At 63.4% G+C, this 57671-nt stretch carries 50 protein-coding genes and 1 tRNA gene (1 of these 51 running past the window's edge); 31 read left to right on the plus strand and 20 right to left on the minus strand.

The annotated features are described in order from the left end of the window. On the minus strand, positions 1-1134 hold a 1134-nt coding region (locus VEC01_RS05945; RefSeq protein ID WP_324899722.1), incomplete at its 3' end, for a hypothetical protein. Positions 1135-2189: 1055 nt separating this feature from the next. Then, complete coding sequence (locus VEC01_RS05950; RefSeq protein WP_324899724.1) at positions 2190-2765, minus strand: NUDIX hydrolase; 576 nt, start codon at positions 2763-2765, stop codon at positions 2190-2192. Positions 2766-2926: 161 nt separating this feature from the next. Between VEC01_RS05950 and VEC01_RS05955 the strand changes: the two genes are divergently transcribed. From VEC01_RS05955 to VEC01_RS06000, 10 genes are all read left to right on the plus strand, one after another. Then, positions 2927-3003: transfer RNA gene (locus tag VEC01_RS05955), tRNA-Met, on the plus strand. A gap of 153 nt (positions 3004-3156) precedes the next feature. After that, positions 3157-4119 (plus strand): SMC-Scp complex subunit ScpB, encoded by a 963-nt coding sequence (gene scpB, locus VEC01_RS05960; protein WP_324899726.1) that lies wholly within the window; start codon positions 3157-3159, stop codon positions 4117-4119. Beyond that, entirely contained in the window at positions 4097-5632 is a 1536-nt protein-coding gene (gene rluB, locus VEC01_RS05965) for a 23S rRNA pseudouridine(2605) synthase RluB (protein WP_324899727.1), read from the plus strand. The genes scpB and rluB overlap by 23 nt, the downstream gene beginning before the upstream one ends. A 263-nt stretch (positions 5633-5895) precedes the next feature. Then, positions 5896-6396: a ribosome maturation factor RimP gene (rimP, locus tag VEC01_RS05970; RefSeq protein ID WP_324899850.1), complete on the plus strand. Its 501-nt coding sequence runs from the start codon at positions 5896-5898 to the stop codon at positions 6394-6396. After that, positions 6393-7952 (plus strand): transcription termination factor NusA, encoded by a 1560-nt coding sequence (nusA, locus tag VEC01_RS05975; RefSeq protein ID WP_324899729.1) that lies wholly within the window; start codon positions 6393-6395, stop codon positions 7950-7952. The genes rimP and nusA overlap by 4 nt, the downstream gene beginning before the upstream one ends. 50 nt (positions 7953-8002) lie before the next feature. Then, a complete protein-coding gene (infB, locus tag VEC01_RS05980) occupies positions 8003-10828 on the plus strand; it encodes a translation initiation factor IF-2 (protein ID WP_324899731.1) in 2826 nt (941 codons plus the stop codon). Positions 10829-10947: 119 nt separating this feature from the next. Next, entirely contained in the window at positions 10948-11334 is a 387-nt protein-coding gene (rbfA, locus tag VEC01_RS05985; RefSeq protein WP_324899733.1) for a 30S ribosome-binding factor RbfA, read from the plus strand. A gap of 40 nt (positions 11335-11374) precedes the next feature. Next, the gene (gene truB, locus VEC01_RS05990) at positions 11375-12313 is read left to right on the plus strand and encodes a tRNA pseudouridine(55) synthase TruB (RefSeq protein ID WP_324899735.1); all 939 of its coding nucleotides are present in this window, start codon (positions 11375-11377) and stop codon (positions 12311-12313) included. Positions 12314-12440: 127 nt separating this feature from the next. Next, on the plus strand, positions 12441-14276 hold the full coding sequence (typA, locus tag VEC01_RS05995; protein ID WP_324899736.1) for a translational GTPase TypA: 1836 nt from the start codon (positions 12441-12443) through the stop codon (positions 14274-14276). Between the two features lie 87 nt (positions 14277-14363). Continuing rightward, the gene (locus tag VEC01_RS06000) at positions 14364-15275 is read left to right on the plus strand and encodes a DMT family transporter (RefSeq protein WP_324899738.1); all 912 of its coding nucleotides are present in this window, start codon (positions 14364-14366) and stop codon (positions 15273-15275) included. Between the two features lie 44 nt (positions 15276-15319). Here VEC01_RS06000 and VEC01_RS06005 read toward each other — a convergent pair whose 3' ends face one another. Next, positions 15320-16678, minus strand: a complete 1359-nt coding sequence (locus tag VEC01_RS06005; protein ID WP_324899740.1) for an aspartate aminotransferase family protein — start codon at positions 16676-16678, stop codon at positions 15320-15322. 96 nt (positions 16679-16774) lie between these two features. On the opposite strand from VEC01_RS06005, the gene dusA reads away from it, so the two are divergent. Together dusA and VEC01_RS06015 are read left to right on the plus strand one after the other, a co-directional pair. Beyond that, a complete protein-coding gene (gene dusA, locus VEC01_RS06010; RefSeq protein WP_324899742.1) occupies positions 16775-17797 on the plus strand; it encodes a tRNA dihydrouridine(20/20a) synthase DusA in 1023 nt (340 codons plus the stop codon). Between the two features lie 212 nt (positions 17798-18009). Further along, positions 18010-18876, plus strand: a complete 867-nt coding sequence (locus tag VEC01_RS06015; RefSeq protein ID WP_324899743.1) for an SDR family oxidoreductase — start codon at positions 18010-18012, stop codon at positions 18874-18876. A gap of 38 nt (positions 18877-18914) precedes the next feature. Here the strand turns inward: VEC01_RS06015 and VEC01_RS06020 are convergent, their stop codons facing one another. Beyond that, a complete protein-coding gene (locus VEC01_RS06020) occupies positions 18915-19865 on the minus strand; it encodes a sigma-54 dependent transcriptional regulator (RefSeq protein WP_324899745.1) in 951 nt (316 codons plus the stop codon). 497 nt (positions 19866-20362) lie between these two features. Between VEC01_RS06020 and VEC01_RS06025 the strand changes: the two genes are divergently transcribed. Both VEC01_RS06025 and VEC01_RS06030 read left to right on the plus strand, forming a co-directional pair. After that, the gene (locus VEC01_RS06025; protein WP_324899747.1) at positions 20363-20620 is read left to right on the plus strand and encodes a hypothetical protein; all 258 of its coding nucleotides are present in this window, start codon (positions 20363-20365) and stop codon (positions 20618-20620) included. Positions 20621-21241: 621 nt separating this feature from the next. After that, entirely contained in the window at positions 21242-22639 is a 1398-nt protein-coding gene (locus VEC01_RS06030; protein ID WP_324899749.1) for a sigma-54 dependent transcriptional regulator, read from the plus strand. Positions 22640-22726: 87 nt separating this feature from the next. Here VEC01_RS06030 and VEC01_RS06035 read toward each other — a convergent pair whose 3' ends face one another. The 3 genes from VEC01_RS06035 to VEC01_RS06045 all read right to left on the minus strand — a co-directional run bounded on the left by VEC01_RS06035 (position 22727) and on the right by VEC01_RS06045 (position 27675). After that, a complete protein-coding gene (locus tag VEC01_RS06035) occupies positions 22727-25444 on the minus strand; it encodes a PAS domain-containing hybrid sensor histidine kinase/response regulator (protein ID WP_324899751.1) in 2718 nt (905 codons plus the stop codon). A gap of 424 nt (positions 25445-25868) precedes the next feature. Then, positions 25869-26771 carry a UTP--glucose-1-phosphate uridylyltransferase GalU gene (gene galU, locus VEC01_RS06040; RefSeq protein WP_324899753.1) on the minus strand — a complete coding sequence of 301 codons (903 nt, stop codon included), beginning with the start codon at positions 26769-26771 and terminating at the stop codon, positions 25869-25871. Between the two features lie 439 nt (positions 26772-27210). Beyond that, a complete protein-coding gene (locus VEC01_RS06045) occupies positions 27211-27675 on the minus strand; it encodes a hypothetical protein (RefSeq protein ID WP_324899755.1) in 465 nt (154 codons plus the stop codon). Positions 27676-27859: 184 nt separating this feature from the next. Between VEC01_RS06045 and VEC01_RS06050 the strand changes: the two genes are divergently transcribed. From VEC01_RS06050 to VEC01_RS06070, 5 genes are all read left to right on the plus strand, one after another. After that, positions 27860-30262 (plus strand): FAD-dependent oxidoreductase, encoded by a 2403-nt coding sequence (locus tag VEC01_RS06050; RefSeq protein ID WP_324899757.1) that lies wholly within the window; start codon positions 27860-27862, stop codon positions 30260-30262. A gap of 190 nt (positions 30263-30452) precedes the next feature. After that, on the plus strand, positions 30453-31007 hold the full coding sequence (locus VEC01_RS06055) for a PRC-barrel domain-containing protein (RefSeq protein WP_324899759.1): 555 nt from the start codon (positions 30453-30455) through the stop codon (positions 31005-31007). A gap of 36 nt (positions 31008-31043) precedes the next feature. Continuing rightward, positions 31044-31469, plus strand: coding sequence for a PRC-barrel domain-containing protein (locus VEC01_RS06060; RefSeq protein WP_324899852.1), 426 nt, complete (start codon positions 31044-31046; stop codon positions 31467-31469). An 83-nt stretch (positions 31470-31552) separates the two neighbouring features. Next, positions 31553-32053, plus strand: a complete 501-nt coding sequence (locus tag VEC01_RS06065) for a DUF421 domain-containing protein (RefSeq protein WP_324899761.1) — start codon at positions 31553-31555, stop codon at positions 32051-32053. A 130-nt stretch (positions 32054-32183) separates the two neighbouring features. After that, positions 32184-34151, plus strand: coding sequence for a hypothetical protein (locus VEC01_RS06070; RefSeq protein WP_324899762.1), 1968 nt, complete (start codon positions 32184-32186; stop codon positions 34149-34151). Between the two features lie 2 nt (positions 34152-34153). Here the strand turns inward: VEC01_RS06070 and VEC01_RS06075 are convergent, their stop codons facing one another. The 6 genes from VEC01_RS06075 to VEC01_RS06100 all read right to left on the minus strand — a co-directional run bounded on the left by VEC01_RS06075 (position 34154) and on the right by VEC01_RS06100 (position 39575). Beyond that, the gene (locus VEC01_RS06075) at positions 34154-34777 is read right to left on the minus strand and encodes a Ku protein (RefSeq protein WP_324899764.1); all 624 of its coding nucleotides are present in this window, start codon (positions 34775-34777) and stop codon (positions 34154-34156) included. Between the two features lie 144 nt (positions 34778-34921). Then, positions 34922-35509 carry a hemerythrin domain-containing protein gene (locus VEC01_RS06080; protein WP_324899766.1) on the minus strand — a complete coding sequence of 196 codons (588 nt, stop codon included), beginning with the start codon at positions 35507-35509 and terminating at the stop codon, positions 34922-34924. A gap of 180 nt (positions 35510-35689) precedes the next feature. Next, a complete protein-coding gene (waaF, locus tag VEC01_RS06085; protein ID WP_324899768.1) occupies positions 35690-36799 on the minus strand; it encodes a lipopolysaccharide heptosyltransferase II in 1110 nt (369 codons plus the stop codon). Beyond that, positions 36796-37389 carry an HAD family hydrolase gene (locus VEC01_RS06090; RefSeq protein WP_324899769.1) on the minus strand — a complete coding sequence of 198 codons (594 nt, stop codon included), beginning with the start codon at positions 37387-37389 and terminating at the stop codon, positions 36796-36798. Before VEC01_RS06090 ends, waaF begins: the two co-directional genes overlap by 4 nt. A 34-nt stretch (positions 37390-37423) precedes the next feature. Then, a complete protein-coding gene (locus VEC01_RS06095) occupies positions 37424-38188 on the minus strand; it encodes an SDR family oxidoreductase (protein WP_324899771.1) in 765 nt (254 codons plus the stop codon). A gap of 100 nt (positions 38189-38288) precedes the next feature. Continuing rightward, the gene (locus VEC01_RS06100; RefSeq protein ID WP_324899773.1) at positions 38289-39575 is read right to left on the minus strand and encodes a glycosyltransferase family 1 protein; all 1287 of its coding nucleotides are present in this window, start codon (positions 39573-39575) and stop codon (positions 38289-38291) included. Positions 39576-39965: 390 nt separating this feature from the next. On the opposite strand from VEC01_RS06100, the gene VEC01_RS06105 reads away from it, so the two are divergent. From VEC01_RS06105 to VEC01_RS06120, 4 genes are all read left to right on the plus strand, one after another. Continuing rightward, positions 39966-40466 carry a glycine zipper 2TM domain-containing protein gene (locus tag VEC01_RS06105; protein WP_324899775.1) on the plus strand — a complete coding sequence of 167 codons (501 nt, stop codon included), beginning with the start codon at positions 39966-39968 and terminating at the stop codon, positions 40464-40466. 85 nt (positions 40467-40551) lie between these two features. Continuing rightward, complete coding sequence (locus VEC01_RS06110; RefSeq protein ID WP_324899777.1) at positions 40552-41340, plus strand: mechanosensitive ion channel family protein; 789 nt, start codon at positions 40552-40554, stop codon at positions 41338-41340. A 195-nt stretch (positions 41341-41535) separates the two neighbouring features. Then, the gene (locus VEC01_RS06115; protein ID WP_324899779.1) at positions 41536-42360 is read left to right on the plus strand and encodes a hypothetical protein; all 825 of its coding nucleotides are present in this window, start codon (positions 41536-41538) and stop codon (positions 42358-42360) included. A 20-nt stretch (positions 42361-42380) separates the two neighbouring features. Continuing rightward, on the plus strand, positions 42381-42683 hold the full coding sequence (locus VEC01_RS06120) for a PRC-barrel domain-containing protein (protein WP_324899781.1): 303 nt from the start codon (positions 42381-42383) through the stop codon (positions 42681-42683). Positions 42684-42809: 126 nt separating this feature from the next. Here the strand turns inward: VEC01_RS06120 and VEC01_RS06125 are convergent, their stop codons facing one another. The 5 genes from VEC01_RS06125 to VEC01_RS06145 form a co-directional block, all read right to left on the minus strand. Beyond that, complete coding sequence (locus VEC01_RS06125) at positions 42810-43307, minus strand: hypothetical protein (RefSeq protein WP_324899783.1); 498 nt, start codon at positions 43305-43307, stop codon at positions 42810-42812. Between the two features lie 44 nt (positions 43308-43351). Further along, positions 43352-44302 carry a glycosyltransferase family 4 protein gene (locus tag VEC01_RS06130; protein WP_324899785.1) on the minus strand — a complete coding sequence of 317 codons (951 nt, stop codon included), beginning with the start codon at positions 44300-44302 and terminating at the stop codon, positions 43352-43354. Positions 44303-44313: 11 nt separating this feature from the next. Then, on the minus strand, positions 44314-45315 hold the full coding sequence (locus VEC01_RS06135; RefSeq protein WP_324899787.1) for a radical SAM protein: 1002 nt from the start codon (positions 45313-45315) through the stop codon (positions 44314-44316). Next, on the minus strand, positions 45312-46424 hold the full coding sequence (locus VEC01_RS06140) for a glycosyltransferase family 2 protein (protein ID WP_324899789.1): 1113 nt from the start codon (positions 46422-46424) through the stop codon (positions 45312-45314). The genes VEC01_RS06135 and VEC01_RS06140 overlap by 4 nt, the downstream gene beginning before the upstream one ends. Before the next feature lie 197 nt (positions 46425-46621). Further along, the gene (locus VEC01_RS06145) at positions 46622-48427 is read right to left on the minus strand and encodes an ABC transporter ATP-binding protein/permease (RefSeq protein ID WP_324899791.1); all 1806 of its coding nucleotides are present in this window, start codon (positions 48425-48427) and stop codon (positions 46622-46624) included. A 447-nt stretch (positions 48428-48874) separates the two neighbouring features. Between VEC01_RS06145 and VEC01_RS06150 the strand changes: the two genes are divergently transcribed. The 8 genes from VEC01_RS06150 to VEC01_RS06185 all read left to right on the plus strand — a co-directional run bounded on the left by VEC01_RS06150 (position 48875) and on the right by VEC01_RS06185 (position 56946). After that, positions 48875-49510, plus strand: coding sequence for an SRPBCC family protein (locus VEC01_RS06150; RefSeq protein WP_324899793.1), 636 nt, complete (start codon positions 48875-48877; stop codon positions 49508-49510). A 17-nt stretch (positions 49511-49527) separates the two neighbouring features. Beyond that, positions 49528-49821 carry a hypothetical protein gene (locus tag VEC01_RS06155; protein WP_324899795.1) on the plus strand — a complete coding sequence of 98 codons (294 nt, stop codon included), beginning with the start codon at positions 49528-49530 and terminating at the stop codon, positions 49819-49821. 254 nt (positions 49822-50075) lie between these two features. After that, a complete protein-coding gene (locus VEC01_RS06160) occupies positions 50076-51794 on the plus strand; it encodes a carbamoyltransferase family protein (protein ID WP_324899797.1) in 1719 nt (572 codons plus the stop codon). Then, positions 51794-52888: a glycosyltransferase family 9 protein gene (locus tag VEC01_RS06165; protein WP_324899853.1), complete on the plus strand. Its 1095-nt coding sequence runs from the start codon at positions 51794-51796 to the stop codon at positions 52886-52888. Before VEC01_RS06160 ends, VEC01_RS06165 begins: the two co-directional genes overlap by 1 nt. Before the next feature lie 149 nt (positions 52889-53037). Further along, positions 53038-54051, plus strand: a complete 1014-nt coding sequence (locus tag VEC01_RS06170) for a UDP-glucuronic acid decarboxylase family protein (protein WP_324899799.1) — start codon at positions 53038-53040, stop codon at positions 54049-54051. Between the two features lie 42 nt (positions 54052-54093). Continuing rightward, positions 54094-54315, plus strand: coding sequence for a hypothetical protein (locus VEC01_RS06175; protein WP_324899801.1), 222 nt, complete (start codon positions 54094-54096; stop codon positions 54313-54315). Positions 54316-54363: 48 nt separating this feature from the next. Next, positions 54364-55929: an FAD-dependent oxidoreductase gene (locus tag VEC01_RS06180; RefSeq protein WP_324899803.1), complete on the plus strand. Its 1566-nt coding sequence runs from the start codon at positions 54364-54366 to the stop codon at positions 55927-55929. 357 nt (positions 55930-56286) lie between these two features. Then, positions 56287-56946, plus strand: coding sequence for an alpha/beta hydrolase (locus VEC01_RS06185; protein WP_324899805.1), 660 nt, complete (start codon positions 56287-56289; stop codon positions 56944-56946). 291 nt (positions 56947-57237) lie between these two features. Here the strand turns inward: VEC01_RS06185 and VEC01_RS06190 are convergent, their stop codons facing one another. Both VEC01_RS06190 and VEC01_RS06195 read right to left on the minus strand, forming a co-directional pair. After that, entirely contained in the window at positions 57238-57546 is a 309-nt protein-coding gene (locus VEC01_RS06190) for a 2Fe-2S iron-sulfur cluster-binding protein (protein ID WP_324899807.1), read from the minus strand. Then, on the minus strand, positions 57543-57671 hold the end of the coding sequence (locus VEC01_RS06195) for a YciI-like protein (RefSeq protein ID WP_324899809.1). 177 nt of this gene lie beyond the right edge of the window; the window shows 129 of its 306 coding nt (coding positions 178-306); its start codon lies off the right edge, out of view; its stop codon occupies positions 57543-57545. The genes VEC01_RS06190 and VEC01_RS06195 overlap by 4 nt, the downstream gene beginning before the upstream one ends.

A 57671-nucleotide genomic window follows, 5' to 3' on the forward strand; every position in this document is an offset into this window, starting at 1 on the left:
GGTCATGCCTTCGCTGTTGCGCCAGCCCTGCAGTTGGGAGACGGACACGGCGCTGTCGCAGCCGGCCATGTAGTAGAAACCGCGCTCGGGGTTGTTGATGGTGGCGGTGCTTTCGGTATACCCGACACTCGACATCGGCGCAGGAGCCGGCGCAGGGGCCGGGGCTGGAGCCGGAGCCGGAGCCGGAGCCGGAGCCGGAGCCGGAGCCGGAGCCGGAGCAGGTGCAGGTGCAGGTGCAGGTGCAGGTGCAGGAGCCGGAGCCGGAGCAGGTGCGGGAGCAGGTGCCGGAGCAGGTGCCGGAGCAGGTGCGGTAGATGACAGGGTCTGGGAGATCACCGAGGAGTTCTGAACTGGAAGTTCGGTATTGGTCACCAGATTGATGCCGGCTGGCGAGCCGAGGTCGGCGCGCGCGATCCTGATATCAGCGGAGGTGGTGCCAAGGGTGTAACCCACTGTCTTCACGAAGGTCCATGCCCAATTGCTGCCGCCGGTGCCGGTGTAGCGGTAGAGGTTGCCGTTTTCAACCAGATGGCTGGCCCCGATAGAGCCGAAGCTGAAACCCGTTCCGGCATTGCGGTCGGTATCGAGGAAGACACGCACCCAGGTCGGGGTGCCGGAGAATGGAATCTTGTAATAGACGTTCGTCGCGTCGCTCGTTGCGCTCGGGGCGCTAGCTGCAAAGGTCTGGGTAATCTTGGCAGAAGTCAGTGAGGGCGGATCGGTGTTGGCAATCAGGTCCAGGCCCGCGGTCGAGCCGAGATCGGCGCGCGCGGCGGTGATGGTGGCGATACCATTGCTCTTCGCGAAGCCCACCGCTTTCACATAGCTCCAAGCCCAGTTCGTTCCCGTGCCCGTATAACGATACAGGCTGCCGTTCTCGATCAGGTAGGTTGCGCCGACGGTTCCGACGCGGTAGCCGGTCGCGGCATTGCGGTCGGTGTCGAGGTACGCGCGGATCCAGCTTGTGGTGCTGGAATAGGGAATGCGGTAGTAGACATTGGTTGTGTCATACGACGTCTGGGCGCTGAGGGTCTGCGCCATGACTTGCGGCGCAAGGCAGATACCCGCAGCAATCAGCAGCGCATACGAGCGGCGATAGGGAACCGATGGTTGCTTCGAAAATAGTCGTTTCACGATGAACTTCCTTTTAAAAGGGTGTGACGGGCCGTTCGCCTCCGCCGGAGGCGACTCGATTGGTTGCAATGGAAAGGGGTGCGTGACGCTGCGCCCTCAGGGCGCGTGGCAATCAGGGGGGGTGGTGAAAGCGCTGCAGGCGCGCGATGTCATGGCTGGATCGTTCCAGCATCCGCGCATGCCGGGGAGAGCGGTGCCTCACGCAGCGTGGCACGCTGGTGCGCGCTGCAAGGCATCGCATCGCCCGGGTCAGGAAATGCTGCAGGACGGCGCGAACGGAGTAGCGTCCGCGCAGCGGCGCTTCGCTAATGGGTGACCTTGCGGGTTCCAACTGTTCTACTACCAACTGTTGGTAAGCATCGCGATTAATAAGCTTGCATTGATTCATATTCGTGAGCGACCAACCCACCCGGCGAGTGCGAATCATGCAATTCGCAAATGTCTGGGCAAAAGAATGCCCACGACAGAATCAATCCGCCGACCGACTTTTACAGGTCACATAAAAATTTATTGAAAAGGTTCCGGAGATGACTTCGGGACCGAAGTGTGGAACACGCGAGACAAGGAGACTTTGGTGTCAGCTCGCGGCACTAGGGCTCTGTGTTTCCGCACGAAAATATTACGTGGGGACACTTTATTTCGCAAGGGAAAAAGCGCGATTTTTCTGACTTTATTTTTCGCTTCCTGCGGAACTATTTCCACTTCTTGAAGTTTTGGAAAATCCTTTTGAAACAGGATGTTACATGCGTTGCGAAGATGGTTTGGGGAGGGGTGGGAAACAGCATGAAGCGAGGGTGGGGGTGTGCGTGCGAGGCGCCGATATTTGCCTGAATAATGGGCAGGTCGGCGGTTTTCGACGTGCGCTCAGATGGTCATTCGATGGTTCGGAACGATCGGGGAAATGGATGGCAGCAGAAACGGGCGGGGCTTTCGCGGGTCTCTGCAATAAACTGTCGGTATTAAGGCCTGCCGCGACCTTAGTCGCAGGGGTGATGGCTGAACGGCGCGAACGACATGGAGAGGGGTGATGCGGGCGGCGGCGGGGGCGTGCCAAATTACTCGCTCTGCCGCATCGGCTTTCTGAAGTCGCGTGTATGCAGGGTGTATCCGCCGCCTTCGCTGCGTATGCGCGCGAGGTCGGCGAAGAAGGACTTCAGTGTGTTGCTGACGGTCGGGAAGGCTATCTCATCCCAGGGTATTTCGGATTCGCTGAACAAGGCCACTTCGAGGCTCTCGGTACCCGCCTGATAATCCAGGTCGAGCAGCGTCGCGCGATAGAACATGTGGACCTGATGGACATGAGGTACATTCAGCAGCGAGAACAGCTCGTGCAGCTCGATGCGGGCGCCGGCTTCCTCGTAGGTTTCGCGCAGGGCGGCTTCACTGGTCGTCTCCTCGTTCTCCATGAACCCGGCAGGCAAGGTCCAGTACCCGTAGCGCGGCTCGATGGCGCGCCTGCAGAGCAGAATTCTTGTCTCGCCATCCTGCTCCCATACCGGGATCGAACCGATCACCATTTTCGGATTCTGATAGTGGATGGTGCCGCATTGCCGGCATACGTAACGCGGCCGGTTGTCGTCCGGCGGGACCAGCAACGACACGGGATGCGCGCATTCGGAACAGAATTTCATACGGAAGCGATGCAGTGGTGATCGGTACGCGGCGCGTGCGACGACGTGCGAAGCGCTGCGCGTAAGTTAAGAAGGCGACCAGCACAAGTGTATCACTGCACGAAAAAATAACTTTGCGTTTGCTTTACGTGGCGATACCGGATATACTTCATTTCTTCAGACGCGGGGTGGAGCAGTCTGGCAGCTCGTCGGGCTCATAACCCGAAGGTCGCAGGTTCAAATCCTGCCCCCGCAACCAAGTCTTTTGTCTTATACCTTCCCCGCCCCCATCAGACCTCCAATACATCGGGCGCCGGAATAGCATCAACAGGTTCTCTAACCGGGCGGCATCCACTGATGCCTGTCGTTGACGATAACTTCTGCACATTGCTGGAAAACAAGACGCATAAAAATGAACACAAGTGAGGCGAAGAAAGTCCTCGAGACCGCGTTGCTTTGCGCCCATGAGCCATTGTCGATCAACGACATGAAAAAGCTCTTTGCGGAAAACGGCGAAGCCGACGAAGAGGTCGGTGCCGATACAATCAAGTCGATGCTGGAAGAATTGCGCAATGATTGGGTCGACAAGGGCATTGAAATCGTCGGTCTGTCCACCGGTTGGCGCTTTCAGAGCCGGCCGGAAATGAAGAAGTACCTCGACCGGCTCAATCCTGAAAAGCCGCCGCGTTATTCACGCGCCACCATGGAAACCTTGGCCATCATTGCTTATCGACAGCCGGTGACACGGGGCGATATTGAAGAAATCCGCGGCGTGACTGTCAATTCCCAGACGATCAAGATGCTTGAAGATCGCGGCTGGATCGAAGCCATCGGCCACCGCGACGTTCCCGGTCGTCCCGCGCTGTTTGCGACGACGAAGCAGTTTCTCGATGACCTGGGCCTGACTTCCCTTGATCAACTACCGCCGCTGCAGGAGGTTGCGAAGGAGGGAGGTGTGCAGGGTGGCATGCTGCCGGAGTTGCAGGCGCTCGAGGGTGACATGCAGGCAAGCCTCGATCAGGCTGCCATCGATTTCGCGGCTGAACCTGAAGCCGAAGCTGCTGGACAGGCCGTTAGCGCCGAGGTTGACGCGGGTTCGGTGGCGGTGCCAATGCAAGACGGCGATGAAGTTGTGCAGGGCGTCGAACACGAAGCCGTGCCCGGGGTTACTGTCGAGGAAAGCTCAGCGCTCTCGCAGAACATCGACGAAGAATCGGAGTCTCAGTCCAACGTCGCAGCGGAGCAGTCCGCGTCCATGATGGCGGAACATGAAGAAACGGCCCGCGCGGAGGAACCGCCGGCGGACACGCAGCAAGACAATGCGCCAGACCAGCAAAATCAAGAACCCAACGATGAATCTGCCTATCCACAATGATTCCCGCGCGGTGAATCCCACCGAATCCTCCAGCCGCACTGAGACACGCGAAGACCAGCAGGACGCACGCGGCGAAGCCGCTGCCGGCAGCAACGCCGAGCAAGGCAAGAAGAAGCCCGCCAAGCGCGGCGTGCGCGGCCCGCGCAGTCTGCGTCGCACTCGGACCCCACTACAAGGCGAGGGCGAAGCGGCGCCGGAACGGAGTGCGGCCGATGGCGCGGCAGATGATGCGAAGTCTGGCGATGCGGGCGCCAGCGAGGCCGGCAAGCCGCAGCAGCGCGAAGGGCGCAAGCGCGACGGACGCCAGAAGCCCAGGACTGCGCAAAAGGAGCGTGGCAAGCAGGGCGCCGGCAATGGAAAGCAAAAGCCCGGGGCAAAAGGCGGCGACGCCGAAGATATTTTTTCCTTCGTCACTTCGGATGCTTATGACAATGTCGCCGAAGACGGCGCCGGTGGACGCAAGCAGCAATCCAAGACCGTACGACGCGACCTTACCGCGGAGGATGATGCGCCGAAGCTGCACAAGGTGTTGGCCGATGCGGGACTTGGCTCACGCCGCGACATGGAAGAATTGATCATCGCCGGCCGCGTGTCGGTCAACGGCGAGCCAGCGCATATCGGGCAGCGTATCCTGCCGACCGACCAGGTCCGCATCAACGGCAAGCTGATTCAGCGCAAAGTCACCAAGCGTCCTCCGCGCGTACTCATTTACCACAAGCCGGCAGGCGAAATCGTCAGCCACAGCGACCCGGAAGGGCGTCCCTCGGTGTTCGACCGCCTGCCGACCATGAAATCGGCAAAATGGCTCGCAGTCGGACGCCTGGATTTCAATACCGAAGGCCTCCTGCTCTTTACCACTTCCGGGGACCTCGCTAACCGCTTGATGCACCCGCGTTACGGCATTGAACGTGAATACGCCGTCCGCACCCTTGGCGAACTCGAAGAGGGCATGCGCCAGAAACTGCTGGCCGGGGTCGAGCTGGACGACGGTGTGGCCCAGTTTTCGAAGATTTCCGATGGCGGCGGGGAAGGCGTCAACCGATGGTACCGCGTTACCATCGGTGAAGGGCGCAACCGTGAAGTCCGCAGGATGTTCGAATCGGTCGGCTTGACCGTATCGCGCCTGATTCGTACCCGTTACGGCGCCCTGATGCTGCCCAGCGGGCTCAAGCGTGGGCGCTGGGAAGAACTCGACGAACATGCGGTACGCGACCTGATGGCTGCCAGCGGACTGGAAAAAGCTGCCAGCCAGGGCAAGCCGCGTGGCGACCGCCAGGGCGGCGACCGCAACGGTAACGGTTTCGACAAGAGCCAGGGGCAGAAGCGGGGCCAGGCGCGCGGTAACGTCGCTGGCGGACGCAGCCAGGGCCAGGGGCAGCAGCGCGGGCGGCAGCCGGACCCGTTGCAGACCGCGCTCGGATTCCCGGATGCGGGCAACGGCCGGCGCGGCGGCGGACAGATGCGCATCGGTGTCGGCATGCAGGGAATTGCGCGTCGTCGCTCGCGCGGCTGAACGGCGGCGTGCGTAGGTTAGCATTTCGGAAACACCGGCGCCCTGAGGTTACGGGGTGCCGCGGCTGCATTGCGGTGCGCCAAATAATTGTTTATAATTAGTGAGTTAACAGGGGCCGACCCGCGGCCGAGGGGGTATTCAAGAAGCCACGGTTCGTGGTGCGGGAGCGATAAAAAGATGGGCAGATGCCCATTTTTTTTTTCTTGAACGCTTTTGCCGCATGCGCTTGCATTGCGGCCGGGCGCGGTTACGGAGAATTTGTTTTGCGGTTGCTGGAACTGATTGAAAAAACTGTCTCAGGCATGGGCTACGAGCTTGTCGATTTCGAGCAGGCGGCGCACGGCCTGCTGCGCGTGTATATCGACTTCCCGCCGGAAGAGGCCGACCGTGGAAGCATCACGGTCGACGATTGCGAGAAGGTGAGCCACCAGCTGACGCACATGCTGACAGTGGAGAATGCGAATTACGAGCGGCTCGAAGTGTCGTCCCCAGGCCTGGATCGGCCGTTAAAGAAGTTCTCGGATTATGTGCGTTTCACCGGGCATGAGGCCGTGGTGAAATTGCGCATGCCGATGTCGGCGGCCAGCGTGGGCGGCGCGGCCAACCGCAAGTCCTTCCAGGGGGTCCTGCATGCCCCGGAGGGCGATACGCTGAAGCTGGAATTTGAAGGAAAAGATGGGCCGGCGATGCTGGATTTTACGCTCGCCGATGTGGACAAGGCACGCCTGGTGCCGAAAGTGGACTTTAGGAGTCGCAAAGCATGAGTCGCGAAGTTTTGTTGTTGGTCGATGCGCTGGCACGAGAAAAAAACGTCGATAAGGAAATCGTCTTCGGAGCGCTCGAGCACGCGCTCGCGCAAGCGACCAAGAAACGCTACGAAGGCGAGGTCGACATCCGCGTGTCGATCGACCGCGAGACCGGCGAGTTCGAAACTTTCCGCCGCTGGCACGTGGTGCCGGACGAGGCCGGCCTGCAGTTGCCCGACCAGGAAGTGCTGCTGTTCGAAGCCAGGGAGCAGATCCCCGACATTGAGGTCGACGACTACATCGAAGAGCCGATCGAATCGGTCGACTTCGGACGCCGCTTCGCGCAGGATACAAAGCAGGTCGTTCTGCAGCGTATCCGCGACGCCGAGCGCGAACAGATTCTGCAGGACTTCCTGGCGCGCGGCGATGCACTCGTGACGGGTACCATCAAGCGCATGGAGCGCGGCGATGCGATCGTCGAATCCGGCAAGATTGAAGCACGCCTGCCGCGCGACCAGATGATCCCGAAGGAGAATCTGCGAATCGGTGACCGTGTGCGGGCATACATTCTGCGGATCGACCGCAATGCCCGCGGCCCGCAGGTGATCCTGTCGCGCACCGCGCCCGAATTCATCATGAAGCTGTTCGAGCTGGAAGTGCCGGAAATCGAGCAAGGCCTCCTGGAGATCAAGTCTGCCGCTCGCGATCCCGGCGTGCGCGCAAAGATCGCGGTGTTCACCAGCGACAAGCGCATTGATCCGATCGGCACCTGCGTCGGCATGCGCGGCTCTCGAGTGCAGGCGGTGACTGCTGAACTCGGCGGCGAGCGGGTGGACATCGTGCTGTGGTCGGAAGACCCGGCGCAGTTTGTGATCGGCGCGCTCGCGCCTGCTAACGTGACCTCGATCGTGGTGGACGAGGAAAAACATGCAATGGATGTGGTGGTCGACGAGGAAAACCTCGCGATCGCGATCGGGCGTGGCGGCCAGAACGTGCGTCTGGCGTCGGAACTGACTGGTTGGCAGATCAACATCATGACGGCCGAGGAATCGGCCGACAAGTCCGCGGCTGAAAGCGCGGCAACGCGCAAGTTGTTCATGGACAAGCTGGACGTGGATGAGGAAGTTGCCGGCATTCTGGTGGATGAAGGCTTCTCCAGCCTGGAAGAAATTGCCTATGTGCCGATTACGGAAATGCTCGATATCGAGGCGTTTGACGAGGAAACAGTCAACGAGCTGCGCAATCGCGCGCGCGATGCACTCGTGACCGAAGCGATTGCTTCCGAAGAAGGCCTGGAAGGCATGGAGGATGCATTGGTGAATCTCGACGGCATCGATCGTATAACCGCCGGCAAACTCGGCCTGGCGGGCGTAAAGACGCTGGATGCATTCGCGAATATGGCTTATGACGAATTCGGTTCGATCCTCGCGCTGCCGATCGAACGTGCGCGTCAACTGATTGAAAACGAATTTGAAGATGTGACCGACGATGAGATGAGGCTGATTGACGCCAAGTACGACGACCGGGCACGGGCGTTGCAAGCGAAAGCGCGTGAACTGGCCGAGGTCAAGTGATCCGGACCGCCCCATCAACATCTGCCATGCCACATAGAAAAGAGGACTGAATGGCGAGTACCAACGTAGCCCAATTTGCCACCGAACTGAAGATGCCCGCGGACTTGCTGCTGACGCAACTGCGCGCTGCGGGCGTTGACAAGAGTTCGGCGTCCGATCCCTTGTCCAAGGAGGACAAGGACAAGCTGTTGAATCATTTGCGCCGTGCGCATGGCGCCTCGCCCGATGGCGAGAAGCGGAAGATCACGCTGACGCGGAAAGAAACCACTGAAATCAAGCAGGCCGATGCCACCGGGAAGTCCCGCACGATCCAGGTGGAAGTGCGCAAGAAGCGCACGTTCATCAAGCGCGACGAGCCGCTGGTTGCCGAAGCGCCGGCCGCACCGGCCGCGCCCGTGATCGACGAGGCCGAAGTCGCGCGTCGTGCGGAAGAGGCGCGCCGGCAGGCAGAGCTGATCGCTCGTCAGGAGGCGGAACTGCGCGAAAAGCAGGAACGCCTGGCGAAGCTGGAAGCCGAGAAGGAAGCGCAGGCCAAGGCGATGCGCGAGGCGGCCGAGGAAGCGGAGCGCCGGGAGGCGGCCAATGCCGCTGCCGCCAAGGAAGAGCAGACCCGCAAGGCACTGACCGAGGCGGAAGAAAAGAAGCGCGCAGCCGAAGAGGAAGCGCGCAAGAAGGTTGCCGAGCAGGAAGCTAAAGCAGCCGCCGAGCGCGCGGCCGCGACCGAGCGCGCGCGCAAGGCGGTGGCCGACGAAGTTGCGCAGATCAAGGCGATGATGAGCCAGCCGCGCAAGGTAATGAAGGCGCCGGAACCGGCACCTGCAGCCCCGGCCGCGAAAGCCGCCGAAGGCACGCTTCACAAGCCGGCTGACAAGAAGGGCCCGGCTGACAAGCCGGCGGACAAGAAGCCGGCGGTCGGCGACAAGAAATCGATCAAGTCGGCCAATGTGTCGTCGACCTGGCAGGATGACGCGGCCAAGAAGCGCGGCGGCATCAAGACGCGCGGGCCTGGCGCGGCGCCGACCGGCGGTCGCGACGGCTGGCGCAGCGGTCCGAAGGGCCGCCGTTCGCATGGCCACGACGATCAGCGCGAGTCGAATTTCCAGGTGCCGACCGAAGCAATCATCAAGGAAGTGCACGTTCCGGAAACGATCACTGTTGCCGAACTCGCGCATAAGATGGCGGTGAAGGCTTCGGAAGTGATCAAGCACATGATGAAGCTGGGCCAGATGGTCACGATCAACCAGGTGCTGGACCAGGAAACCGCGATGATCCTGGTCGAGGAAATGGGGCACAAGGCGTTTGCCGCCAAGCTCGACGATCCGGAAGCGCTGCTCGAGGAAGCCGGCACGCACGCCGACGCGGAGCTGCTGCCGCGTGCGCCGGTGGTCACGGTCATGGGCCACGTCGACCACGGCAAGACCTCGCTGCTGGACTACATCCGCCGCGCCAAGGTCGCCGCGGGCGAAGCCGGCGGCATTACCCAGCATATCGGTGCGTACCATGTGGAGACGCCGCGCGGCATCATCACCTTCCTCGATACCCCGGGCCACGAAGCATTTACCGCAATGCGGGCGCGCGGTGCGAAGGCAACCGACCTCGTCATCCTGGTGGTGGCTGCCGACGACGGCGTGATGCCGCAGACCAAGGAGGCAATTGCCCATGCAAAGGCCGCGGGCGTGCCGATCGTGGTGGCGATCAACAAGATCGACAAGCAGGGCGCCAACACCGACCGCGTGACGCAGGAACTGATCGCCGAGGGTGTGGTGCCGGAAGCCTACGGCGGCGAAGCGCCGTTCTGCCCGGTATCGGCGAAGACCGGCCAGGGCATCGACGACCTGCTGGAAAACGTGCTGCTGCAGGCGGAAGTGCTGGAACTGAAGGCGCCGGTCGACGCCCATGCGAAGGGCCTCGTGATCGAAGCCAAGCTGGACAAGGGCCGCGGTCCGGTCGCCACCGTGCTGGTGCAGGCGGGTACGCTCAAGCGCGGCGATGTGGTGCTGGCCGGGTCGTCATATGGCCGCGTGCGCGCGATGCTGGACGAGAACGGCAAGAACATCGCTGATGCCGGCCCGTCGATCCCGGTGGAAATCCAGGGCCTGACGGAAGTGCCGGCTGCGGGCGAGGAAGTCATGGTCATGGCGGACGAGCGCAAGGCGCGTGAAATCGCGCTGTTCCGCCAAGGCAAGTTCCGCGATGTGAAGCTCGCCAAGCAGCAGGCGGCAAAGCTGGAAAACATGTTCGAGCAGATGGCCGAAGGCGAGGTGAAGAACCTCCCGCTGATCATCAAGGCCGACGTGCAGGGCTCGCAGGAAGCGCTGGTGCATGCGATGCAGAAGCTGTCGACCGAGGAAGTGCGCGTGCAGATCGTGCATGGGGCGGTGGGCGGCATCAGCGAATCCGACGTCAACCTCGCGGTGGCATCGAAGGCGGTCATCATCGGCTTCAATACCCGCGCCGACGCTTCGGCACGCAAGCTGGCCGAAGCCAGCGGCATCGACATCCGTTACTACAACATCATTTACGATGCGGTGGACGAGATCAAGGCGGCGATGTCGGGCATGCTGGCGCCGGAGAAGCGCGAAGCGACGCTGGGCCTGGTGGAAATCCGCCAGGTGTTCCATGTCAGCAAGGTTGGTTCGATCGCCGGCTGCTATGTGCTCGACGGCCTGGTCAAGCGCGGCGCCTCGGTACGTCTCTTGCGCGCCAATGTGGTGATCTGGACCGGCGAACTCGATTCGCTCAAGCGCTTCAAGGATGACGTGAAGGAAGTGAAAGCCGGCTTCGAGTGCGGCCTGTCGCTGAAGAACTTCAACGACATCAAGGAAGGCGACCAGCTCGAGATCTTCGAGGTGCAGGAAGTCGCGCGTACCCTGTAAGCCTTCCGGCTTGCACGGGCTCCGTAGCCCGGATGAAGGCGCAGCCGGTCCGGGGACTTGTAAGGTCCCCGGCCCCGCTTCGCAGCATCCGGGCTTTGATGTTTACGAGGTTGCATATCATGGCTAAACACAGCAAATCCATTCCCGGGCGCGGCGTGCGCGTGGCCGACCAGATCCAGCGCGACCTGGCGGAAATCATCGCATACGAACTGAAGGACCCGCGCGTCGGCATGATCACCATTACCGAAGTACAGGTCACGCCTGACTATGCGCATGCCAAGGTATTCTTCACGACCCTGGTCGACAGCGAGGAAGCGGTGCAGAACACGCTGTCCGGCCTGCGCAAGGCTGCCGGCTTCATTCGTGGCCAGCTGGGACGGCGCCTGACCATACATACCATTCCGGAATTGCATTTCGTGCACGACACCTCGACAGTACGCGGCATGGAACTGTCGAAGCTGATCGACGAAGCGAACGCCACGCGTGCGCGCGACGCAGACGACTGACCCGATTGCGCCTACGCGGCGCGCATTTCTTTTATTCGACATGGCGCAGACACCGCCCAAGAAACCCCGCGTGCCGGTGCATGGCGTATTGCTTCTCGATAAGCATGCCGGCGACTCCAGCAATGACGTCCTGATCAAGGCCAAGCGCCTGCTCAATGCGCAGAAGGCCGGCCATACCGGCACGCTCGATCCTTTCGCAACCGGCCTGTTGCCGCTTTGTTTCGGCGAGGCGACCAAGTTTTCCCAGGACTTGCTGGACGCCGACAAGACCTACGAAACAGTGGTGCATCTCGGTGTAACGACCGTCACCGGCGACACCGAGGGCGAAGTCCTGCAACGCATGGAGGTCCAGGTGACGCGCGAACAGATCGAGCAGGTGCTGCTGCGCTTTCGCGGTGCTATCGATCAGGTGCCGCCGATGTATTCGGCGCTCAAGCGCGACGGCAAGCCCCTGTACGAGTATGCCCGTGCCGGCGTGACGCTGGAACGCGAGGCGCGCCGGGTGACGATCCATGCGCTCGAACTTTTGGCCTACGAAGCGCCGCTGTTGCGGCTGCGCGTCGCCTGCAGCAAGGGCACCTATGTGCGTGTGCTCGGCGAAGATATCGGCGCGGCACTCGGTTGCGGCGCGCACCTGAACGCGCTGCGGCGCACCGGCGTGGGCAATCTGACGCTGGACGGCGCGGTGACACTCGAACAGCTTGCGCATACACCCGAAGAACTTCGTGAAGGCTTGCTGGCGCCGGTCGATGCGCTATTGTCCAGTTTCCCGCCCGTGCGCCTTCCGGAAGTCCTCGCCAAACGCTTTCTGCACGGGCAGAGGATTCCACTCGAGAAAGAGGGGGTGGCGGCGCCGCCGTATGAAGGGCGGGTCAGGGTGTACGCGATGGACAACGGCAGCCTGCTCGGGACCGCGCAATTGCTGAAGTACAGCATCCTCGCGCCGGAGCGGCTGATCGCCTCAATCGCAAACGTGTAGCCCTTACATCCCCACTGAAGCTGCCGTAACGCAACTCCTTGAAAATCCAGTACTTTCGCAAGTGCTTGCGGTTCGGCATGCTATACTATCGGGTTCTCCGAATCACGTATTCAAGCACTGGACCGTCATGTCAAATACTAAGCGCGCTCTGCGCAACATCGCCATCATCGCCCACGTCGACCACGGCAAGACCACCTTGGTCGACCAGTTGTTGCGGCAATCCGGCACCTTCCGTGAAAACCAGCAGGTCGATACCCGGGTGATGGATTCCAACGACCTCGAAAAGGAGCGCGGCATCACCATTCTGGCGAAGAACTGCGCGGTCGAATACGAAGGCACCCATATCAATATCGTGGACACCCCGGGCCACGCCGACTTCGGGGGCGAGGTGGAGCGTGTGCTGTCGATGGTCGATTCCGTGCTGCTGCTGGTGGACGCTGTCGAAGGCCCGATGCCGCAGACCCGCTTCGTGACGCGCAAGGCGCTCGGCCTCGGCCTGAAGCCGATTGTCGTGGTCAACAAGATCGACCGCCCCGGCGCGCGTCCTGACTGGGTGATCAATGCGACCTTCGAGTTGTTCGACAAGCTCGGCGCCACCGAAGAGCAGCTGGATTTCCCGGTGGTCTATGCATCCGCACTGAACGGCTATGCCAGCCTCGACGCGAGCGTTCGGGAAGGCACGATGAAGCCGCTGTTCGACGCCGTGCTGGAACACGTGCCGGTGCGCGACGATGATCCGGACGGCCCGCTGCAGCTGCAGATTTCCTCGCTCGATTATTCCTCCTACGTCGGCAAGATTGGCATCGGCCGCATCAAGCGCGGCCGCGTGAAGGCGCTGCAGGACGTGATCGTGATGAACGGCCCGGATTCCACGCCGCTCAAGGCGCGCGTCAACCAGGTGCTCAAGTTCAAGGGACTGGAGCGCCAGCTGGTCGATGAGGCGCAGGCGGGCGACATTGTCCTGATCAACGGCATCGAGGACATCGGTATCGGCAGCACCCTATGCGCGCCGGACGCGCCCGATGCGTTGCCGATGCTGAAGGTGGACGAGCCGACGCTGACGATGAACTTCCTCGTGAACAACTCGCCGCTGGCAGGCCGCGAAGGCAAGTTCGTGACCAGCCGCCAGATCCGCGACCGTCTCGAGCGCGAACTGAAATCCAACGTGGCGCTGCGCGTGACCGACACCGGCGACGACACGACGTTCGAAGTGTCCGGGCGCGGCGAATTGCACCTGACCATTCTCCTGGAAAACATGCGCCGTGAAGGCTACGAGCTGGCGGTTTCCCGTCCGCGCGTGGTGTTCAAGGAAATCGATGGCGTCAAATGCGAACCGTATGAATTGCTGACGGTGGATATCGAGGATGCGCACCAGGGCGGCGTGATGGAAGAACTGGGCCGCCGCCGCGGCGACCTGCAGAACATGGAGCCGGACGGCAAGGGCCGTGTGCGCCTCGAGTATCGTATCCCGGCGCGCGGCCTGATCGGCTTCCAGTCGGAATTCATGACGCTCACCCGCGGCACCGGCTTGATGAGCCACATCTTCGACGAGTATTCACCGGTCGACAACAACAAGCCGGAACTCGCCGGCCGCCGCAACGGCGTGCTGATTTCGCAGGACGATGGCGCCGCGGTTGCGTACGCGCTGTGGAAGCTGCAGGATCGCGGCCGCATGTTTGTCAGCCACAACGATCCGGTGTATGAAGGCATGATCATCGGCATCCATTCCCGCGACAACGACCTCGTGGTCAACCCGATCAAGGGCAAGCAGCTGACCAACGTGCGCGCATCCGGCACGGACGAGGCAGTGCGCCTGGTGCCGCCGATCCAGCTGACGCTGGAGTATGCGGTGGAATTCATCGAGGACGACGAACTGGTCGAAATCACGCCCAAGAGCATTCGCCTTCGCAAGCGCTTCCTGAAGGAGCACGAGCGCAAGCGGGCGTCGCGCGAGGCTGCATAATGGCGTAGCCGGCGCGCGTCGCCGGTTTGCACGAAGAGCCCGGCCGCCCGTGAAGGGCGCCGGGCTGATTTTTTTTCCGGATTGCCTATGCCAATATTGACTTCGCACCAGCGGGGCATCCTGCTGATGATCATCGCGCCGACGCTGTGGAGCATCGCCGGCGTGCTTACCCGTCACCTCGATGCCGCGCGCGGTTTCGAGGTGACGTTCTGGCGCAGTTTTTTCTCGGCGGTCTTCGTCGCCGGCGCGCTGCTGTGGCAGCAGGGCGCAAGCCGCACGGTTGCGACGATACGGGGAGGTGGCGCGCTGGGTGTGTTGAGCGGCATGATGTGGTGCGTGATGTTCGTCTGCTTCATGATTGCGCTCACGCGCACGACCGTCGCCAACACGCTGATCGTGCTCAGCGTGTCGCCGCTGCTGACCGCCTTCCTTGCATGGCTGGTACTCAAGCAGCACATCGCGCCCCGCACCTGGCTGGCGATTGCCGCGGCGTTTGCCGGCATCGCCTGGATGTTTGCCAGCAGCCTTTCCGAAGTCGGCGGGCAGCACCTGACCGGCATGCTGATCGCCGGCGCGGTGCCGGTGGCCGCCGCGGTCAACCTGATTGCAATCAAGCGTGCGGGTCATGGCATCGACCTGATTCCGGCGGTCTTGCTCGGCAGCGTGTTTTCGGCGGCATTGATGCTGCCGATGGCCTGGCCCTTGCAGGCATCGCTGCATGACATCGGCATTCTCGCTGTGCTCGGCTTCTTCCAGCTCGGCTTGCCATGCATGCTGATGGTGCGGGCGATGAAGAGCCTGTCGGCGCCGGAAGTGTCCTTGCTGGCGCTGCTGGAAGTCCTGCTCGGCCCGTTGTGGGCGTGGCTGGGCGCGGGCGAGGTGCCGGCGCGGGAGACCTTGATGGGCGGCGCGGTGGTGCTCGCGGCGCTGGTGTTCAACGAACTGGCGGGGATGAGGAAGGCAGCCGGTCGTGCCGGCGAAATGGCTGGCTCAAGCTGAACAACCCGGCCGGATGTCCCCGGCCGGGCGCGCAGCGGGAGCGGTCAGACGGCGATCGATTCCGACCTTGCTTCCGGTACCGCTTTCTGCGTCTTCAGCACCTCTGCGATCGCGCCGAACAGCTGGTCGATCTGCGGCTTGTCGATGATCAGCGGCGGCGACAGCGCAATGATGTCGCCGGTCGTGCGGATCAGGACGCCCTTGTCCCAGAAGCAACGCAGGAATACGTCGAATGCGCGCGCCGTCGGTTTGCCCGGCACGCCCTCGAGTTCGATGCCGCACACCATGCCGAGATTGCGGATGTCCTTCACATAGGGGATGCCCTTCAGGCTGTGCGCGGCTTCCTCGAAGTAGGGGGCCATCGCGGCGGCGCGGTCGAACAGGCCTTCTTCCCTGTAGACATCCACCGTAGCGATGCAAGCCGCCGCGGCGAGAGGATGACCGGTGTAGGTGTAGCCATGGAAAAACTCGATCGCGTTTTCCGGCGCGGCGTCCATGAACGCGTCGTGAATGTCCTGGCGCACCAGCACCGCGCCCATCGGCACGGCGGCATTGGTCAGGCCTTTGGCGCAGGTGATCATGTCCGGCACCACGCCGAAGTAGTCGGCGGCAAAGGCGCTGCCCAGGCGGCCGAAGCCGGTGATGACTTCGTCGAAGATCAGCAGGATGCCATGCTTGTCGCAGATCGCGCGCAGCTTTTGCAGGTAGCCCTTGGGCGGCAGGATCACGCCGGTGGAGCCTTGTATCGGTTCGACGATCACCGCTGCGACCGTGGCCGGGTCGTGCAGCGCGAGCAGCCGCTGCTCGAACTCATCGGCCAGTTCCGCGCCATGCTCGGGCAGTCCGCGCGTGAATGCGTTGCGGCCGATGTCGAGCGGATGGCGCATGTGATCGACGCCCGCCAGCGCCGGACCGAAATGCTTGCGGTTGCCGGCGATGCCGCCGACCGAAATGCCGCCGAAGCCGACCCCGTGGTAGCCGCGCTCGCGGCCCACGAGACGGGTGCGCAGGCCGTTGCCGCGCACCTGGTGGTAGGCGAGCGCGATCTTGAGCGCGGTATCGACCGCCTCGGAGCCGTCGTTGCAGAAGAAGACGCGATTCAGGCCTTCCGGCGCGATCGAGACCAGGGCGCTGGCCGCTTCGAATACTTTCGGGTGGCCCATCTGGAAGGTCGGGGCAAAATCCATTGCCGCCGCCTGCTGCTGGATCGCGGCGGTGATGCGCGGATGGCAATGGCCGGCATTGACGCACCACAAACCGGAGGTGCCGTCGAGGATCTGGCGGCCGTCGTCACCGGTGTAGTACATGCCTGCGGCGCCGGTGAGCAGCCGCGGCCTGGACTTGAACTGCCGGTTTGCGGTGAAAGGCATCCAGAAATGCGAGGTGTCGATGGTATTGGTCATCGTTGGTTTCCCTTGTGGAGAAATGTTGGCAATGAACGCGCGCGGGTAGTCCGGTGATTACCGTGCCGCATCAGCACCGGTAAAATAGAGTCCATTATGATCCCCTTGAAAAATTCCGCCAAGTTGCCGTCACGCCGCCGCATCTCCGTCGCCCCGATGATGGACTGGACCGACCGGCATTGCCGCGTGTTCCACCGGCACATCACACGCCACACCTGGTTATATACGGAAATGGTGACCACCGGTGCGCTGCTGCATGGCGATGTGCCGCGTCACCTTGATTTCAGCCAGGAGGAGCATCCCGTCGCGCTGCAGCTGGGCGGCAGCGAGCCGGCTGATCTGGCAAGAAGCGCGAAACTGGGTGAGCAATGGGGCTACGATGAAATCAACCTCAATTGCGGCTGCCCGTCCGAGCGGGTGCAGAAGGGGGCGTTCGGCGCTTGCCTGATGGCCGAACCGCAACTCGTCGCGGATTGCGTGAAGGCGATGCGCGACGCGGTCTCCATCGACGTCACCGTGAAGCATCGCATCGGCATCGACCACGTGGAGGCGTATGACTTCGTGCGCGACTTCGTCGGCACGATCGCCGAAGCCGGTTGCACCACTTTTATCGTGCATGCGCGCAACGCGATCCTCAAGGGCCTGAGCCCAAAGGAAAACCGGGAAATTCCTCCTCTCAAGCCGGAGTATGCCTACCGGCTCAAGCGCGATTTTCCGCAGCTCGAAATCCTGATCAACGGCGGCATCAAGACGCTGGAGGAAATCGATGAGCATCTGCAACATGTAGACGGCGTGATGCTGGGCCGGGAGGCGTATCACAATCCTTATCTGATGGCGGCGTTCGATGCGCGCTACTACGGCGACGCCGCGCCGGTTAAGTCGCGGGCGGAAGTCCTGCAGGCAATGATCCCCTACATCCGCGAGCAGCTTGCGCGTTATGGCAACAACGGCGCCGGCTTGCGGCTCAACAGCATTACCCGTCACATGCTCGGACTGATGGCGGGGATGCCGGGCGCGAGGGCGTTCCGGCAAACCTTGTCGGATGCGAAGCGGCTGGCGGCTGGCGATCCGGCGCTGCTGCTGGAAGCCGCAGCGCGCATGCAGCCAGTCGCCGCCTGATCCCTGACTCTTTCCCCAGGCGGTGTGTTCTCTGCCGCGGATGCGATAGCGCATCCCGGCAAGCCTGAAACGGGAAAAAATCCGCATCGGACCATTGGCGAGGCGAGGGCGCGTGGCACGGAACCTGCAAACCGTGCCGATCATCCGCAGCAGCGCGCGGGTATCCCACCCGCGCACGCCTCACACACCAATCCATCTTTGGAGGACCCGCCATGCCGACTCAGGACGACACACCAGCCATCCCCGCGCAGCACCAGGAGCACCAGCCCGGCTCGGAAGCCGCGATGACCCCGCGCCCGAAAGCCGAGATGCAGGATTACAAAGGCAGTGGAAAATTGAAAGGGAAGGTCGCGCTGGTCACCGGCGGCGACAGCGGCATCGGCCGCGCCGCGTCGATTGCATTCGCGAAGGAGGGCGCCAATGTGGTGGTCGCCTACCTGGACGAACATGAAGACGCGAAGGAAACCCAGCGGCTGATCGAAGCGGCGGGACGCGAGTGCGTGCTGATCGCCGGCGACATCGGCGACGAGCAGTTCTGCCGGAAGATGGTCGACACTGCCATTTCTTCCTATGGAAAACTCGATATTCTGGTCAACAATGCCGCGCAACAATATCCGCAGCAAAGCATCGAAGACATCACCGAAGAGCAATTGACGAAAACCTTCCGCACCAACATCTTCTCGATGTTCTTCATCGTCAAGGCAGCCCTGCCGCACCTGAAGGAAGGCGCGCGCATCATCAACACCACATCGGTGACTGCCTACCGCGGCAGCGCCCACCTGCTCGACTACTCAGCAACCAAGGGAGCCATCGTCGCATTCACGCGTTCGCTGTCGCAGCAACTCATCGAACGCGGCATCCTCGTCAACGCGGTTGCACCGGGACCGGTATGGACGCCGCTGATTCCGTCCAGCTTCGACGAAAAAGAGGTGGAGAACTTCGGCCAGAAGGCGCCCCTGGGACGGGCCGGGCAGCCCGACGAGATCGCGCCGTCGTATGTATTCCTGGCCTCGGACGATGCATCCTACATGTCCGGACAGGTGCTGCACCCGAACGGCGGCGAAGTGGTCAACGCTTAGTGAATTACAGGGACATGTCCGGCGACAGGCCGGACGTGTCAGTATTCCTTGAGCCGGTTGTAGAGCGTCTTGAGGCTGATGCCGAGGGCTTCCGCCGTCAGGCGCTTGTTGCCGCTGTAATGCTTGAGCGTGGCGAGGATGATTTCCTTTTGCGCGTCGGCCAGCGGTGTGCCGACGAAGAAATTCAGGTAGCCTTCATGCACCGTCGGTTTCTTCGAGGACAGGTCGGAAATGCATTCCTCGATATCGAGCGTATCGGCGGCCAGGATGAATGCGCGCTGCACCACGTTCTTCAGTTCCCGCACGTTGCCGGGCCAGGAGTAGGAGCGCATGACTTCCAGGGAATTGCGGGAAAACACTTTCTGACTGTTTTCCTTTTCGTTCAGCGTTTGCAGGAAATGATGCGCCAGCATTTCAATATCGCTGCCGCGCTCGCGTAGCGGCGGCACGCGCACTGGAAACACAGCGAGGCGGTACATCAGGTCCTCGCGCAGATTGCCTTGCTTTACCGCGGATTCCAGGTCGCGGTTGGTGGCCGCGACCATGCGCACGTCGACCTTCACCTCTTCGTCGCCGCCCACCCGCAGGAAGGTGCCGGATTCCAGCACGCGCAACAGCTTGACCTGCATTTCCGCAGGCATCTCGGTGATTTCATCAAGGAAAAGCGTGCCGCGGGAGGCATGCTCGAAGTATCCGATGTGCTGGCGCGTGGCGCCGGTAAAGCTGCCTTTCTCATGCCCGAACAGCGCCGCCTCGATCAGGTGGGCGGGAATGGCGCCGCAGTTGACTGCGACAAAGGCTTCGCCGCGGCGTGCGCTGGCATGGTGGATGGCATTCGCGATCAATTCCTTGCCGGTCCCGCTTTCGCCGACCAACAGCACCGTCGCGTCGGTCGCGGCGACTTTCTCCACCTGCTGGTGCAGTTGCTCCATCACGGTGGCCGCGCCATACATGATGCCGGCGTGCTTGAATGAATTATCGAGAGTCATCTAGTGAGTCATCCTCTGATCGGAAACCGGATCCAGGGAAAGGACCTTGTCCGATACGTGTTCGTGATTGTTACACCAATGGCTGAAGATTCTCTTGCGCTAATTCAGTTCCGATGCGCAAACGAAAAGGAGAAAAGAGACCGGGTGCGGTGAACGGACAGGAGGACTGCCTCATCGCTTCATATACGGAATGAACGATACACGATATTCGCAGAGCATGTGCGCTTCGATTTCAAGCACGCGCAAGGAAAAAAGAGCTGCCTGCAAGAAGTATTTCGGGCGCCGGATGTAACGCTTACGCCGGCGCTGTAAGTTTTACCTTGAACTATCTCCACGCGTCTCGCCTGCCGCGCCATGCGCTCGCGCCGCTCAGTCGAGGCCGCGTGGCACGGAAGCTGCGTTGTCCGCCAGGCCGTGTTTGCGAAAAAGCCAAGAACTTATCGCAACTGGTCTGGTCAAGTACGAGACAACGTTAACTTTTCATGAAAGGAACAAGAATGGATGCACTCAAGACGACGTCGAAAATCTTGTTGGTTGTCGCCGCACTGAGCCTGACGGCTGTGGGCTGCGAACGCCGCGCCGGCGACCAGAGCTCTGGCGCCAGCGGTTCTTCTGGTGGCACCAGCTCCTCTTCGGGCGGCTCCGGTTCCTCTTCGGGCGGCTCCGGCTCCATGGGCTCCGGTTCTTCCGGTTCAGGAAGCAGTTCCGGTGGCGCAGGCGGTTCCGGCAGCTCGTCAGGTTCCGGCTCCAAGTAAGAGCAATTCCGGCGTATTGGCCATGACCGGCACAAAGGCGGGTCCGGTGCCTCCCGGTTTGGCTTGCCGGTCAATGTCCGGTGCGCAGTTCCCCGCTTCGCGCACACATTCACGGCGGGCCTCGTGATTTCCCGTAACGGGGTGCCGGGTTGGTACGGCCGGACGCAATCTCTGCATCTTCACACGATCGAGGTGGCGCAGAGCCCGGGCCTGTGCGGTACTTCACGCGGATGAAGGCACCGGCCGGCGGGTTCTTGCGTCGCCGCGATCAACCTCATCGAACGCTGTTTTCCGTCAATGAGCATGCTTGCGGGGGCTGCAAAATGGCGGTAATGGACATATTCTGGTAATTGGCAGGAACGCCGGCATGTCCAGGTAACAGTCCCCAGCGTCGTACTCCTCACCTCGCGCGCGGCCTGCGCGTCGGATTGTCATGCGGCACGAAGACATGGTGCCGATGGCGCAACCAGAGCAGCATGCAACGAGGTGCGGAACATGGCGCAGGAACATCATCCCAATACAAGCACGGGAAAACTTCCGCCTCACGCTCCCATTCCCGGGTTACGTCCCCGGGCTTGTCCCTGGGAGCGGGATGGCAAACGTAAAGAGAGCTCGTTATATATGCCTCATGTATTGATCGTTGACGACGACGTCAACACGCGGGAAGCACTGAAGGAAATCACCGGCGCGGAAGGCTTCACCACAGCCGTTGCCGGGAGCATCAAGGAAGCGCAGGTGCAGATCATGCGCCAGCGCCCGGACGTCGTCTTGATCGACCTGAAACTGCCTGACGGCAACGGGATGGATCTGTTCAATGACATCGAGTCGCGCGCGACTACCGAAATCGTCCTGATCACCGGCCATGCGAGCGTGGAAACGGCGGTGGAGGCACTGCGGCTGGGTGCCGCGGACTATCTGACCAAGCCGATCAATTTCCGCCGGCTCAAGGCCTTGCTGTCGCGCATTCCGCGTACCGTCGACCTGAAGGAGGAAATCGGGGTGCTGCGCAGCGAGCTGCGCCGGCTCGGCCATTTCGGGCAGATGCTCGGTGCCGCGCCGACGATGCAGAAGCTGTACAACCATATTGCACGCGTTGCGCCGACAGAGGCCACCGTGCTGTTGCTCGGTGAAAGCGGTACCGGCAAGGAACTCGCCGCGCAGACCATCCATGAACTGAGCCTGCGCCAGAAGCATCCCTTCCTGCCCGTCAATTGCGGCGCGATTTCGCCGCAGCTGATCGAAAGCGAAATTTTCGGCCATGAGAAAGGCAGCTTCACCGGAGCGGACCGGCAGCACAAGGGGTATTTCGAGCGCGCCAACGGCGGCACGCTTTTTCTCGATGAAATCACCGAAATGCCGATCGAGCTGCAGGTGAAGCTGCTGCGGGTACTCGAGACCGGTTCCTTCATGCGCATCGGCAGCAATCAGGAAATTGAAACCGATGTGCGCGTCATCGCGGCCAGCAACCGCGATCCGGAACAGGCAGTGGCCGAAGGCAAGCTGCGCCTGGACCTGTACCACCGGCTCAATGTCTTCCCGCTGAAGATTCCACCGCTGCGCGAGCGTGGTTCGGACATCGAGCTTCTCGCCCAGCATTTCCTCGAACAGCTTAATGCCACGCATGGCACCAACAAGGTGCTGTCCGCCGACGGCGTCGCCTGCCTGAGCAATTACCACTGGCCGGGCAATGTGCGCGAGTTGCGCAATTACATACAGCGCGCGTTCATCCTGTCCGACCACACCATCGATGCGGCCGCGCTGGCGCCGGTGATCACCACGCAGTCGCCAGTCGGACTGACGCTCGCGATTCCGGTCGGCACGTCGCTGGCCGACGTTGACCGCAAGCTGATCTACGCGACGCTCGAGTTGTGCGGCGGCGTGAAGAAGCGGGCGGCCGACATCCTCGGCATCAGCCTCAAGACCCTCTACAACCGGCTGGAAGAATACGGGCCCTACGAGGGCGGCGTGCAGAAGAAGGATGACGGGTCGCTGCAGGGAAGCGCGGACTCCTATCACTGAAAAGCGCCGCCCGGGCCGCACGACGGCCCGGGCGGCGTGCCCGCACGGTATTGGATGCACCGTGCGCAGAACCCGGGCGCCGCCCGGTCATACGCGCGGCATTGCCCGCTCCCGCGTGACCATCGTATCGATCACCACGATCAGCTCCTCCGGCGCCACCGGCTTGGTGACATGCATCTGGAAGCCGGCCGTCAGCGCGCGGATGCGGTCTTCGCGCTGGGCGAATGCCGTCAGCGCCAGCGCAGGCATGCGCTGCAGCGGCGCACGTCCGTCCGCCGTCTTCCATGAACGCAGGCGGCGCAGGGTGCTGTAGCCGTCCTCGCCCGGCATCGCGATATCGCACACAAGCACATCAGGCAGGCCGTTCTGCTGGCACTCGCACAGCCAGGCCACGGCTTCACGCGACGAGCTGGCGGCAAATACATTGGCGCCGGCGCCGGTCAGCACTACGCTCAGCGATTCGCGCGCTTCTTCCTGATCGTCGATCAACAGGATACGCAGGCCGGAGAGGGACGGCAGCGGCACGCCGGCGGCATTGGCGACGTCCGACGGCCCGACTGTCAGGTACTTGTCCGAGCGCGCGCGCAGCGGGAAGTAGACGAAGAAGGTGGAGCCCTTGCCTTCGCCCTGGCTTTCCGCCCTCACGCGGCCGCCATGCAATTCGATCAGGTGGCGCACCAGGAACAGGCCGAGACCGAGCCCGCTGTGGTCACGCGTGCTCGACGTGTCTTCCTGGCTGAAGCGGTTGAACAGGTGCGGCAGGAAATCCGGCGAGATGCCGACGCCGTCATCGCGGACCGCCACACAGATCTCGCCGTCGGCCTGGCTGGCATTGAGCCAGACGTTTCCGCCTTCCTGCGTGAACTTGACCGCGTTCGAAAGCAGGTTCCAAAAGATCTGCTGTACCCGGTCGGCATCGCCCTCGATCTGCTCGCTGGTGATGCGATAGGTGCAGGCAATCCCGATGCGTTTGGCCGCCGCCATCGCCCGCACGCTTTCCACCGCCGCCTGCAATGCCGGGAGCAGTGCCAGCGGCTGCTTTACCAGGCGCAGCTTGCCGCTCATCATGCGGGTGACGTCGAGCAGGTCCTCGATCAGGCGCACCTGCTGGCCCACACCTGTCTTGATCCCCTGCAGCGCGCGCTGCGCCAGCGGCGCGGATGTCGCGTCCTTGACATAGTTTTCCAGCACATGCGCCCAGCTCTGGATGCCGTTCAGCGGCGCCCTCAATTCATGCGACACGATCGCCAAAAATTCGTCGCGCGCCCGCGCTGCGGTTTCGGCCTGGATGCGAGCGCTGCGTTCGCGCGACAACAGGTCGTCGCGCTCCTTTTCCATGCGCGCGCGTTCCGTGACGTCATAGGCAATGCCGACCACCGATTCGATGTTGCCGTACCTGTCGATCTCCGGGATCACACGCCCCGAAAAATAGCGCATCTGGCCATCGATCACGTGATCGAAGTCGAGCCGTTGCTCGACGCCGGTGGTGAAGGCGGCGCGCGCGGCGTCGTCCCAGGCGCGCACCACGGAGCGCGGCATGCCGAGTTCTGCCTTGGTCTTGCCGAGCACGGCGGAAGCCTTGAACCCGGTCAGCCGTTCGATCGCCGGATTCGCATACATGTGCCGCATGTTGCGATCGATGCGCGAGATAATGTCCGGCGAGTTCTCCACCAGCGTCTTGAATTCCCGCTCGCGCCGCTGCAGCTGTTCTTCGGTGTCGCGCAGGCGGGTCGTGTCGGTAATGGCGATCACCAGGCTGCGCACCCGTCCCTCGTCGTCGGATTCAGGCACATACATCATGTGCAGGGTGCACTCGGCGCCCTTGCCGTCATGCAGGCTGACTTCATGCTCCTGCGGCTTTCCTTGCAGCGCGGCGTCCACGTACTGGCGTACCGTGGCAAAGGTTTCTTCGCCCATCACTTCTGCAATACGCCTGCCGATGGCGGCCGCCGGCTCGATGTCATAGCGGTTGGCAAAGGTACTGTTGACGAAACTCAGGCGGTAGTCGCTGCCGCACTTGGCGATCAGCACCGGCACCGCGTCCGTCAGCACGCGCAGCTGCTTTTCCTGCTCGCGCATTTCCTGTTCTGCATTGCGGCGCTCGGTGATGTCCATCACCATCGCCGAGAATCCGCGCACGCTGCCATCACTGCCCAGGTCCGGCGCATAGTTGAACATCAGGTGCCGGCGGCCGAGCGCGTTGTGCACCGTGGCCTCGAACTTGACCGGCTCGCCGTTGAGGGCACGATGGATGTAAGGACGAAGCTGCTCGTAGCTCCGGCCGACCACTTCCTCCACGCGGCGGCCGACCACCTTGGCGGGCGGGAGGCCATACCACGGTTCGTAAGTCGCATTGGCGAAGCGGTAGCGTTCCTGGTCGTCGATATAGGCGATCAGCGCGGGCGCGTTGTCGGTGATCAGACGCAGGTAGCGGTCCTGGCGCGACAGCGCGGCGGCGACATGCCGGCGCGCCCCGAGGTCGCGAATCGTTACGATGAAACCGTCCGACGGCGAAGATTCGAGGCAAGGGGCGACCGTGACCTCGGCGTCGACCGCGCTGCCGTCGCGGCGCACCAGCATTCTTTCAAAGACGCCCGGCTGTAGCGGCTCCTGCGTGCCGGTGTGCAGCGCTTCGAATAGCGGCAGGCCGCCCAGGCTGCCGGCATCGTCGTATCCGAGAATCTGGGCCGCGGCCTGGCTGGCCCCGGCCACCCGGCCGTGACGCACGACCAGGATGCCTTCGCTGCAACGCTCGACGAGGCCCAGGTAGTGTTCCTCGTCCTGTCGGAGCGCGGACTCTACCATGGGATCCTGCATGGCGAGCGACAGAGGGTCGTGGGCCCTCGCCGAAGGTTGAAAATCATTGGCACGTAGGGACAACACCTGTTGATTCAAAACGGACATGATGAAACCGACTCCTATTACCGGAACACCCGTCCGGCGCGCAGGCGCCGAAACCCGGGGGGCAATGCCGCATCGGCAGCATGCGGCATGCCTGCTCCCATCCTAACGGGAATGCAAGGTGCCGCATTGCCGGCAGCGCAGATGCGAGGCACGTCGGGTTTGATGTGAGGCAAAGACGGGGATGAAACACATTGCTCTTCGGCTCCGGTTGCATGTGCAAGGCAGGTGCGTCGGGCTGCACGTTCCGCTGCTACCTGTACCGGAGCCCGCCGTCACCTTGTCGGGCGGGCTCCGCGCCTGCGCTTATTTCTCGGTGCTTGCCCTCTCAGGCGCTCTTGCCAATACGCTGCGCCAGCCCATCGATTTTCAGTTGCGAAAGGAAGTCACCGAACTCCTGCGCCACTGCCGGGTGGCGCAGCGCATAAACCACCATCGCTTCCAGGTAGCCGATCTTGGAGCCGCAGTCATAACGCCGGCCCTTGAACTCGTAGGCGAGCACCGGATGGCGTTCCAGCATGTCGGCAACTGCGTCGGTGAGCTGGATTTCGCCCCCGGTGCCTGGCTTGACGCTCTCGAGGAACTCGAAGATGTCCGGCGTGAAGATATAGCGGCCGACCACGCCGAGCGTGGAGGGCGCATTTTCCGGCTGCGGCTTTTCGACGATGCTGCCAACGCGGTGGATGCGCACGCCCATCGACTCCGGCTTGACGATGCCGTACTGATGCGTCTGCTCAAGCGGAACGTTCTGCACGCCGATGACCGAACTGCCGTGCTGGTCGTACAGGTCGATCATCTGGCGCAGAACCGGCACGTCGGCGTCGATCAGGTCGTCGGCCAGCACCACAGCGAACGGTTCGTCGCCCACCAGCGGGCGCGCGCACATCACGGCATGCCCGAGGCCGCGGGCCTCGCTTTGCCGCACATAAGAATAGTGCAGGTTTTCCGGGAGCAGGCTCTGGATTTCCTTGAGGAGCTTCACCTTGCCGTGCGCTGCAAGTTCGGACTCCAGCTCGTAGGCTTTGTCGAAATGGTCTTCGATAGAACGCTTGCCGCGTCCGGTCACGAAAATCATTTCGGTAATTCCTGCGGCAGCGGCTTCCTCGACGGCGTATTGAATAAGGGGCTTGTCGACGATCGGCAGCATTTCTTTCGGCGACGCCTTCGTAACGGGTAGAAAACGGGTGCCTAGACCGGCGACGGGAAACACTGCTTTGCGAATCTTGGTCATTGTCGTCTCTCTTCGGTTCATGGTTGAGCAATCGAGCCGCCGAGCATATGCGTAACGATTACACCGGTTTTGCCATTTTTACATCTAACAGGCCAGCGCATGCAGCGGCTTCATGCGGATGCATGGCAACTGCGGGCATCTCCGGACCTCGTTGCTACGGCGCGGACATCGGTAAGCAGGAAATGTACCGATCCTCCGAGAAAGAGCAGCGCAACTGCGAGTGCGCCGTTGGGCCGGAACGGGAGATCCGGGCAAGCGCAGCATCATTGCGCGCGCATGTATTCGGCACGGCGCGTGATTGAGCAAGATCATCGCTGCATTTCCGGCGGTCCCTATAGTGGAAGCGAATTGTTCGCCAGACCCAATCCGGAAGGCGCACGTATGTGCGCCGCCGCAATTCATTCCTATCGAATCCTATCCATGCCTCGGAACGTTCATTTCATTTCATTGCCGCCGTCCATGGAATTTTCCCTGCGCACCCGCGGCAACCTGCGAATGCGGCTGGTGCTTCCGCCAGCAGAGCGGATGCTTGTGATGCACTGCCGCACTCGGCATAGCTCTTGCGTCTGCATGACGTAATGCGTTTACCGCATGCAAAGGCACGGCGCCAGACCGGCCAGTCCTGCGGTGCAGTCGAAATGCATTCCTGCTTGGATGGGAACGGACAGGCGGTCACGGCAGCGCGTTCCCTCTGTTGATCCTGTCCCGCAAATACGAAATGACGATGCCGGTTGAACACACACTTCCAAATACGAACCGGCTCGGAGAGCGCGTGCTTGTCGGTGCACGGCATTTCCGACACGGCAACGAGACGCTGCACCTCGCCTGGAAGTGGTACGAAACCTGTTTTTTGAACACCTAACACGCCGTCACGGCAAGGAGATAGCATGGCTTCAGCAATCATTGTGTTTTCACATCTACGTTGGGATTTCGTATTTCAGCGGCCTCAACACCTATTGTCGCGCCTGGCAGCGCATCATCCCATCGTGTTTGTCGAAGAACCGGTGCACCACGAAGAGCAAACCTTTTTCAAAACCTATTCTCCCGCGCCCAACGTCCTCGTCTGCCAGCCGCATACTCCGGTAAACATGCCGGGATTCCACGACGATCATCTGCCGCACCTGCAGAAACTGCTGCGCCAGGTGGTGCGCGACTATGACGATCACATCGCCTGGTTCTACACGCCAATGGCACTGCCGCTGCTCAACGAGCTGCGTCCGCGCCTGGTGGTGTACGACTGCATGGATGAACTGGCCTCGTTCAAGAATGCACCGAAGCAGTTGCTGCAGCGTGAAAGCGCATTGCTGAAGGTGGCCGACCTCGTTTTCACCGGAGGACAAAGCCTGTACCGCGCCAAGCGCGAGCGGCATCCTAACGTCCACTGCTTTCCGAGCAGCGTCGACGCCTCCCATTTCGTGCAGGCGCTCGACCGCGCCAATTCCCATCCGACGCACAAGGACATACCCGGGCCGCGCCTGGGTTTCTACGGTGTCATTGACGAGCGCTTCGACGCCGGCTTGATCGAGAAGGTCGCCGACGCGCACGCGCAATGGCAGATCGTGCTGGTCGGGCCGGTGGTGAAGATCGATCCGGAATCCCTGCCCAAGCGCCCCAACATTCATTACCTGGGGCAGCACCCGTATGAATCGCTGCCGCAGTTCCTCGCAGGCTGGGATGTCTGCCTGTTGCCGTTTGCCCTGAACGATGCGACGCGCTTCATCAGCCCGACCAAGACGCTCGAATACATGGCGGCAGAATTGCCGATCGTGAGTACGCCGGTGGCGGATGTCGCCGAGGCCTACAGCGACATCGTGAGCATCGCCGCCGACGCGCCTGCCTTCATCGCCGCGTGCGAAGCGGCGCTGCTGGCCTCGCCCGAGGAGCACGCGACGAAGGTGCAGAAGATGCGCAAGGTGCTGGCCTCCACGTCCTGGGATTCGACGGTGGAAAAAATGCACACGCTGCTGCAGTCCACGCCGCGCCGGCAGGCCGGACGGGACCCGGCCCAGGAAAGCAGCGAAGCCACGGCCAATGTGAACCGCCTGCGCCAGCATGACGCGGTGCGTTTCATCAAGACGGGCATCATCGGCGCCGGCCCCACCGGCCTGTCCGCCGCCTACCATCTCGGGCACGATGCGGTCCTGCTCGAGAAAAACTCGATGGTGGGCGGATGGTGCCGCTCGATCAAGGACAACGGTTTCACCTTCGATTACGCCGGCCACATCATGTTCTCCAACGATCCGTACGTGCTGGAGCTGTATGAACTGCTGCTGGGCTCCAACGTGCATTGGCAGAACCGCGAGGCCTGGGTCTACAGCAAGAATGTCTATACCCGCTACCCCTTCCAGGGCGCACTGTACGGATTGCCGCCTGAAGTGATCAAGGAATGCATCATCGGCGCCGTCGAAGCGCGCTTCGGCAGCGTCGGCAAGCAGGGACAGACCGCGCCGTCAACGGCGCGCGCCAACGACTGTTGTGCCGACGGCGGCGTGGCGCTGCCGGGGTCGAAGGTGGCGGCGCTGGAAAAGCGCGGCCCGGCCAATTTCGAGGAGTTCATTTACCAGGTCTGGGGCGCGGGCATCGCCAAGCATTTCGCCATTCCGTACAACCGCAAGCTGTGGGCAGTGCCGCTGACGGAAATGGAAACCTCCTGGCTCGGCGGCCGCGTTCCGCTGCCGGATCTCGAGGAAATCATCGACGGTGCGCTGCAGCCGGTGGGCAAGCCGATGGGGCCGAACGCGCGCTTCGGCTACCCGCTGCGCGGCGGCTTCCAGGCGCTGGTTTCCGGCTTCGTCCCCCATATCAAAGGCACCATCGAGCTCAATGCCGACGTGTCGCATATCTCGCCGAAGCAGCGCACCGTCACGCTGCGCGACGGCCGCCGCTACCAGTACGACAACCTGATCAGCACCATGCCGCTGCCGGAGCTGGTGAAGATGATCGGCGAAGAAGCGCCGGACGAGGTGAAGCAGGCGGCAAGGGGACTCAAGCACATCTCCGTGCGTTGCGTGAACCTCGGCGTGGCGCGCGAGAACATCACCGACAAGCACTGGATCTACTATCCGGAAGACACCATCTTCCACCGCATCTTCGTGCAGGGCAATGCGAGCCCGGAGTGCAATCCGCCCGGCGGCTTCGGCATCACCTGTGAAATCACGTATTCGCCGACCTGGAAACCCTTGCCGGTAAGCGGACAGGAGCTGATCGATCGCTGCATCCAGGATTGCATCAAGGTCGGCATGTTCCGGGAGGACGACAAGATCATCGCCGCCAATGAAATCGACATGCCGTATGCCTATGTGGTGTACGACCATGCGCGCGCGAAGAACGTCGAAACGATCAAGTCCTGGCTGGCGATGCATGACATCATCCTGGCCGGCCGCTACAGCGAATGGGAGTACTACAACTCCGACCACGCCTTCATCGCTGGCAAGAAGGCGGCCGAGGCTGTGAAGTGGATGGAAAAGAAGAGGGCGGTGGCGGTGGAGTAGCAAGCCGCCGTTCCGCCGGCTTCAGATGACGTACCAGGGCGCCGCCGACATCGGCGGCGCCCCGCATTCCTGCCGCTTTCTTCTCATCGCAGCAGAAGCTGGCAGGCAAGCCCTCCGCCGTCGTGCTGCACCTTGGCATGTCACTTGCTCCTTCCCTGTCATCTGTCATCCTTGCGAATCAGGAATTGCAATGACCAGACTGACGGCATGGGCGCTGGTCGCCTCCTTCACCGTATTCCATTCCATCCACGCCGGCGCGCAGCCCGCGCCTGCAACGAGCGCCGCGGCCGCTGCCCCGGCAGCCAGCCAGCAGCAGCTGCGGCTCTACCGGGGCAGCCAGATCATCGGCAGCAATGTGCGCGACGCGAGCGGCCGCAAGATCGGCCAGATCAAGGACCTGATCCTTGACGCGCGGCGCGGCGAAATCGCGTACGCCGCATTGAGCTTCGGCGGCGTCACCAGTACCGGCAACAAATTCCACCCGGTGCCGTGGACGGCGCTGGAGCCGGGTGACGACGGCAGCCATTACATTCTTCGGGCCGACCGGGAGACCATCAGCCAGGCTCCGGGTTTTGACAAGAGGCAATGGCCGGACTTGGCGGACCAGGCATGGCATGCCGAGGTCGAACGCTACTGGGGTCGGATGGTCGGGCGTGGCACAGCCGACACCAACCGGCTTTCTTCCGGTGTTTCCGGAGCGAGCAACCCGAAGGCAGACGGCGCTGCCGCAAGCAGCGGGCGCTGACCGGATGCGGCGGCAACGAGAACAAGGAGGACGATGATGAGTCAGGATGCATCAGGCCGCAATCCTGCGGGCGGCGCGCGCATCGTCGGCGACAGCCCGAACTTCTCCGGACCGGGACCACAGGTCATGGCGGCAGCCACGCTGCAGGGCGAGACCGTGCTCAATCCGCAAGGGGAAAACCTCGGCGAGATCCAGGACATCATGATCGATGTGCCCAGCGGCCGCATCGCCTACGCTGTGTTGTCCTTCGGCGGCGTGCTCGGCCTCGGCAACAAGCTGTTCGCGATTCCATGGAGCGCCCTGACGCTCGATGCGCAGCGTGAATGCTTCATCCTCGATATCGACCGGGAACGACTTGCGCGTGCACAGGGGTTCGACAAGAGTCACTGGCCATCGATGCCCGACCCCGGCTGGACCGACGACCAGCATTCCTTCTACCGGCGTTCGCCGCCCTCCAGCTAGCGGGCGCATGAACGGTATTGCCATGATGGTTTGTGCCGAAATGCGCCCGAAGGGCGCTTTTTTTTTGCGACAGGAAAAACAACATGGAAAATCTGCTATCGCTGGATTGGGATGAACTGTTCGGCTTGAGCCTGCCGCTCGCGGAAATCTTCGTGCGCGGCACGGCGATGTACTGGTTCCTGTTTCTCATCTTCCGCTTTGTGATCCGACGCGATGTAGGAGCGGTCGGCATTGCCGACGTGCTGGTGCTGGTGATCGTGGCCGACGCGGCGCAGAACGGCATGTCCGGCGAATACACCAGCGTGACCGAAGGCATGATATTGGTCGCAACACTCGTCGGATGGAACTTTCTGCTTGACTGGCTGAGTTTTCGCTACCCCAGCTTCCGCCGCTTTGCGGAGCCTGGGCCGATCCGCCTGATCTGGCAAGGGCGCATGCTGCACCGGAACATGCGTAAAGAATTGATCACCGACGATGAGCTGTGGACCAAGCTGCGGCAGGCCGGGGTCGACAGGCTCGACCAGGTCAAGGAAGCCTTCATCGAACCAGACGGGCAGATCAGCGTGATCAGGACACAAGATTGATCGAATTTTCTGGTCATCGGGGCAAGAAGTTGCCTGAAACCCAGCATTAGCAGCGCTTTATTTTTCCGCCCGGAAAACTTTCCGCCAATACAGTTGTCCTTAGGAATTCCAAGGGATTCCGGACAAGGACATGGCGCGACGGACAGGCTCGTTACGAGCAGGACAATTACTTAAGGCAGCGTGCGGTCTGGCGGCCGCGTTCAGCATTTCGTCGTGCGGCGGCGGCGGCACGCCGGCCGCGGCGCCGGCTGCCGGCAGTACGCCGGACGCGGGCGCGCCCCCCGCCAGCCTCGCGTCGCCGGTCGCTTCGGCACCCCCGCCCACAAGCCTGCAGGCAGCCGGCGGCGGCACGACGCTCCTCATCTCGGAGGTCTCCACCAGCTACTACAGCAATGATGTCGCCTGGCTGGAACTGTACAACCCGACCGCCGACACGGTCGAGCTGTCGCGCTATACCTTGCGCAGCTCCTCCATCGACCTCGACAGCGGCAGCACGTCCTATGAGCCGGCGACCTTCACGCTGCCGGCCGTGGCACTGCCGCCCGGCGCCTACCTGGTCATTGCCGGAAAGACCTCGCTGCAATTGCAGGACAATGCGCAGATCAAGTATGTGCGCAGCGGTTCCAGCGTGCCATTCTGGAACGGCAGCGGCTCGCTGGAACTGGTCAGCGGCGGCGCGACGGCGGACTTCGTCCGATTCGGCACCTCCACCGCCGCACCCACGAGTGGCGGCACGTGGAACGGGGCGAGCGTCGCGGCGCTGCCATCCGGCCCCGAGGAACATGGCAAGTCGATCGTTCGCCTGGCGATGGGCGGCATGGCCGACACCAATGCCGCGGCCGACTGGTCGCTGGTGAACTTTGCCACGCCGGCGGGCAAGAACGATGTGCCGCCGGGTATCGTCGATTCCGACCGCGACGGCATACCGGACAGCGCCAAGTTCAGCGGCGGCACCTATGCCGGCCTGGACCTGTACGCGATGGGCGCGCGCCGGGGACGGCGCGACATTTTCGTGGAAATCGATTACATGGACGGCAACGACGTGGCAACCACGCCGCGCCGGGAAGCGCTGCAGAAGCTGGAGGCTGCATTTGCCGCGAAGGGAATCGCGCTGCATATCGATGCGGGCAAGCTGTATGGAGCCGAATTCAGCCCCGCCGCCTACAACCTCGGTGGCGGCAACCGCGTGCCGTTCTCGGCTTGCGTCGAGCTCGACACCTCGACCGCCGGCGCCGGCGCGCGCGCCGGCTGCACGTCCTTCCAGTCAGTCAAGCACGCCAATTTCGATGTCCGGCGCAGGCTGGTCTTCCACTACGCGTTGTTTGCCAATTCGCTCAATACCAACGGCGGCGCCGGTCCGTCCGGCATCTCCGAAATTCTGGGCAACGACATGATCATCGCGCTCGGCGGCTACGGCTTCCTGATCGACTCGGAAATCGGACTGAACATGCTGATCAATATGCAGGCCAGCACGCTGATGCATGAGTTCGGGCACAACCTCGGCTTGCAGCACGGCGGCAATGAGGAAGTCAACTACAAGCCCAACCACTACAGCATCATGAACTACATGTACCAGTTCGCCGGGCTTAGCGAGACGCCGTCCAGCATCCATGCGGCCGACCGCTACTATCTCGCGTACGGGCTGAAAGGCGTGAGCTACTGCGGGCTGGTGGAAAATTCGCCCTGCGGCGACGGCTTCCTGATGAGCTATTCGGACGGTCAGGGCGCCGACCTCGACGAGTCGCGCCTGTCGGAACTGGACAATATCGGACGCGGCAGCACGGGCGGCGCATACGCCGACTGGGACAACAACGGCCGCCTGACCGCCGGCGTCTTCGGCCGCAACATCAACACTCTCGACGGCAGCAGCCGCTCGGTGCTGCGGGACTACAATGAATGGGGAAACCTGCGCTTGCCGTTCGCACGCAATTTCTCGGGCAGCAGTTCCGGCCGTTCGCTTTCCGGCGAGCCGCCGGCGCCGCGTGTGAATCCGATGAACCATCTGCACGCAAACCGCCACGTTACCGAAGCGCCGCTGCCGCCACTGATGCAGGACATGATACGCAATCTGCCGCGCGGGCGGCATGTGAAACGCTAGCTCTAGCTGCGGCGGCGACCGCGCGCATGCCAGCAGGCCGGATGGCTGCGGCGTATCGCATTACCGTCCGGCTGGTGCACGCGCCTGCTTAATACGGCAGCGAGCACATCATCGTCGATCAGGTCGTCGTCCTCAAGCAGGCCTTCGAGTTCCTCGACGATGATGCGCTCGCTGCTTTTCTTGGTCTTCATGTTCTGCTCCGCCAGCGCCATGGCCTGGGCTTCGAATAGATCGTCGTACCGCTCGCACGCGGGCGCCGATAGCGCCATGCGCCGCGCGGAAAACGGGCTCAGCTCATCGTCGTCCGGCTCGTCATCGTCGTACAGTCCGTCCTGCGTGCTCCAGCGCAGGGTGTTGAGTACCAGCGACTGGCCGTGCGGGATCAGCGCGGCGAGGTGCTGGCGCGACTGGATGACCACGTAGGCGATGCCGATCTTTCCCGCCTCGCGCAGCGCTTCCCTCAGCAGGGCGTAGACGTTTTCCCCGCCGGGGACCGGCGCCAGGTAGTAGTAGGGCGTTTCAAAATAGTCGGAAGGGATTTCCTGCGCCTCGACGAAAGCGAGGATATCCACCGCATGTGTGGAAGTGGCATGTTCTGCATGCGGTTCCATGTCGGGCAAGTTCACGAAATACCTTTCTTTCATTGATGCATGTGCCGGCGCAGGATGCGCGCGCGGCACTGGTACGGGGGAAAGCGGCGGCGACCGGTGTTCGCCGCCTGCGTGAGCGTCTGTCCGGCGGGTGTCTCCCTTGTTCCGCGTCCGGCAAGGTCAATGCACCTTGCGCTGCGAGCCCGGGTCGTCGTCGTCGTCCTCGTCCGAAGCCACGCCCAGCTCCTCACGCAGCTCCATCTTGCGGTCGCGGATTTCCTCCCCGATTTCCTCAAGGTCGAGTTCGGCCTTCTTCAGCTTCGGGAACAGCTCCTTTTCCTCTTCCTGGATGTGGTGCTTCACGTATTCGCCCAGAACCGTGAACTTCGCGTCATACAGGTCGTCGTCCGGCTGCATCGCGGCGAGCTCGCTGATCAGCTGGCGCGCGGACGCATGCTCCACTTCCGCCTCGTCGAGCAGGTCCATGTCGTCGATCGCATCGCGCGCCGCCGGATAGAAGATCTCTTCCTCCACTTGCGCGTGGATGGTGAGTTCGGCACAGGCGGTCTCGACCAGCATCTGCTTGGCTTCGTCGTCGGTTTCTTCGTTTTCCTTCATCTTTTCGAACTCGTCGAAAAGATCGATCACTTTCTTGTGATCTTCGGCAAGAATGTGCAACGCGTCGGTTTCCGAACCTTTGGTCGATGCGCGGCGCGTGGTGCGTGATGAGGACTTGCTGCTGCTCTTGGAAGTCGCATTGCGTGGCATTGTCTTCTCCTATCAGGTTGCCAGGGGTCGGTGCTGACGGGTTCGCAAGCTCTGTGCCAAGCGGAGCGGCTCTGCCGCGGGCGGCGCGCTGCCCGATCGCATTCGACGGTACGCCGGTACGCAAGCCGCCCGGCGCCGCGCGCCGGCCTTCCTTTTTGCAAGCCCGTGTAAAACTTGCAGCTAGCGGCGCAGGGGCGGGAGCGGGGGGAGTTGTGTCTCCATGCCGGCGCCGGCGAGAAGCTCAAGCGCGGCGGCGGCGACTGTTGCCGGCGGCACCAGGGACAGGCAATGCTGATGGCGTTCCGGGCAGACGCTCTTGTAGCAGTAACGGCAGGAAACGTCGTGATAGAGCACCCGGGCCGGAACTTTCCATGGGGTATGCTGAGGATTGGTGAGTGCGTACAGGTCGACCACCGGTGTGCCCACTGCGGCGGCGATGTGGACGGGGCCAGTGTTGTTCGAGATCAGTACCGGGGCCAGCGCAATCAATGCGGACAGCTGCGGCAGGTCGAGCTTGCCTGCAAAGGAATGGATGTCGGGCAGGCCGCAGCAGATGTCCTCGATCAGCGGCGCCTCGTCGGCGCTGCCGGTAAACACCAGCGGACATCCGAGGGACGCCGACAGCTGCCGTGCGACCTCGCGCCACTGTTGCGGCGGATAGCGCCGCGATGATGCGGTCGCGCCGGGATGCAGCGCGATCCAGGGCCGGCCGGTGTCGATGTCGGCGGCACGCAAGCGGTCGCAGACGCGCGCGGTCGCCGCCGATGGCACGCGCAGGGACAGGCGTTCGTCCCCTGCGGTGGCGCCGACCGACGCCACCAGATCCAGCTGGCGCTGCACCTCGTGCCTTACCTGCTCCTGCGGTTCCGTCTCGCGCACCCAGTGCGTCAGCAGCTGGTAGGGATTTTCGCGGCAATGCGCGAGCCGCAGCGGAATCCCCGCCAGGTAGCAGAGCATCGCCGACGGCAGCGGATTCTGGCTGTAGACGGTAAAAATGACGGCGGCGTCGAAATGCAGCCGCGACAGGCGCAGGATCATTTCCATGTCGGCGCCGGTCGGATGCGGCGCGCTGCTCTTGAGCCAGGGCGCCGCATAGACGATGGTTTCGTCGATTTCGGGTATCAGCCGGGCGACGGAATCCCCGCTGGAGGAGGTCAGCAGCGTGATTTCGCAACCGGGGATCGATTCCCGGAGCGCACGTATCGCCGGCGTGCTCATCAGCACGTCGCCCATGTAATCGAGCCGGATGCAGAGGATGCGCTTTGCCCGCGCCCAAGCGTTGTCGATCATGAGCCGGCCGCTTCGCTGCTGACGAGACGCTCATCCATCGCTCCGGCGATCAGCGTCGCGGCAACGTACAGATTGGGCGCGGTGAAGTGCGGCGTGCGCAATGGAGACATCTTCCATTCCGTCTCGTTGCCATTGTTGATCAAGACGGTACGGCAACCGGCGCGCCGCCCGGCCTCGACATCGTTCAGGATGTCGCCCACCATCCAGGACTGCGACAGATCGATGCCGTGTTCATGCGCAGCGCGCAGCAGCATGCCCGGCATCGGCTTGCGGCAGGTGCAGGCAATCGCATAACGGCTGACCATGCCGTCCGGACTGTGCGGACAGTAGTAGAAGCCGTCGAGCAGCACACCGTACTGCGCCAGCCTTTCGGCGAGCCGGTGCTGCAGCGGCCCGAGCGCAGTCTCGGTGAACAGGCCCTTGGCCACCCCAGCCTGGTTGGTCACGACGATCAGCGCATAGCCGAGCTGCCTGAGCAGCTGCAGTCCCTGGCCGGCCTGCCATGTCAGCTCCAGCAGCGCGGGATTGACGTTGTACGGCACGTTCTCGACCAGCGTGCCGTCCTTGTCGAGGAAGACCGCACGCTTCATGCCAGGCCCGGCTCGAAGCGCGCGCGGCGGGCGGTCACGGCCATGATGATTCCTGCATCGGCAGGACCATGACTTCCGGGATCACGGTCTGCTCCGGCAGCAGCAGCACCGACTTGACCGCGACTGCGACATTGACCGGATCCTGCAGCGTGGCCACGTCGATATCCGGGAAGCGGTCGAGCAGGAAGGGGGTGCGCATGCCGCCGGCGAGCACTGCGGTTACCTTGATGTGGCGCGGGCGCAGCTCGGCATGCAACGCATGCGACAGGCCAAGCAGTCCCCATTTGCTTGCATGATAGGCCGAGGCATTGGGCCAGGCGCGCTTGGCGGCGGTGGACGCGATGTTGACGATGTGCCCGCCGTTCTTCATGTGCTGCGCGGCGAACTTGGACAGCAGGAAGGGGCCGTAGAGATTGGTGCGGATCACGCGATCCCAGTCGCCGTAGGAAAGCTCTTCGATCGCGCAGGTGACGTCGGTGCCGGCATTGTTGACCAGCACATCGATCTTGCCAAAGCGTTCCACCGTTTCGTCGATCGCGCGCTCCGCGGCGACCGGGTCGCCGACATTGAAGCCGATTGCATGGATCTTTCCGGCCGACGCATCGAGCAGTGATGCCACCGTCTGCGCGCGGTCGAGATTGAGGTCGCCGACGACGATGTTCGCACCGCAGGACGACAGTACATGGCACAGCGCCGCGCCCAGGCCGCTCGCGCCGCCAGTGACGAGGATGGTCTTGCCGGCGAAGAGTTCTGCTTCGGCCGGGTTGGGGACATAACTCGAGACGTTTACCTTGCTCATTCCCTCTCCGTAAAAGGTTGGACTACGTATCAGCGTAAGCGCCGACGCCGCGCGGTTCATTGACGCAACCGGGATCGCGCGTCGATCGCCGTCAGGGTTCTCAACTGCGCAGGCTCAGTTCGCCCGACGCGACCAGCGGCGGCATCGCGTAGACGGTCGCCGGCGCCAGCACGCTTTCATACACGCTGGCGATATGGGTGGCGACATTGCGCCAGGTGAAGTGCTGGTAGGCGCGGCGCATGCCCGCCCATCCCATGCGCTGGGCGACATGCGGATGGTGATAGAGCCAGGCGAGGCGTTCGGCCAGCGCATCGGGGTCGTTCGGCGGCACCAGATAGCCGGTTTCGCCATCGACCACGGTGGTCTTGATGCCGCCGACCGCGGTGCCGACCACCGGTGTGCCGCAGGCCATCGCCTCGACCGGCGTGATGCCGAAAGGCTCGTACCACGGCGTGGTGACGAACACATTGGCGGCACTGTAGTAATACCGCAGCTGCGCGCGGCGCCGCTGTCCGGTGAAGGTCACCGCATCGGCCACGCCCAGATCTTGCGCCAGTGACATGAGGCGGCCCAGTTCCGGGGTCGCGATCGGATCCGGTTTTTCCGCATTGCCGCCGACCACCAGCAGGCGCGCGCGCACCTGATGCTGGCTGCGCAGCACCGCAATCGCGCGGATCACGTTGTCGACGCCCTTGCGCGGCACCATGCGCCCGAGCTGCAGCACGATGAACTCATCCTGGCCGAGCCCGAGTTGCTGGCGCGCATCGAGCGTGACCGGCCAGAATTCGTCCGGGTCGAAGCCGCAAGGCACGATGTCGATCCGGTCGCTCGGCGCGCCGTACAACTGTTCCATGTCGGACTGGTCCTGCGGACACTCGGCGATGATGCGGTCGGCTTCCTGCATCAGCCGTTCCTCTATCGCAAACCGCACATCGGGAAAGGCATCCGCCTGCTTCTGGTTCAGCCGCCGCACGCGGCCCAGCGCGTGGAAGGTCATTACGAAAGGAATGCCCAGGGTCTTGCGTACCTGCCGCGCCACCATGCCCGACATGAAGAAATTCGCGTGCATCAGGTCATAAGGCAATTTTTGCCGTCGCGCAAATCGAATCACGAAGCGGCCGAATTGTTCCATGAAGGGCAGCATCGCCTCCTTCGGCACGAAATGCGCGGGCCCGGCCGGCACATGTACCACGCGCACGCCGGGCATCCAGTCGACTACCTGTTCCTGGAATTCCGAATCGCGCCGGGTAAAGATATCGACCAGGTAGCCAAGGCGCGCCAATTGCTTGGCGAGCTGCGCGACATACACGTTTTGCCCGCCACTGTCGGTGCTGCCGATCAGAGCCAGGGGCGACGCGTGTTCGCTAATAAGGGCAATTTTTCGCATGATTGTCTGGTTTCTTGGAATTGTCGGGAGTGCTGCTTTGCATGCAAAGCAAACCATGTACCTAGTCATGGTTGTCCGGGAAATCCGCGCCGCGCTTCGCTCTCTTGCGTATTCGTCAACAGCAGTGCGGCAAGTGAACGGTCGCGGCGGGTAACAACTACAGTGCAATGTAAAAACTGCCCCGGTGCAGTGTAAGAACGCGCGGCTCGCGGCATCGACATTGCCGAACGGCGCGAGCGATCCTTCTGCATGGAAAGCAGTGCGTCCGTCTGGCACGGGACCTGCATCGGCACGCCAACGGAGCCAGCGTCCGCTGCTTTCCCATCCGCATCAAGCTCTCATCCGAACGCAGCCTGCTGGATAACAAAGGCCATTTACAAGGAGATGAATATGTGGACTGATAAGACCAAACTGTCTGTCATCGGTATTTCCGTGATTCTTCTGACGGCATGCGGCACGCCGCAGCGCACGACCTCCTCGGCTGGATCGGTGCCGGTCACGACGACCACCAGCACGATCCCCACCACGACTTCGACTACCAGCAGCGCCAGCGGCTACGGCGTGGTGCAGGCGATCGACGTGATCCCGCGCGAGCAGGCGGCGGGACTGGGGCTGGGAACGGTTGCCGGCGCGGTGGTCGGCGGCGTGCTCGGCAACCAGGTCGGCAGCGGCACCGGACGCAAGGCTGCCACGGTGGCGGGCGCAGCCGGCGGCGCAATCGTCGGGCACCAGATGGAGAAAGGCGCGGGCACTTCCGGCCAGGTCTACCGGGTAGCGGTACGCATGGACAACGGCGCCGTGCAGACTCTGGCGCAGGAAGCCGCGCCGGGCGTGCAGGTCGGCGACCGGGTCCGCCTGGAGAACGGCGTGATCGTCGAACGCTTCCGCTGATTATTGTCGAAGCCGCGCAAGTGCAGGCCATGGTGCCTGCACTTTGCGTTTAGGGAGGCCCGATTTGGACAGCAACGAATGGCGCATGCTTGCGGAATCAGCGCTGCCGTCGCTGCGCATCGTGCTCGTCTGGGTGCTCGCCTTGCTGGCGCTATGGATGATCCGGCGCCTGTTGCGGGCACTCAAGACGCGCATCCGCAACCATGTCGACGTGCTGCGCGATTCGCGCCGCATCGAGACGCTGATGAACGTGTTCCGCTACACCGCGAACATCGTGATCGTCGGCGTCGCAATCATGCTCACGCTCGGCACGATAGGCATTTCGATCACGCCTATCCTTGCGACCGCCGGTGTAGCCGGCATTGCCGTCGGCTTCGGCGCGCAAAGCCTGGTGAAAGACTTCTTCACCGGCCTGTTCCTGCTGATTGAAAACCAGGTCAGCGAAGGGGACGTCATCGAGGCCGCCGGCAAGAGCGGACTGGTGGAGCGCGTGACGCTGCGGCACATCCGCATCCGCGACTACGACGGCAGCGTGCATTTCATTCCCAACGGCATGATTACCACGGTCACGAACCGCAGCCGCGATTATGCGTACGCGGTGATTGACGTCAACGTGCGGCGGCAGGAAGACCTGGACCGGGTATTTGCGCGGATGGAAGAGATTGGCAGGACAATGCGCGCCGATCCGGTCGTGGGCCCGCTCATTTTGGAGGACATCGACCTTGCCGGTGTTGAAAAGCTGGAGGACGCAAGCGTCGCGCTGCGCTGCCGCATCAAGGTGCAGCCATCGCGGCAGTGGCGTGTGCGGCGCGAGTTCCTGCGGCGGATGAAAGCGGCGATCGATACGGTGGAAGAAGTGGCGCCCCAATCCTGAGCGGACGTCTTTTCCACCGCAATTGCAATCTTTACCCAGGAGCGCGGCCGTTGGCGCGGTCCTTTGCCCGGTACTGGGGCACGGCGGGCATCCCGGCGCAGGCACGGATGTTGCGTTTTTCATTCACCCAAAGGGAGCGAGGCCGCGCCTGCGGCCCCATCACGTATGTTCCCGTGTATTTCAGGAGCAAGCAACATGGCGATCAATGAAACGCATCCTGCGCGCGGCGATTCGCTACGCCAGGCCGAAAACGTGGATTACAACATACGGCGGCCCATGTTTCCCGCGATTCGCTGGGGCGCTGTGCTTGCCGGCGTCGCCGTCGGCATTTCGGTGCAGCTGGCGCTGACCCTGCTGGGCATCGCGACCGGTCTCTCCTCCGCCGACGTGGCAGAGGGCGAGAGCTTGGGCACCGGGCCATTGATCTGGGCCGGCGTCAGCATGCTCGTCGCCGCCTTCGTCGGCGGCTACGTGGCGGCGCGGATGTCAGGCCTGAAACGCAAGGCGGACGGCATTCTGCATGGCGCAGTGTCCTGGGCGGTGACGACAATCATGTTCGCGGTGCTGGCGACCTCGGTCGGCGGCACGCTGATGAGCGGCGTGTTCAACAACATGAGCCAGCTCGCGCGCGCGTCCGCGGCGGGCGGCGGCAGCTCGCCGCTGGCAGCGATCCTGCGCTCCCAGGGCGGCAACCTGGACGCGGCATCGCTGCGGCAGTTGCAGCAGTTCCTGCGGACCGGGCAGCGCGAGCAGGCGATCCAGCTCGTGGCATCGCGTACCGGCATCGAGCCCGGGCGGGCGGCGGCGATGGTCGACCAGGCGCTGATCATCACCGGATCGCCGGAGGCGGCATCCCAGCAAGGGCGGCAAACGGCGGACAACGCAGTCCAGACGGCGGGCACTGCCGCCTGGGTGGTATTCCTCGCGGTTGCGCTGGCACTGGCGATCGGCATCGGCGGCGGCGCGCTTGGCGCTGCGGGTTCGCGCCGTGTCAGCTGGTCCGGCAACCCGCAAACTTGAGCAACGAGCAGGAGGCGCGCATGCAACGCACAATCGGCGGAAGCCGGACCCGGTCCAGCCGGTCCAATGCGGGCGCGCCGCGTTTTGCGCGCCTGTCCGCAAGCGATTCGAGCACTGCGGATCTGCTTTACGGCTGCCCGGTGGTGACGGCGACCGGGGAGAAGATAGGGACGGTCGATTACCTGATGGTCGACGTCGTCACCCATCAGTTGCGCTATGTGGTGCTGGCGCACAAGCGCAATGCGGCGGTGGTGTCGATTCCGTGGCATGCGTTGTATTTTGATGCGGCGATGGGGAGGCTGGTTTTTTATACCTTGTATTAAGCCGGTTTTTTTCTCTCCGGTGCCCCAAGTCTGCTTGCTCTCCAAGGATGCTTGCCGGGGCCAGTCCCGGCAAGCATCGACGGAGCGACAACAGTATTGGGTCACCGGAGAGAAATTCTGGAACGGCTACTTTAAAGGCAAGAACAAATTTTTCGAACGAGCCTGCACCACCCCCGCCTTCGCCACCGCCCGCAAACACATCGCCACCGTTCCCGCAAACGCCTCGTCATACCAGGGATTCGCGCCGCTCACCGCCACCACGATGCCGTCCACCACGACGCTCCCCCACAGTACGGTATCGCCGGCCGCGAGCATGTGCGGCCGCAGTTCCTGCACCAGATGCCCGTCCATGCCGTTGCGCCATGAAACGCGCGCTTTCGCGCGGGCGAAGCCGGCATAATCGGCGTCCCATTTCGAGCGGTCGCCGACCGAATATTCATACAGGATCGCTTCCTCGAAGGAGGAAACCGCAGGGCCGCGCAGCGGGTCCATGATGACGATGTACAGGAATCCGCTTTCGCCGACTTCCTTTTGCTTCATCGCTTCATGGATCATCGGCAGCGCCAGCCCGACCGCCTTTTCCGCCGCGTGGCGGTCGATGAAATAGCTTCCAGCTTGAGACATGGTAGTGCTCCTGATTGTTGTTGTAGAGAGGGACGCGCGATGCGTCAGAGCTGCGTGACGAAGCGGAAGGTCTTGTCCCAGTCGTCGGCGAAACGCTCGATGCCGAAGCGCTCGCGCGCATAGCGCCGGGCGCCTTCGCCCAGCTGACGGGCATGCGCCGGATCGGCAATCAGCTCCTGCATGCGCTCGATCAGCTTGCCGGCGTCGGTGTCGGCATAGCCGGACACGCCGTTGCGGACAACGGTCGCCATTTCGGTGGTCGCCAGCGCCACGATCGGCATGCCGATCATCATCGCTTCGATCACCGCCAGCCCGAGGCTGGTGTAGCGGATCGGATTGAAGAAAAAGCGGTACTGCGCGGAAAAGGCGGGCAGGTGCGCATGTTCGATCTCGCCGATCCCGCCTGCTTCCAGCGCGCCCATGCCGACCAGGTCGAGCGGCACCTGCGACCGTGCGCGCTCGAAGATGTCGCCGCCAAGGCGGCGGCCGCGCGACTTGATGTTGTTGATCACCACCAGCCCGCGCGCAAGGTCGCCGCGGTAGGACACGTCCTTCGGCGCCAGCACGCCGTGCTCGACCACCCGGGTCGGCGTGCGCCCGGCGTTCCACATCAGCGCGTTGAAATGCGTCACGTGCACCAGCAGCACCGAAGGGTCGTCGACCAGGTGCGGCATGTCGGTGGGATGCTCGCGCGGCGGGTCGTGCTCGAGATAGATCTTCGGCAGGCGGCGCTGCGCTTCGCTCAGGTACAGGTACTGGTCCTTCAGGTACTGGTCGTCGTCCTGGAACAGGATGCAGTCGAACTGCGCATCCCTGGCCTCGCTGACAGGCAGGTCGATCACGTTGTCGCCCCAGGGGATGTGGCCGCAGCGCCCGCCGTAACCCGGCGGGCGGTCAGGCTTGGACAGCACGTAGAAATCGTGCGGGGCCTGGGTCAGATAGTAGAGGTAGCTTCCATGTGTGTGCCAGGTGAGGATCTTCAGCCGTTTCTGCATGTTTTATCCGACTAGAACGTACCTGCATAGAGGGCGCAACTGCGGCAGATGTCGGGCGGCGCCGCGGATGCGAGCTGTTCGCGAAAAGCGTTGTACTCCTGATTGTTCCAGACCTGCGCCACCCCGTTTTGCGCCATGTCACCGAAGTGGATGCGGTCCGGCGTGGCGACCATGCAGCAGGGCATCGCCTTGCCGTCGTAGCTGATGTAGGAGCCGCGCCACGGCCAGTCGCAGCGCTGGCGGCCGGACATTTGCTCCGGATGCGCGCGCGGCTTCAGGTTTGGCAGGCGCAGCGCGACGCCGAGCGCCTGCGCCTGCTCGCGCGCTGCCTGGAAGTATCGCTCCACGCGCTGCGGGTCGTCGTGCAGCAGCGTCTGCATGTCGATGAAATCGCGCATCGGCGCATACCGCTCCGGCAGCGTCGATTCGCCGAAGTCATGGCACAGGTGCTGCACGAATACCGTATCGATGCCTTCCGCATGCGCGAGCTGCACCAGCTGCGGCAGTTCCTCCAGGTTCTCGCGCATGACTACCGCGACCAGGCGCAGGTGCGGCAGGCTGCTCTGCAGGCGCGCGCGCGCCGCCGTCAGCCGGCGCAGGTTGCGCAGCACGCGCTCGAAGCGGGCGCGGATGCGGATCGCCTGGTAGGTTGCCGCGGTCGCGCCGTCGAGGGAGATGTGGAGCGTATGCAGGCCGCTGGCCACGCATTCGTCGGCGCCGTGTTCGCTCAGCACCGTCAGGTTGGTGTTGGTGGAGACGCGCACGCCGCGTTGCGCCGCGTAGCGCACCATGTCGAAGAAATGCGGATGCAGCAGCGGTTCGCCCAGCCCCTGCAACTGCAATTCCTCCATGTCCGGGAACTGGTCGACCAGCCGCCGGTAGACTTCCAGGTCCATGAATGCGCGGGGCTGTCCGGGAGCGCCGTCGGCGCGGAACTGGATCGGGCACATGCGGCAACGCAGGTTGCACTGGCCGACCGGTTCAATCTGTACATAGCGCGGCAGCGGCGTCATAGCAGGCGGGCGCGGAACTTGATCGCGCCCACCGCGCGCCAGAACACCGCCAGCGGCGGAATCAGCGCCGAGGTGACGACCATTTCCAGCACGTGCGAGAGTGAACGGGAAGTCTTCTTCAAGCGCTGCAGGCAGAAGCGGCCGGTCAGGAACAGCCATGCCAGGCCGGCGGCGAGCGCCAGTGCCGGGACCTGCGCGAGCAGGCCGGCGAAACAGGCCAGCAGCGCGCCGACGGTGATGTAGAAGTCCCAGCGCGGCGCCGCCCGGATCTTGTCGCGGTAGAGACGCGGGTGCTTCTTGTACAGCAACGCGTCGAACTGGACCTTTTTCACCTGCGACAGGCTGACGCCCCAGCCGGCCGGGCGGATCGGGTGCATCATTACCGCCTTCGGTTCGTACACGATATTGGCCTGGTAATCGATCAGGCGAAACTGCAGGTCGGAATCCTCGCGCCATGCGAACCGGAAGCGTTCGTCGAAACCGCCGAGCGCTTCCAGCACGCGCTTGCGGCAAAAGCAGTTGGCCGTCACGAACTCCGCCTTTTCGAGCTGTTTGGCGTCAAGCTCGTAATCCGTCGGCGTATGCGACAGCGGCATTACGATGCGCCCGGACACCGCATCGACGCCTTCCTCGAAGGCTGCCACGCCATGCGTGAGCCAGTCGGTGCGCGCGATGGTATCGTCGTCGGTGAAGGCGATCAGCGCGCCGCGCGCGGCGCGCCACCCGTGGTTACGGGCGGCGGCGGGGCCATGCGGGCCGGGTGACGCGATATAGGTGATCTGCGGGCCCTGGCCGGCGGTATGGGCTGCCCAGCCCGCCACCACTTCCTCGGTCTCTTCGCTCGGCCCGTCGTCGACCACGATGATCTCGAAGCGCGCCGGATCGTAACGCTGCAGTACGAGGCTGGCCAGGCAGCGGTTGAGCAGTTGCGGCCGGCCGCGCGTGGGAACGACCACGGTCACCGCAATTTCCACCTTGCCCGGCTGCCGATCCGTCCGTTCGGCGCGGCGCAGGGGTGTCGGCGCGCTGGAGCGGCGTGTTTTCAGGCGGGCCGCCTGGCCGCCGTTGGACACTCTCCGGTCGCGGTCGAATGCAAGTATTTTCGTCATGGATACAGTCCTGAGAAGCGATGGGGGACCAGGTTGGATCGCGATGCGGTCACCGTTCTTTTTCCGTTTTGGTGGCAGGACAGCGATGCAATTCCCGTTCCATAAAGATGGCTTGATGGGGGTCAATCGGTTTGGTGACGGGAAAAGGAGGCGTGCCGCGTTCCGCCGGAAGCCATCCCGCCGTGCCGGCAGCGCCCTCACGTCAGGGAGTGCATCTCCCGCTCCAGTTTCTCGCCATCCTCTGCCCGCTGCTGCAATTGCCACAGCCGGGCGTACATGCCGTTCTGCTGCAGCAGGCGCGCATGCGTGCCGCGCTCGACGATGCGGCCCTTGTCGAGCACAATGATTTCGGTCGCGTCCACCACGGTGGAGAGGCGGTGCGCGATCACCAGCGTGGTGCGGTTTTCGGCAAGCTCGTCAAGTTCCTTCTGGATCGCCTGTTCCGACGCGGTGTCCAGCGCCGACGTTGCCTCGTCGAAGATCAGCAGCGGCGGATTTTTCAGGATTGCGCGCGCCAGCGCGATACGCTGCTTTTCGCCGCCGGACAGCTTGACGCCGCGTTCGCCTACCGGCGTGTCGTATTTCTGCGGCAGGGAATCGATCAGGTCGTGGATGTGCGCGGCCTTGGCGGCGGCGATGATCTGTTCCATGGTGGCACCGTCGCGTCCGTAACCGATGTTGTAAGCAATGGTGTCGTTGAACAGCAGGGTTTCCTGCGGCACCACGCCGATCGCCTCGCGCAGGCTGCGGGTGCTGACCTTGCGCACATCCTGGCGGTCGACCGTCACGCTGCCGGCGCCGACGTCGTAAAAGCGCAGCAGCAGCCGCGCCAGCGTCGACTTGCCCGAGCCGCTGCCGCCGACCACCGCCACCGTGCCGCCCGGCGGGATGCGGAAACTGACGTTATGCAGGATCGCGCGCGCCGGCTCGTAGGCAAAGCTGACATTGTCGAACACCACTTCGCCGCGCGTCACCTGCAGCGCCGGCATGCCCGGCGGGTCGTGGATTTCCGGCTTCTCGCGCAGCAGCTGGAACAGCTTCTCCGCATTCACCATCGCATCCTTCGCCTCACGGTAGACGAAGCCGAGCGCATTGAGCGGAAGACAGATCTGGATCACGTAGGCATTGATCAGGATCAGGTCGCCGACCGTCATTTCGCGCGTCAGGACCGCCTGGCCCGCGGCCAGCATCACCGCGGCCACGCCAAAGGCGATGATGCCGCTCTGGCCGACGTGCAGGATGAACAGGGCTTTCTGGTTCGCCACCACTGCCTCCGCCCAGTTGCCCATGATGCCCTGGAAGCGGCTGGATTCCTTTTTCTCGTTGGTGAAATACTTGACGGTGTCGTAATTGATCAGGCTGTCGGCCAGCAGGCTTTTCGCGTTCGAGTCGAGGCGGTTCACGCGGCGCTGGAAGATTGCCCGACGGGCGGTGAAGACCAGTGTGAAGCCGCAATACACCAGGAAGGTGACACCGAGAATCACGGTGTACCAGTTGCTGTAGCGCGCGGTCATGATCGCGATGACCATGATGATTTCGAGCAGCGTGGGCACGATGGTAAACAGGCCGACACTGAGCAGGAAGGCGATGCCGGCGGTGCCGCGGTCTATGTCCGGCAGCAAGCCGCCGATCCGCCGCTGCGCATGGAAGCGCGCGCTGAGCTCGTGCAGGTGCTCGAACACCTTGCGCGCATAGGTCGCGACCGTATGCTGGGTCACGCGCGAGAACGCCATGTCGCGCATCTCGTTGAACAGCGTGCTGGCAAAGCGCAGCGCGGCATACCCGGCAAGCAGTGCCACCGGCAGCGCGACCATCTGCTCGGGGCGCGACAGTTCGTCGACGATGCGCTTCAGGACCAGCGGCACGGACACCACAGCGATCTTCGCGCATACCAGGAAAACCAGCGCGAACGCGATGCGCCAGCGGAAGGCGGACACCACGCGCCACAGGTCGCGCATGACGCGCACGTCGTTTTGCTGTTCTGTTGTATCTGGCTCTGACATGGGTCGGCGTTCTCTTTCTGTCATCGGCGAACGGCAGTGCCGCGGGAGCGATGCCGTGCTGTAAGCTTTACAAGTGTCTGCTGCAAAATCTGCTGCCTGTCCCTGGGAAAATTCCTGGCCGGCGCGGTGTGCCGCATTTGGATATCGAAGATGCGCTGGCTATGCTGTACTGGCGCCGGCAACCGGGGAAGATCTTCCAGTGGTATGGAACTTGCACCCGTGCCGCTGCCATCCACGTGTCTCGGCGCAGACCCGCGCGTGCGGCGTCCCGCGAGGCCTTCATTAGCAGTATTTATTCCACGATGTCCTGAACGATGACCGGCAATGCTCCCACCCCTTCCCGAAAGGACGACGAAGCGGCGGGCGCGGCCGCTTTGCCCGGAGAATGCGCGCGCGTGGGGAGCAGTGCGGCCGGTCCCGCGTCGTGGATCGGAAAAAAGGAGATGCATGATGACAAGGATCGAGCAATCGATCGAAGTCAATGTCCCGGTCGGCACCGCATACCGCCAGCTGACGCAGTTCGAACAATATCCGCGGTTCATGGAAGATGTGGAAGAGGTCCGCCAGGTCGACGACACGCACCTGCACTGGCATACCCGGGCGGGGAATCTGGACATGGAATGGGATGCCGAGATCACGCAACAAGTTCCGGATAGATGCATTGCCTGGCGTAATCTCAACGGTCCGCGCTACGAGGGGAAAATCGAACTTTTGCCGAAGGAAAAGGACCGCACCGAGGTGAAGCTGACGATGGAGTGTGACCCGAAGCAACAGGTGCTGGCGCAGCACGGCGACGTGCAGAAGGCAATCGCGGACCGCACCGAACATGACCTAGTCCGCTTCAAGAAACTTATCGAAAAGCTCGGGAAGGAAAGCCACGACTGGATCGGCAAGATCAAGGACACGGAGCCCTTGGCCACGGACGCCGGTGCGGCACAGATGGAACGGGACGGCTCGCAGGCGCGCGACACCGGGCCGCAGGCGGCACTGCTGTGCGAAGACCGGCAGGCAGCACCGATGGTGGGGCGCGCCGGCGGCGGCGCACCGTCACCGCCGGCATCACGATCAGAAAAGGAGGCTTAGCGAATGAAAGGACAAGCATGAGCGCCGACATCATCGGCTGGATCAGCGCGGCCGTCCTGGTGCTGACCATCTCGCGCCAGGTCTACACGCAGTGGCGCACTTGTAGTGTGGAAGGCGTGTCGAAATGGTTGTTCATCGGCCAGCTGACAGCTTCCCTGGGCTTTACCGTCTACAGCTATCTGGTGGACAACTGGGTGTTCGTCTTCGCCAATTTTTTCATTTTCCTGACCGCGGTTGCAGGCGAATTCGTCTACATGCGCAACAAGCGGCTGTCGCAGCGCGGCCCTGCTGCCGGCACGCCACAGCGGTAAGAAATGCAACGGCAATTTGCTCGAATTTACATGGATGCGCAGAAATTACCGGCCCTGATCGCGCCGCCGGCCGGTATCCGCTGAAATAAATCCTCGTTCCGCCCGTTTCCGTGCTGGCATGCGCGGGTACGCGCCTTGCTTTGCTGCTTGCGGAATGCGCTGCCCAAGAAGGCAGTGCAGGGGGACGCCTGCGCCGGTGGCAGGAACGCCTTTCTCGCTGTGCCGCAATCTTTGGCTTTCTCGCGGAGGATCATGTGTACACGCTCGGAATCAATGCTGCCTACCACGACTGTTCCGCCTGCCTGGTGCGTGACGGCGACGTGCTTGCCGCCGCCGAGGAGGAACGCTTCACCCGGATCAAGCACGGCAAGCGCCCGGTGCCGTTCTCGACCTGGCAGCTGCCCTACCATGCGATCGACTACTGCCTGAAGGAGGGTGGCATCGCGCTGGCCGACGTGCAGCATGTCGCCTATTCCTACGATCCGTCGCTGCTGCTTGGCGAGCATGACGGGCAGGCCACGATACAGCTGCCGCTCGAGCCGTCGGCGCATGTCTCCACCGACTGGCTGTCGCCCTGGGACCCGCTGTTCCTGTCCTATATCGTCAATGCGCCGCGCCAGCTCGCCAGCGGGGCGCCGCATCACCTGCGCCGGCGCTTTCGCGATGTGCGCCACGACGGCCCGTTCCGCTGGCATTTCGTGGAGCATCACCTCGCGCACGAAGCCAGCGCCTTCCTCGCCGCACCGTTCGACGAATGCGCAGTATTGACGATGGACGGGCGCGGCGAATACGCCACCACCAGCTACGGTTCCTACCAGGACCGGCGGTACAAGCGCATCAAGCAGGTCAACCTGCCGCATTCGCTCGGCCTGTTGTATGAGTCGGTCACCGATTACCTCGGTTTCCTGCATTCGTCCGATGAGTACAAGGTGATGGCGCTGGCGTCGTTCGGCCAGCCGGTGTACGCGCCGCTGCTGCGCGAAGTCGTGCATTACCTCGGCAACGGCGACTATGAAGTGTTGCCGGCGCAGTGGGAAAGCATGTTCGGGCCGCGCCGCGAGCGCGGCGCGGAATTCACCCGGAAGCACATGGACATCGCCGCCTCGCTGCAGACGGTGCTGGAAGAGATCGTGCTGCAGATGGCCGCCTGGCTGCATGAGCAGACCGGCGCCGAAAACCTCGCGCTGGCCGGCGGCGTGGCGCTGAACTGCGTGATGAATGCCCGCATCCGCGACCGCGGGCCGTTCCGCCGCGTCTGGGTGCAGCCGGCCGCGGGCGACGCCGGCACTTCCCTCGGCGCGGCGTTGTGGATCGACAGCCAGCAGCGCGGGCCGTCGCAGCGCGTCTGGCGCATGGACCATGCCTTCCTCGGCCCCGCCTACGGGGAACAGGAAATCGAGGATTTCCTGAAGCAGGCCAAGCTGCGTTACCGCCGCGCGGCCGACCTCGCGGCGGAGACCGCGGACCTGCTGATGCAGGACAAGGTGGTCGGCTGGTTCCAGGGGCGCATGGAATTCGGGCCGCGGGCGCTCGGCGCGCGCTCCATCCTCGCCTCGCCGCTCGATCCCGGCATGCAGCAGCGACTGAACCAGATCAAGGACCGCGAAGACTTCCGTCCGGTGGCGCCGGTGGTGCTGGAAGAGGAGGCGTCGAACTGGTTCGTCAACGGCGGCGTGTCGCCGTTCATGGTCTTCGTATACGACGTGCGCCCGGACAAGGCGGAGCGCATACCGGCGGTGCGCCACGTGGACGGGACGGCGCGCATCCAGACCATCAACCGCGCGCAGAACCCGGCCTACTACGACCTTCTGCGGGCGTTCGCCGCGCGCAGCGGGGTGCCGGTGCTGATCAACACCTCGTTCAACACGCGCGGCGAGCCGGTGGTATGCACGCCGCGCGACGCGGTCGAATCGTTCTGCACCACGCCGCTCGACGCGCTCGCGATCGGCCCCTTCATCGTGGAAAAGCCGTGATGCGCGCACCAATGACGCAGCCGGCACCGGCGCCGCGCCTGTTCGGCAAGGGCGCGCCGCCGCGCAAGATCGCGGTGTTCCGCGCGCTGCAGCTGGGCGACATGCTGTGCTCCATCCCGGCGCTGCGCGCGCTGCGGGCGGCGGCGCCGCTGTCGCATGTCACGCTCGTCGGCCTGCCGTGGGCTACCGCATTTGTCAAGCGCTTTGGCATGTACATCGACGACCTGCTGGTGTTTCCCGGCTTTCCGGCCTTTCCGGAGCAGCCGGCGCATCTGCATGCGGTGCCGCATTTCCTCGCCGAGATGCAGCGTCGTCGTTTCGACCTTGCGCTGCAGATGCACGGCGACGGCAATCTGACCAATCCGCTGCTGGTACTGTTCGCGGCGGAGCACTGCGCGGGCTTCTACCTGCCGGGCCACTACTGTCCGTCGCCGGATACCTTCCTGCCCTGGCAGGCGCAGGAAAACGAGGTGCGGCGCTACCTGCGCCTGGTGGCCGCGCTGGGCGTCGCCGCACAGGGCGAACACCTGGAATTCCCGCTGGCCGATGCCGATTACCGGGCGCTGCAGCGCAGCGACCTCAATATTCCGGCGCCGGGTACCTATGTCTGCCTTCATCCGGGCGCACGCCTGCCGTCGCGCCGCTGGCTGCCGCAGCGCTTTGCCGAGGTCGCCGACCGGATCGCGGCGAGCGGCATGCGGATCGTGCTTACCGGTACCGCCGCCGAGAGCGGGGATGCAGCCGAGGTGCAGCGTGCGATGCGCATGCCGGCGCTCAATCTGTGCGGCAAGACGGAGCTGGGCACGCTTGCAGCATTGATCGCGCAAGCCAGCCTGGTTGTCTCCAACGACACCGACATCTCCCATCTCGCCGCCGCCGTCGCCACGCCGAGCGTGGTCGTTGCCTGCGGCTCGGACCCGGTACGCTGGGCGCCGCCGGACCAGGGCCGCCACCAGGCAATCGGCGCCGACCTGCCGTGCCGGCCCTGCACGCATGCCGTCTGCCCGACCGGCCATGAGTGCGCCGAACAGATCAGCGCCGAGGCGGTGGCGCTGCTGGCGGCGCGCATCCTGCGAAACTGGGACAGGTTGTGAGCGCGGTTACGGCAGGCGATCGCAGGCGCCTGCTTGTGCGCGAGCGAAGGGAAAGGCAAGCCGGCAGCGAATAGCCCTCGCCAGCCCGCCTCGACAATGCCGAAGCGGCGGCGTACCGCAAGGCGCAGCAGGAACATATGGAGACCGGCATGAAAGAATGTGACAGCAAGCGCATCCTGGTGACCGGCGGCGCCGGTTTTCTCGGTTCGCACCTGTGCGAGTCCCTGCTGGCACAGGGGCATGAGGTGCTTTGCGTCGACAATTTCTATACTGGGAGCAAGCGCAACATCGCGCACCTGCTTGCCGAGCCGCGTTTCGAGCTGCTGCGCCACGACGTCGCGTTTCCGCTTTACGTGGAAGTGGACGAGATCTACAACCTGGCCTGCCCGGCCTCGCCGGTTCATTACCAGAATGATCCGGTGCAGACGATCAAGACCAGCGTGCATGGCGCGCTCAACATGCTAGGCCTTGCCAAGCGGCTGAAGGCGCCGGTCCTGCAGGCTTCGACCAGCGAAGTCTATGGCGACCCGCAGGTGCATCCGCAGAAGGAAGACTACTGGGGGCATGTGAACCCGATCGGCCAGCGCGCCTGCTATGACGAAGGAAAGCGCTGCGCGGAAACGCTGTTCATGGATTACCGGCGGCAGCACCGCTTGAATGTGAAGATCGCCCGCATCTTCAATACCTATGGCCCGCGCATGCACCCGAACGACGGCAGGGTGGTGTCGAACTTCATCATGCAGGCGCTTGCGGGGCAGCCGCTGACCGTGTACGGCGACGGGTCGCAGACGCGTTCCTTCTGCTATGTCGACGACATGATCGCCGCGTTCGACCGCCTGATGCGGACGCCGGACGGTTTCGGCGGGCCGGTCAACCTCGGCAATCCGGTCGAACACACCATGCTGGAGCTGGCCGAGCGCATCATCGCGCTTTCCCGCTCGCGCTCGGCCATCGTGTTCAAGCCCCTGCCGAGTGACGACCCTGCAAGGCGCAGGCCGGACATCGCGCTTGCCCGCGCTGTTCTCCAATGGGAGCCGAAGGTCGGGCTGGACGAGGGCCTGGAGTGCACGATCGACTATTTCCGGCAATTCGTGAAGGAAGGCGACGCGCTTGCCATCCCGCCGGCGACGCAGGAACGCAGTTTGCATGCACAGGCGAAATAGCCAAGGCGTGCACGACGGAACTCATCGTTACAGGGGGCAAAAATGCGTCGATACCGGGGGAAATCCACAAAGCTTCCGTTCCGGCCGGGAACCGCGCTGCTGGCGGCCGGCATGGCGCTGCTGCTGGGCGGCTGCGGGGAGGGGCCGGACCTGCCGCGTCCTCCGCATTCGCCTCCGCGCCCGGTGACCGACCTGGGACAGGTATCGACCGCCCACCTTGTGCTCGACGCGCGGCCGGTGCGTCCGAAGCCCGGCATGATGTGAGGGTGCACTGCCTTGTTGCCCGCTGATATCTGGTGACAAGGAGAAGAAATGGACATCATCGAAAGACAAGCCGGCGCCTGGCCGCAGTCGATCTGGACGGCGACTTCGGAAAAGCATCGCTTTCCCTCCCTGGCAAGCGACCTCGAGGTGGACGTGGCTGTGGTCGGCGGCGGCATCACCGGCATTACCACCGCCGCACTGCTGGCGCAGCAGGGTGTGCGGGTCGCCGTGCTGGAAGCGCGACGGATCGGGATGGGAGCGACCGGCTATTCCACCGGCAACCTGTACGCACCGCTCGGGGAACCCCTGCACCTGCTCGCCGCGAAATGGGGGAGGGATACGACGAGGCAGGTCGTGCAGTCGCGCCTGGCGGCGATCGACCTGATTGAAAAAAATACCCGCGAGTTCGGCATTGCGTGCAATTTTTCGCGCCAGCCCTGGGTGCTGTACAGCGACGACGATGCGCCGGAGCACAAGGCAATGATCGAGCAGGAGTACCAGGCGGCGCGCGACGCCGGCCTCGACGCACGCGTGACCACCGACCTGCCGCTGCCGTATGAAATCACGCGCGCGCTGGTGGTGCCGCGCCAGGCGCAGTTCCATCCGCTGCGCTACCTGCGCGGGCTGGCGGCAGCCGTGCAGTCGGCGCAGTGCCGGATTTTCGAGGAGACGCCGGTATTGGCAGTCGACGACGACAGCGGCGTGATCCATGCGGGCGGATTCCGTGTCAGCGCGCGCCGGATCGTGATGGCGACCCATACCCCGAAAGGCTTCGATCCGCTGCAGACCGAACTCGGACCTTACCGCGAGTATGCGGTCGCCGCGCCGCTTGCGCGCAAGCAGCTCGAAGGCGGCATTTTCTGGAGCACCGGTACGGAGAAGACCTCGACCCGCCTGCTGGAAGTCGACGGCGCGGCGTTTGTCATCCTGGTCGGCGACAAGCACAAGACCGGTCAGCAGGAAGATCCGCAAGCGTGCTACCGGAAGCTGGAGCAGACGCTGCAGGCGCGGTTCGATGCGGGGCCGGTCGCGTTCCGCTGGTCGGCGCAGCAATACCGGGCCGCGGACGGCTTGCCCTACATCGGACCGGCGATCGGAGCGGCAAGGACGCTGGTGGCGACCGGTTTCGGCGGCGACGGACTGACCTTCGGCACGCTCGCCGCACTCCTGATCGCCGACGCAGTCGCTGGCCTGGAAAATCCTTGGGCCGGCCTGTATTCGCCACGGCGTTTTACGCCAGTCAAATCCGCCGGCGCCTTTCTCAAGGAAAACCTCAATGTTGTGGGTTGGTATGTGAAGGACCATCTCAAGGGAGGCGACGTCACGCAGCTGGCGGAGGTGCCGCGCGGAGAAGGGCGCATCGTCGACCTTGCCGGCGACAGGCTGGCGGTGTATCGCGACGACGCGTACCAGTTGCATGTGGTATCCCCGGTCTGCACCCATATGAAGTGCATTGTCCATTGGAACCAGGCGGAGCGCAGCTGGGACTGCCCCTGCCACGGCAGCCGCTTTTCCTGTGACGGCGAGGTGATCGAGGGGCCGGCGATCGCGCCGCTGGAAAGGCGCATGATGCCGCCCGACGCCAACGGCGCCACTGACACCTGGTTGCCCTAGCTCTGGCCGACCTGGTGGCACGGAGCTTGCGTTGCCCCAGCGAGCAACGTATTCAGACACTCGCATGATGGCCGAAGGACGTCCCCGTTCTCACCAGTACGGCAACGCAGGATCTGGCCGCTGCAGATTCGACAAATTCCGGGTTTGCTTTCAGGCGCCGGCCAGTGGGCGCCGCAATGACAGCCGCGCGGCGTACGCCTCGTGCGCGCCGCCGGCCCTACGCTTCCCCTTCGACGCTGACCATGCCGGACGCCGCGCTGCGTGTGCGCCTCATGCCTCGATCTGAATCCTGCGGGCTGACCGGAATACGCCGGTTCGCCGCTGATGCAAGGGCCAAGGGCCCCGGAGAGACGGATTATGGTGTTATCGATTCAAGTCGAGCAGGTCACGATCCCGGCAGACAAGGGTAGTGTCGACGGCGTGCTTTGGCTGCCGCCCGACCCGGTCGGTATCGTGCTGTTCGCCGACAGCAGGGGCGGCTATCGGGTCAAGCCGCCGATCGACTATGTAGGCAGCGTCCTGCGCAATTCCAGGCTGGGCACCCTGTGGCTGGACCTGATGCCGCCGCGTCACGGGATCGGCCAGGAGCCTGCGGGCGACACGGAGCTCCTTACGCGGCGCCTCGACGCCGCCTGCAGCTGGCTGCGGGAAAACGATGCCACGCGCGAACTTCCGGTTGGCCTGTTTGGGGCGAGCAACGGCGCGGCCGCCGTCCTGCAACTGGCTGCCAATCTCGGCGCGACGGTGTTCGCCGTCGTGCTGCGCGGCGCGCGTGCCGATCTTGCGGCGTACGGCAGCCTGGGCAAGGTGAACGCACCGACGCTGTTAATCGTGGGTAGTCTCGACGACAGCATGGTGGTGGCGAACCGCGGGGTGTACGCCGCTTTGCGTTGCAAGAAGCGGCTGGAAATCATCCCTGGTGCCACACATAATTTCGAGGAACCGGGCAGTCTCGAAGTGGTGGCGCGCCTGGCGCGCGGCTGGTTCCTGCAGAATGTGCGCGTCAAGCACGTCTGAGAAGCCGTGCCGCGGCGTGTAAATCATTCTGGCGGCAGAAATAATTACATGGCGCGGCGCCCGGGATGGAAAAAATGACGCACCGCAGCGCGCCTGCAACGCGCTATCTGCTCCATGTTTCTCGAGCGTGGCGTCCGTGAACGCGACCGCGTTGCAGGTGCCGCCGTGTGCGACAGCGGTTGCATCACTATCGTGTGTCATGCGCCGGCGCCGGGTACGGGGCAAGAAAATTTTTCAGGGGAAAGCACAGGAAAGGCCGTGCATCAATGACATGAGCCGTCCACCCTGCCGCTACCCGCTCGCAAGCGGTCGCGCGCCGGGAACGTGAATTACCACGTCCGTTTCGGCATGCGCGACGCAGGGAAGGATGTATCCCTCATCCTTTTCCTCGCGCGTCAGCCCCGGCCATTCAATCCGGTAGGCTATTCGCCCGCTCGACAGCCGGCACATGCAGGTCCGGCAGGTGCCGTTGCGGCAGGACGCGGGCAAGTCGATGCCGGCATTGCGGGCGGCGGCCAGCAGCGTCTTGTCGGCCGGTGCCGCAAAAGATTGCCCGAGCGGTTGCACCTGCGCCATGAAAGCGGGCGGCAGCGCGCTCATGCGGCCGGCTTTACCGGGGTGGACGCTTCCTTGCCGACGACCGTCGTCCAGGCTCGGATGCGGTAAGCGGTCACCAGGCCCTGCTGCACGTAGGGATCCGCCTCTGCGAAACGCTGCGCCACCTG

It is taken from the genome of Noviherbaspirillum sp., assembly GCF_035627455.1.
Classification (GTDB): Bacteria; Pseudomonadota; Gammaproteobacteria; order Burkholderiales; family Burkholderiaceae_D; genus Noviherbaspirillum.

Bases quoted from the DNA above. Each gene is read 5' to 3' on its own strand.
- VEC01_RS05950 (WP_324899724.1), bottom strand. From the start codon at position 2,765: ATGAAATTCTGTTCCGAATGCGCGCATCCCGTGTCGTTGCTGGTCCCG.
- scpB (WP_324899726.1), top strand. From the start codon at position 3,157: ATGAACACAAGTGAGGCGAAGAAAGTCCTCGAGACCGCGTTGCTTTGC.
- rluB (WP_324899727.1), top strand. From the start codon at position 4,097: ATGAATCTGCCTATCCACAATGATTCCCGCGCGGTGAATCCCACCGAA.
- nusA (WP_324899729.1), top strand. From the start codon at position 6,393: ATGAGTCGCGAAGTTTTGTTGTTGGTCGATGCGCTGGCACGAGAAAAA.
- infB (WP_324899731.1), top strand. From the start codon at position 8,003: ATGGCGAGTACCAACGTAGCCCAATTTGCCACCGAACTGAAGATGCCC.
- rbfA (WP_324899733.1), top strand. From the start codon at position 10,948: ATGGCTAAACACAGCAAATCCATTCCCGGGCGCGGCGTGCGCGTGGCC.
- truB (WP_324899735.1), top strand. From the start codon at position 11,375: ATGGCGCAGACACCGCCCAAGAAACCCCGCGTGCCGGTGCATGGCGTA.
- typA (WP_324899736.1), top strand. From the start codon at position 12,441: ATGTCAAATACTAAGCGCGCTCTGCGCAACATCGCCATCATCGCCCAC.
- VEC01_RS06000 (WP_324899738.1), top strand. From the start codon at position 14,364: ATGCCAATATTGACTTCGCACCAGCGGGGCATCCTGCTGATGATCATC.
- VEC01_RS06005 (WP_324899740.1), bottom strand. From the start codon at position 16,678: ATGACCAATACCATCGACACCTCGCATTTCTGGATGCCTTTCACCGCA.
- dusA (WP_324899742.1), top strand. From the start codon at position 16,775: ATGATCCCCTTGAAAAATTCCGCCAAGTTGCCGTCACGCCGCCGCATC.
- VEC01_RS06015 (WP_324899743.1), top strand. From the start codon at position 18,010: ATGCCGACTCAGGACGACACACCAGCCATCCCCGCGCAGCACCAGGAG.
- VEC01_RS06020 (WP_324899745.1), bottom strand. From the start codon at position 19,865: ATGACTCTCGATAATTCATTCAAGCACGCCGGCATCATGTATGGCGCG.
- VEC01_RS06025 (WP_324899747.1), top strand. From the start codon at position 20,363: ATGGATGCACTCAAGACGACGTCGAAAATCTTGTTGGTTGTCGCCGCA.
- VEC01_RS06030 (WP_324899749.1), top strand. From the start codon at position 21,242: ATGCCTCATGTATTGATCGTTGACGACGACGTCAACACGCGGGAAGCA.
- VEC01_RS06035 (WP_324899751.1), bottom strand. From the start codon at position 25,444: ATGGTAGAGTCCGCGCTCCGACAGGACGAGGAACACTACCTGGGCCTC.
- galU (WP_324899753.1), bottom strand. From the start codon at position 26,771: ATGACCAAGATTCGCAAAGCAGTGTTTCCCGTCGCCGGTCTAGGCACC.
- VEC01_RS06045 (WP_324899755.1), bottom strand. From the start codon at position 27,675: ATGATTGCTGAAGCCATGCTATCTCCTTGCCGTGACGGCGTGTTAGGT.
- VEC01_RS06050 (WP_324899757.1), top strand. From the start codon at position 27,860: ATGCCGGGATTCCACGACGATCATCTGCCGCACCTGCAGAAACTGCTG.
- VEC01_RS06055 (WP_324899759.1), top strand. From the start codon at position 30,453: ATGACCAGACTGACGGCATGGGCGCTGGTCGCCTCCTTCACCGTATTC.
- VEC01_RS06060 (WP_324899852.1), top strand. From the start codon at position 31,044: ATGAGTCAGGATGCATCAGGCCGCAATCCTGCGGGCGGCGCGCGCATC.
- VEC01_RS06065 (WP_324899761.1), top strand. From the start codon at position 31,553: ATGGAAAATCTGCTATCGCTGGATTGGGATGAACTGTTCGGCTTGAGC.
- VEC01_RS06070 (WP_324899762.1), top strand. From the start codon at position 32,184: ATGGCGCGACGGACAGGCTCGTTACGAGCAGGACAATTACTTAAGGCA.
- VEC01_RS06080 (WP_324899766.1), bottom strand. From the start codon at position 35,509: ATGCCACGCAATGCGACTTCCAAGAGCAGCAGCAAGTCCTCATCACGC.
- waaF (WP_324899768.1), bottom strand. From the start codon at position 36,799: ATGATCGACAACGCTTGGGCGCGGGCAAAGCGCATCCTCTGCATCCGG.
- VEC01_RS06090 (WP_324899769.1), bottom strand. From the start codon at position 37,389: ATGAAGCGTGCGGTCTTCCTCGACAAGGACGGCACGCTGGTCGAGAAC.
- VEC01_RS06095 (WP_324899771.1), bottom strand. From the start codon at position 38,188: ATGAGCAAGGTAAACGTCTCGAGTTATGTCCCCAACCCGGCCGAAGCA.
- VEC01_RS06100 (WP_324899773.1), bottom strand. From the start codon at position 39,575: ATGCGAAAAATTGCCCTTATTAGCGAACACGCGTCGCCCCTGGCTCTG.
- VEC01_RS06105 (WP_324899775.1), top strand. From the start codon at position 39,966: ATGTGGACTGATAAGACCAAACTGTCTGTCATCGGTATTTCCGTGATT.
- VEC01_RS06110 (WP_324899777.1), top strand. From the start codon at position 40,552: ATGCTTGCGGAATCAGCGCTGCCGTCGCTGCGCATCGTGCTCGTCTGG.
- VEC01_RS06115 (WP_324899779.1), top strand. From the start codon at position 41,536: ATGGCGATCAATGAAACGCATCCTGCGCGCGGCGATTCGCTACGCCAG.
- VEC01_RS06120 (WP_324899781.1), top strand. From the start codon at position 42,381: ATGCAACGCACAATCGGCGGAAGCCGGACCCGGTCCAGCCGGTCCAAT.
- VEC01_RS06125 (WP_324899783.1), bottom strand. From the start codon at position 43,307: ATGTCTCAAGCTGGAAGCTATTTCATCGACCGCCACGCGGCGGAAAAG.
- VEC01_RS06130 (WP_324899785.1), bottom strand. From the start codon at position 44,302: ATGCAGAAACGGCTGAAGATCCTCACCTGGCACACACATGGAAGCTAC.
- VEC01_RS06135 (WP_324899787.1), bottom strand. From the start codon at position 45,315: ATGACGCCGCTGCCGCGCTATGTACAGATTGAACCGGTCGGCCAGTGC.
- VEC01_RS06140 (WP_324899789.1), bottom strand. From the start codon at position 46,424: ATGACGAAAATACTTGCATTCGACCGCGACCGGAGAGTGTCCAACGGC.
- VEC01_RS06145 (WP_324899791.1), bottom strand. From the start codon at position 48,427: ATGTCAGAGCCAGATACAACAGAACAGCAAAACGACGTGCGCGTCATG.
- VEC01_RS06150 (WP_324899793.1), top strand. From the start codon at position 48,875: ATGATGACAAGGATCGAGCAATCGATCGAAGTCAATGTCCCGGTCGGC.
- VEC01_RS06155 (WP_324899795.1), top strand. From the start codon at position 49,528: ATGAGCGCCGACATCATCGGCTGGATCAGCGCGGCCGTCCTGGTGCTG.
- VEC01_RS06165 (WP_324899853.1), top strand. From the start codon at position 51,794: ATGCGCGCACCAATGACGCAGCCGGCACCGGCGCCGCGCCTGTTCGGC.
- VEC01_RS06170 (WP_324899799.1), top strand. From the start codon at position 53,038: ATGAAAGAATGTGACAGCAAGCGCATCCTGGTGACCGGCGGCGCCGGT.
- VEC01_RS06175 (WP_324899801.1), top strand. From the start codon at position 54,094: ATGCGTCGATACCGGGGGAAATCCACAAAGCTTCCGTTCCGGCCGGGA.
- VEC01_RS06180 (WP_324899803.1), top strand. From the start codon at position 54,364: ATGGACATCATCGAAAGACAAGCCGGCGCCTGGCCGCAGTCGATCTGG.
- VEC01_RS06185 (WP_324899805.1), top strand. From the start codon at position 56,287: ATGGTGTTATCGATTCAAGTCGAGCAGGTCACGATCCCGGCAGACAAG.
- VEC01_RS06190 (WP_324899807.1), bottom strand. From the start codon at position 57,546: ATGAGCGCGCTGCCGCCCGCTTTCATGGCGCAGGTGCAACCGCTCGGG.